The organism is Luteibacter aegosomaticola (genome assembly GCF_023078475.1).
In the GTDB taxonomy this organism is placed as follows: Bacteria; Pseudomonadota; Gammaproteobacteria; order Xanthomonadales; family Rhodanobacteraceae; genus Luteibacter; species Luteibacter aegosomaticola.
This window is the reverse complement of sequence record NZ_CP095741.1, coordinates 5,036,563-5,091,598: the sequence shown is the minus strand read 5'-3', so window position 1 is coordinate 5,091,598 and position 55,036 is coordinate 5,036,563. Positions and strand designations below refer to the sequence as shown.

The following is a 55,036-nucleotide window of genomic DNA, read 5'->3' as shown; positions in this document are numbered from 1 at the left end:
CGGGTATTCTTTGCCACAGCGTAGAGGGGCGCTTGCGCGCGGGGTGGACGATGAAGTCTACCAGCCTTCCGCCCCCACCCCGGCATCGGCCCTGGCCGCGGCCTGTTGTCATCCTTTGGCCAAGCGCTTGACATCCTTCGGGAATGTCCCGCATACTTTTGGGCCAATTTTAATCTTCATCCGGATGTAAGCGCCATGAAGCGTACTTTCCAGCCCAGCAAGCTCAAGCGCGCCCGTACGCACGGCTTCCGCGCCCGTATGGCCACGGCCGATGGCCGCAAGATCCTGAACGCCCGTCGCGCGAAGGGTCGCAAGCGCCTGATCCCGTAAGCGGTTCGCTGGTCGTGCGTGCCGCAGCCATGCCGCGCGATGCGCGGATACGCCGCGCCGCCGACTTCGCAGCCCTGCGAAATGTCAGCGGTCGCCTCGGCGGCCGCTGTTTTCTTTTGCGCTTCGGAAATAACACGGCAGATACCGCCCGGCTTGGCCTGGCGATCTCTAAGCGCTGCTCCAAGCGCGCCGTGGACCGCAACCGCATCAAGCGGCTCGCGCGCGAGGCGTTTCGCCGCGCCCGGCCCGACCTGCCGCCCGTTGATATCCTTGTGATGGCCCGCGATAGCGCCGTCCAGGTAACGGGTGCCGCCCTCCTCGCGGAGCTGGATACCCTCCTGCGCCGCATCCGGCCGTTGAAGCCCGAGGGTGCCGACGGCACAATCGCGCGTTGACCTCTTTCTTGCCCGCCTGCCCGTCCTCATATCGGCCGCGGTGCCCCACGGATCTGGCTTAAGCTAATGAATCAAACGCGTACGCTCCTCTTCTTCGCGCTCATGTTCGTGGCGTACATGCTGTTCACCCAGTGGGAGCAGGATTACGGCCCGAAGCCGCCTGCCCAGCCGGCCGCCGCGGCTCAGGTCGATGGCAAGCCGTCCGCTGATGGCAGCGTGCCCGGTGCCTCCGGCCCGGCCAATGTTCCGGCCGATACGTCGGCCACGCCGGCCGGCAAGGCCGAGCTCGTTACCCTGCAGAACGATGTGCTCCGCCTCACCATCGATACCCGTGGTGGCAGCATCGTCCGTTCGGAACTCCTGTACTACCCGAACGTGCCGGTCACCAAGAATGACCCGACCCCGCCGCCGGTTCGCCTGCTGGATGACGATGCGAAGACCTTCTTCGCCGCCCAGGATGGCCTGGTCAGCAGCTCGGGTGCCGCGCCGGACCACCGCGCCCTCTTCCACGCCGAGAAGACCGAGGCCAAGCTCGCCGATGGCGAGAAGTCGGTCAGCCTCGATCTGACCTGGTCGGATCCGTCGGGCGTGAAGGTGACCAAGCGCTACACGCTGAAGCGTATGGACTACGTGGTCGATCTCGACCAGCGCATCGACAACGGCTCGCAGGCCACCTGGACGGGTAACGCCTACCAGCAGCTGCAGCGCGCGCCGGCCGAGAAGGCCAGCTGGTTCAAGGCCTACACCGATCCGGCACAGCACAGCTTCTTCGGCGCTGGCTGGTACAGCCCGGAATCGAAGTTCGAATCGCTGAACTTCGCCGACTTCCAGAAGAACCCGCTGAACCGCCCGATCACCGGTGGCTGGATCAGCATGCTCCAGCATTACTTCCTGGTGGCCTGGATTCCGCCGGCGGACCAGAACGTTTCGTACAGCACCAATATCGTCGACCCGAACTCGGCCACGCCGCGTTACCTCGTCCGCGCCTTCGGCCCGGCGATCTCGGTCGCGCCTGGCCAGGCGTCGGACAGCATCGCTCGTCTCTACGTTGGTCCGCGTCTGCAGGGCACGCTCGATGCGATCGCCCCGGGTCTCGACCTGACGGCCAACTACGGTTGGCTGACCATCATCGCCACCCCGCTTCACTGGCTGCTCTCGCAGCTGCACGCCATCAGCGGTAACTGGGGCGTTGCGATCATCCTGCTCGTGCTGCTCATCAAGACGGCCCTGTACAAGCTCACCGATGCGCAGTTCCGTTCGGGCGCGCGCATGCGCAAGCTGCAGCCGCGGGTCCAGGCGCTCAAGGAGCGCTATGGCGATGACCGCATGAAGATGCAGCAGGCCATGATGGAGCTGTACAAGAAGGAGAAGGTGAACCCGATGGCGGGCTGCCTGCCCATCCTCATCACCTTCCCGATCTTCATCGGCCTGCTCCGCGTGCTGTCGGAATCCATTGAGCTGCGCCACGCGCCGTTCATCCTCTGGATCCACGACCTTTCCGCGCCGGATCCCTTCTATGTACTGCCGGTGATGTACTTCCTCGTGACGCTGCTCACCCAGCGCATGATGCCGACGGCCGGCATGGATCCGACCCAGGCCAAGATGATGAAGGTGATGCCGCTGATCTTCGGTGTCTTCTTCGCCTTCTTCCCGGCGGGCCTCGTGCTCTACTGGACCGTCAACGGTGCGACCAGCCTGCTCCAGCAGTGGTACATCAACCGCAGCGTTGATAAGGCCCACGAAAAGGCACGCACTGCGTAATACGCCATGAGCCACGGCACCGACACCATCGCAGCCATCGCCACCGGCGCCGGCGCGGCCGGTGTCGGTGCCGTTCGCGTATCTGGCCCCCTCGCTCCGTCGATCGCGTCGAGCCTGCTCGGCCGGGAACCGAAGCCGCGCTATGCGCACTTCACCGCGTTTCGCGATGCGGAAGGTGAGCTGATCGATCGCGGGATCCTGCTCTCGTTTCCGGGACCGGCGTCTTACACCGGCGAACATGTCCTGGAACTACAGGGCCATGGCAGCGCGGTGTTGCTCGACGCCCTGCTCCGCCGATGCATCTCGCTTGGTGCACGCCTGGCGCGGCCCGGCGAATTCACCGAGCGTGCGTTCCTCAACGGCAAGCTCGATCTCGCCCAGGCGGAAGCGGTGGCCGATGTCGTCGCCGCGACGTCGGAAGCGGGAGCGCGAGCGGCACTGCGTTCGATGGAAGGTGTGTTCTCCGCGCGCGTTGACGCGTTGCTCGCTGAGCTCATCGCGCTGCGTGTCCATATTGAAGCGGCGATTGATTTCCCTGAAGAAGAGATCGACTTCCTCGCCGATCCGGTGATTGGCGAACAGCTTGCTGCGCTTCGTTCCAGCCTCGATGCATTGCTGATCGAGACGCGTCGTGGCGTTCGTTTGAACGACGGCATTACCGTCGCGATCGTCGGTCGACCGAATGCAGGCAAATCCAGTTTGCTCAACGCACTCGCCGGCGCAGAGCGCGCGATCGTGACCGACATCGCTGGCACCACGCGCGATGTGTTGCGTGAGGCGATCACGATCGACGGTGTCACTCTCGAGCTAGCCGACACGGCCGGCCTTCGCGAGTCAGATGACGTGGTCGAGCGTGAGGGTATCCGTCGCGCGCTTGCGCAACTCGAGCGTTGCGATGTCGCGATCCTGGTCAGCGATGAACAGCACGCCGATAGCGATCTCGCGTTCTTCGAAGGCACGCCTGCGCACGCGACGCGCATTGTTGTCGTGAACAAGATCGATCTTGGCACCGAGCACGCGCATCAATCGCACGCTGCTGGCTATGAAAAACTGTGGCTATCCGCTCGAACCGGCGAAGGCCTCAATGCGCTCCGCGACATGCTCCGCACGCTCGCAACCGCTGGTGCGGGCGATGGCGCTTTCAGTGCACGCCGACGACACGTCGTTGCTCTCGAGCAGGTCGATGCTCATCTGCTTCGCACCGCTGACGCATTGCACGGATCGCATGCCGGCGAACTCGCTGCCGAGGAGCTTCGCCACGCGCAACAAGCGCTCGGCGAAGTGACAGGTGCGTATTCGTCGGACGACCTGCTCGGCGCGATCTTTAGTTCGTTCTGTATTGGAAAGTAGCGACTGACGTATCGATCAAACGATCATGCAAAGTGACCGTCACCGTCAGCGCGCGGCTCGAGATCCGCGCCGCCCAATACGTCCATCCTCCAGCGAAAATCCCGGATCAGCTCGTTCTTGTATCTCGGATGGAAGAAATTCCGAAGAATCTCAAGAACGAGCTCGTCGCGGTCCCGATCAGTCGCGGCGGCGAGCTTATCGAGGTCGGCAATTACCGTAGTGTCTGTGATCGTCATGCGTTCCATCGTGCCTCCTGCACAGCACGACGCATATTAGGCGAAGCCCACGTCGCCTCGTAGGCGTTCGCCGATGGATGCTGCCATCCTTTGACTACATCACTAGCAAGCCTGGGCAGCTTCCTGCGACTCGCTATTCCGCTCAACAGCCACGGAAACGCCCCAAAGCAGCAATCCACCCAGCGCCAGGCCACTTCCCACCCAACCCGGCGAAGTCCAGCCGTAGCCTTGCGAGATCGCGAGACCCCCCAGGAACGGCCCGAGCGCGTTCGCCGTGTTGAACGCCGAATGGTTCAGCGCAGCGGCCAATGCCTGCGCATCACCGGCGACGTCCATGAGACGTGTCTGAAGCACGGTGCCGAGGGCGCCGCTGATGCCGATGAAGAACACGCTGATACCCAGCGTCCACACATTACCGGCGGTGAACGGGAAGATCGCTAGAATGATCAGCGCCCACACCAGCAGCGCGCCCGCCGTGCGCATCAACGCACGATCGGCGAACACCGGCACGACCATGTTGCCGAGCGTCATGCCTACACCGAACACACCCATGATCCAGGGCACCGACGAGAGCGGCATGTGGGTCACGTTGAGAAGGATGTCGGCGAGGTAGGTGTACACCGCGAACATGCCGCCGAAACCGATCGCGCCAATACCGAGCGTGATCCACACCTGCGACCGCTTCAGTGCACTGAGTTCGCGTAGCGGACTCGCATTAGGATTGGCGGGCGTATTCGGTGCGAAGGCGAGCACGGCACTCATCGTGGCAACACCGAGCACAGCGACCAGCGCGAAACTCCAGCGCCACCCAACCAACTGGCCGAGCCAGCTCGCCAGCGGCACGCCGGCGATCGTCGCCACCGTAAGGCCGAGGAACATCTGGCCCACAGCGCGCGTGCGCCGGTTCGCGGGGACGAGCGAACTCGCCACAAGCGCAGCGACGCCGAAGTACGCGCCATGCGGCAGGCCCGCAAGGAAGCGGAACACCAGCATCCAGTGGTAATTCGGCGACAACCCCGTCAGGCCGTTGAACACGGTGAACATCGCCATGAGCAACAGCAGCAGGCGGCGGCGCGGCATGCGCGCGCCTAGCACCGTGATGATCGGCGCACCCACCACCACGCCCAGCGCGTAAGCGCTGATCGCGTGGCCAGCGGTCGGCGCATCGATGCCCAGACCCTGCGCGAACAGCGGCAGCATGCTCATCGAGGCAAATTCCGTCGTGCCGATGGCGAAGCCGCCGACAGCGAGGGCAAGAATCACGAGCCCGACGTGGGGCGCGCGGACGGGTGGGGTGCCCGGATCGAGTGCGGGAGCGGCGGAAGACATGGGGAGTGCGGCCTGGGACGTGGGCGAGCGCCGCCTTGTGCGGCGCAGCAATAGTGATAGTTTACGCCCGTAACGGCCGCCCCGCGCAAGCGCGCACACGCAACTGATGGAAAACCATCACTTTTCAGGTGTGCTGCTGCAGGTACTCGATGAACGCACGGAGGGCGCTGGTGACCCGGCGCTGGCGGGGGTAATAAAGCATGAAGCCGGGGTACGGCGGGCACCAGTCCTCCAGGACCCGGACCAGCTTGCCGGCCTGGACGTACTCATCCACCTGTTCGTCCAGCACCAGGGTGAGACCCACGCCGGCGAGCGCGGCATCCACCGAGACGCAGAGGTCGCCGAAGGTGCAGCGGCCGCGAACATCCAGTTCCAGCTTGGTCTCGCCCTGTTCGAACTCCCATTTATAGAGGCGCCCGCTAGGGAAGCGGAAACGGATGCAGTCGTGTTGCATCAGGTCGTACGGGTGCAGCGGCACGCCGCGACGGGCCAGGTATTCCGGGGCAGCGACGCAGGCGCCCTTCTGCATGCCGCCGAAGGGAATGGCGATCATGTCTTCGGGCACGGACTCGTGGAAACGGATGCCGGCGTCGTAGCCCGCAGCCACGATATCGATCATGCCGTCGTCATCCACCGCCTCGAAGTGGATATCCGGGTAGGTCGCCAGGAACCCCGGCAGGAGCGGTGGCAACAAGAGTTGGCCCGCGGTCCGTGGCATGTTCAGGCGGAGCGTCCCTGCCGGATGGGCCCGGAAGTCGTTCATCTCTTCCAGGGCGTCGCCGACATCACGCAGGGCAGGCTGCAGGCGCTCAAGCAGCCGCTGGCCGGCTTCGGTCAGCGAGACGCTTCGGGTCGTCCGGTGGAACAGGGTGACCCCGAGCCGCTCCTCCAGCCCACGGATCGCGTAGCTGATGGCTGACGTGGACAAGGTAAGCTCCGCCCCGGCCTTCCGGAAGCTGGCGTGGCGAGCGACGGCCGCGAAGGCGGCCAGGTGTGAAAGATTGTCAGGGCGCATGATTATCAAGAATACCTCAACGATACGTCCGAATAATCGCGTTGGCGCGTCGGATTGTTGAGGGTTATCGTTCCCCGCTTTCCCGATTCCCCCTGTAGAGGATGACACCCATGTTCGAAGTCCACGGTTTTGCCGCCAAAGACGCCACGTCGCCCCTCGTCCCGTTCACGTTCAACCGCCGCGATGTCGGCGCGCACGACGTGCATATCGAAGTGCTCTACAGCGGCGTATGCCACTCCGACCTGCACCAGGCCAAGGGCGATTGGGGTAACTCCACCTTCCCGATGGTCCCGGGTCACGAAATCGTCGGCCGCGTGAAGGCGGTGGGTTCGGCCGTGAAGAAGCTGAAGGTCGGCGACTACGCCGGCGTCGGCTGCATGGTCGATTCGTGCCGCACCTGTGAGTCCTGCAACAAGGATCTCGAGCAGTACTGCACGGTCCACACGAGCTTCACCTACAACGGCACCGAGCAGGATAAGAAGACCCCCACCTACGGCGGCTACTCGACCGACATGGTCGCGGAAGAGCGCTTCGTGGTGAAGATCTCCGACAAGCTCGACCTGAAGGCAGCCGCCCCGCTGCTCTGCGCCGGCATCACCACCTACTCGCCGCTGCGCCACTGGAACGTGGGCCCGGGCCAGAAGGTCGGCGTGATCGGCCTCGGCGGCCTCGGCCACATGGGCGTGAAGTTCGCCAAGGCCATGGGTGCGCATGTCGTCATGATCACCACCTCGGAAGCCAAGGGCGCGGACGCGAAGCGCCTCGGTGCCGATGAAGTGCTGGTGTCGAAGGATCCGAAGCAGATGGAAGCAGCCGCTTCTTCGTTCGATTTCCTGCTCAACACCGTGCCGGTCAGCCACGACATCCTGCCGTACCTCTCGCTGCTGAAGCTCGACGGCACGATGGTGCTCGTCGGCGCCCTCACCCCGCTTGATGCGTTCCCGGGTGGCGCGCTGATGCTGCCGCGTCGCACCGTTGCCGGTTCGGCGATCGGTGGCATGAAGGAAACCCAGGAGATGATGGACTTCTGCGCCGAGCACAACATCGTGTCCGATGTTGAGATGGTGAAGATGGCCGACATCAACGAAGTCTACGAGCGCCTGGTGAAGAACGACGTGCGCTACCGCTTCGTGATCGACATGGCGTCGATGCCGAAGAACTAAGTCGCAAAAGATGCGCGCCGCGATGTGACTCGCGGCGCCCTCTGTAGGAGCCCACCCTGTGGGCGACGCCGTTCGCGAAAGACCCACAGACCCTGTGGCGCCATCGCGAAAGATGTCGCCCACAGGGTGGGCTCCTACGGTTTGGGGCCTGGCCGTCGTATGCTCGGGTGATCCACATGGAGCTCATGGATTGAAACGGTTCTTCCGATACGCTGGCTACGTTGCCGCCCTCTTCCTCGTGTTCCTCGTTTTCGTCGCGATCTCCGCGTGGCCGAACATCGGCACCTTGCCGAAGGGTGAGTTCCTCGCTCGCAATGAGCAGTCGCCGGAGTGGCATGGCAGCCAGTTCCTGAATCCGCAGGCGATGTTTTCCAACCTGCACGGCGGCATCCTGCAGATCTTCGAATCGAAGCCAGGCGAGGAACCGGATCAGCCGATACCGACGGTCGATTCATCGGCTACCTACAAGACACCGCCTGCCAGTGGCCTGCGCGTCACCTGGTTCGGCCACTCGTCGATGCTGCTCGAGATCGACGGTACGAACATCGTGGTCGATCCGTTCTGGAGCGAGCGCACTTCTCCGTTCGGCTGGCTGGGGCCGAAACGCTGGTACCCGCCGCCGGTGCCGATCGACCATCTTCCGCGCGTCGATGTCGTGATCATCTCCCACGACCATTACGACCACCTCGACCGCGCCTCGGTGCAGGCGCTGTACGCACGCGGTGCACGCTTCATCGTTCCGCTAGGCATCGCCTCGCACCTCGTCGGCTGGGGCATCCCGAACGATCGCATCACCCAACTCGACTGGTGGCAGGAAGCGAAGGTCGGCACGGTCACCGTCGTCTCGACGCCATCGCGCCACGCGTCCGGCCGGCTCAACCCGCAAAGCGATCAGACGCTCTGGACCGGCTATGCCCTCCTCGGCCCGCGCCATCGCGTGTTCTATTCCGGCGACACCGGCATGAACGACAGCTTCTCCGAGGTTGGCGACAAGTATGGCCCGTTCGACCTCAGCCTGATCGAAGCAGGCCAATACGATGAGCAATGGCCCGATTGGCACCTTGGCCCCGAGCAGGCGGTACTCGTCGACCAGGAAGTGCGCGCCCGCACGATGATCCCGGTGCATTGGGGCCTGGTGAAGCTGGCCCATCACGCCTGGACCGAGCCGCCGGAACGTATCCTTGCGGCGGCGAAGTGCGTGGGTGCGAACGTACTTATCCCCAGGCCCGGCGAGGCCGTGGAACCCACGACGCATCCCGTGGTCCCACGCTGGTGGCCGGAGCAGACCTGGTCCACGGGGGCGCAGACACCGATCATCGCATCGAAGAGCGGCGACCCTGCCCACAAATACGCTTTGCCAGCCTGCCACTGACGGCGGCTTATCCCACCAGGAGCGCATCCCGATGCTTCATCTGTCCCTACGTCGCGCGAGCCTGATCGCCCTCTGTTTCGTTCTGCCGGGCGCCGCCTTCGCCGATGCGAAGGACGATGCCGCCGCGGCGAAGTGCCCCAACGTCGCCGCGTGGCAGACCAAGATGGCGCAAGCGCACCCCGCGCTGACCAGCGAAGGCATCGAACGCGACAACAAGGCAGCGGGATTCTCCGATACCGATCTACGCGATGAACTGAGTAAGCGGTTTGACCAGGACCAATCCGCACGCAGCGCGTGGATCGCCGCACCGCAGGACAAGGCGGCGTTCCAGGCGATGGATAAAGTGGACAAGGACAACCTGGCGTGGATGAAGGAAACCTTCGCCAAAAAGGGCTTCCCGCACGCGAACGCGGTAGGCCTTGCCGGCGTGAGCGCGGCCTTTACCCTGGTACAGCACGCGACTTCCGATATCCCCTTCATGCAGTCGATGCTGCCGCAAATCACCGCGCGCGCGGATGCCGGCGAGTTGGCCAAGGGTGACGTGGCGATGCTGACCGACCGGCTGCTCCGCCATGAAGGCAAGCCGCAACGTTATGGCACGCAGTACACCACCACTAACGGCAGGGACTTCGCCAGCATGAAGATGGACCCGGTGGAAGATCCCGCACATCTCGATCAACGCCGTGCGTCGATGGACCTGATGCCGAGCGCCGACTACCAGTGCATGCTCAGCGTCTACTACGCTCCCGCGCCGAAATAACCGCTACTACAGGGTTAGGGATTCCCAGTTGAGGTTGAAGCGGGCCAGATACTTGCGCAGGCGGTCGGCGTCGTTGGTGCTGGAGCGCTTTGCACGTGAGGCGGCGAATAGTTGCCGCCCCGCGTCGGAAATCGTGCGCGCGCGGCGGCATACCTTCACCACCTCAGCCAGCTGCACACGATCGAACAGGTCAACCTCATCCAGCGCATCACCCAACAATTCGCGTAGTCCATCGACCTCGCCGCCATCGTGGCGCCAAAGCCTGCGCAGGCGTGCAATTTCTTCATCGACGCTGGCTTCGTTGATGCGGCCGGAAGGCGCAAGCGTTGCCATGCGTGTCACCGACGCGCCCAGGTCCCGGAAGTTGCCCGACCACGGTGCGTCCCCCGACATAGCGAAACCGAGGTAGCGCGCCCGCGCCTCCTTGTTGAACGTGACGCGACGGTTCTCTTCGCGCGCATAGCGGTCCAGCTCGTAATCCAGGTTCGGCTCGATATCCTCCATGCGCTCCGCAAGTCCGGGGAGATGGAACGACCAGATATTCAGCCGCGCATACAGATCATCACGGAAGCGCCCTTCCGCAACGCGTTTGCCGAGATCACGATTGGTACCGGCGATCAGTTGAAAGTCGCTGGCCACTTCGCGATCGCCACCCACGGGCAGGAAACGCTTGTCTTCGAGCGCGCGTAGCAGCATCGCCTGCTCGTCCGCGCCGAGCTCGCCGATTTCATCAAGGAACAAGAGGCCCTTGTCCGCGCTGCGCAACAGGCCCGCGCGCTCGCCGGCCGCACCGGTGTAAGCGCCTTTGACATGGCCGAACAGCGCACTCATCGCACCATCGCCGCGGAGCGTCGCGCAGTTCACCTCGACAAAGCGTCCGCTCACCTCGCGCCGCGCCTGCTTCAACTCGAACAGACGTCGGGCGAGCTGGCTCTTGCCCGCACCCGTGGGGCCCATCAGGAGGATCGGCGCCGCGGATCGGCTGCCCACGGTCTCGATCTGATCGATCATGCGGTTGAACGCGGGATTGCGCGTAGCGATACCGCTCTTCAGGTGCGTGCGGTCTTCCTGTTGCTCGATCTGGAAGCGTTGTGTGAGGCGGTCATACCGGGAGAGATCGAGATCGATCACGCTCAACTCGCCGACGCTCGCCGTCACCCCCGCGTGGCGCGGTGGCGAAGCCTGCAGCAGGCGGCCCGGCAGGTGGCGGCTCTCGGTCAGCAGGAACAGGCAAATCTGTGCGACGTGCGTGCCGGTCGTGATGTGAAAGTAGTAATCCTCGTTCTCGAGGTCGAACGGATACGCGCGCGCAAAGGCGTACAGCGTTTCGTACACCGACTCGAAGTCCCAGGGATTCTCAATGTAGGTGTCGTGCACCTTCACCGCGGTCTCGGGCGACACCTGGGCCAGATCTTCAACGACGCGCTTCAGCGTCCGGGCCGCGCGGCGCTCGTCCGCGAGCAGCTCGATGCGGCCGATCAGGAAATCCTCGTGCATGCCCAGCGACACCGTGGGACGCCAGCGTTCCCAGCGCTCGGGCTTATCGCCCGCATCCAGCTGGGTGCCGAGAAAGCCGATGACCACCTTGGTCTTCATGGATCAATCCATCTAATAGACGATACGGCCATATCGTATTTCATCGCCACGGCTGTGGGTGAATTTAGTACCACGAACAATAAAAATGATCTTAGGCAGTGACTTACGAATTTGACCACGGCGTTGGCACGGCTCCTGCTCTATCCATCCCGTAACCGGCCTCCACTCGCAGCCGCTCTCAGCCAGTCAGCTCACGGACGAATCGGGCGACAGGGATGTCTCAGGCGTGGCGCGATGTTTTCTATCCCGGCGGGAATGGGCCCGCCGGGAGGGCAGGCCGGATCTTTTTATCTGTGTTATCAGGACGAACACCATGAGCACCAACGCATACGACGTCATCAACGAGCCGGGCGCCAAGCCGATCAAGGCCTGGACCCGTGGCGTGCCACTCGAGGACGAGGCACGTCAGCAGCTGATCAACATCGCCAAGCTGCCCTTCGTGCACGGCTGGCTGGCCGTGATGCCCGACGTCCACCTGGGCAAGGGCGCCACGGTGGGGTCCGTCGTGCCGACGATCGGCGCGATCATTCCCGCCGCGGTGGGTGTGGACATCGGCTGCGGCATGATCGCGACCCGTACGACCCTCATGGCTTCGGACCTGCCCGATGACCTGCGTGGCCTGCGCCATGCGATCGAAGCGGCCGTGCCGCACGGCCGTACGCTGGGCCGTCGCGACAAGGGTGCCTGGGAAACGCCGCCGGAAGCCACGGTGTCGGGTTGGAGCGAGCTGGTGACGGACTTCAAGCTCATCACCGACAAGTACCCGAAGCTGGCGCGCACCAACAACCTGCACCACCTCGGGACGCTCGGCACGGGTAACCACTTCGTCGAGGTGTGCCTCGACGAGGCCGACCGCGTCTGGTTCATGCTGCACTCGGGCTCGCGTGGCGTGGGTAACGCCATTGGTACGCACTTCATCGAGCGTGCCAAGGAAGACATGCGCCGCTGGATGATCAACCTGCCCGACCAGGACCTCGCGTACCTGCCGGAAGGCAGCGAGCACTTCGGCGACTACGTGTTTGCCGTGGATTGGGCGCAACGCTATGCCCGCACCAACCGCGCGATCATGATGCAACATGTGATCGATGCGGCCCGCAAGGTGATCAGCAAGCCATTCGAGGCCTGGGCCGAGGCGGTGAACTGCCACCACAACTATGTGAGCCGCGAGCACCACCTTGGCAAGGATGTGTTCGTCACCCGTAAGGGCGCGGTGAGCGCGAAGAAGGGCGAGTTGGGCATCATCCCGGGCAGCATGGGTACGCGCAGCTTCATCGTGCGTGGCCTTGGTAACGATGAAAGTTTCCACAGCTGCAGCCACGGTGCGGGTCGTGTCATGAGCCGTACGCAGGCGAAGAAGACGATCTCGCTCGAGGAGCACCGCAAAGCTACCGCCCACGTGGAGTGCCGCCGCGACGCGGATGTGATCGACGAAACGCCGGCCGCCTACAAGCCGATCGATGCGGTGATGAAGGCGCAGGAAGACCTTGTCGAAATCGTCCACACGCTGCGCCAGGTGGTCTGCGTGAAGGGTTAAGGAACGTAAGGAAGTAAGGACATGATCGAGATTGATGGACAGGCAGGCGGTGGCCAGCTACTGCGCACCGCGTTGGCCCTTAGCCTGTGCACGGGAGAGCCGTTTGCCATGGAAGGCATCCGTGGCAAGCGCTCGCGCCCCGGCTTGCTTCGCCAGCACCTCACCGCGGTGGAAGCCGCGCGGGATGTCGGCGCCGCGAGCGTGGAAGGGGCGGAGCCGGGCTCGCTGTCGCTCCGCTTCACGCCACGTGGCGTGAGCGGCGGTACGCGGCGCTGGACGATCGGCACGGCTGGCTCGACCACCCTGGTGCTGCAAACGGTGCTGCCCGCGCTGTGGATGCATGGCGTGGCCGCGTCGCTCACCATTGAAGGTGGCACGCATAACCCGGCAGCGCCCTCGGCGAACTTTATCGCCGAGGCGTTCCTGCCGGCCATGGCGAAGATGGGCCTCGACGCTTCGTTCGCGCTCGACAGCCACGGTTTCTACCCGGCGGGTGGCGGCTGCATCCGCTGCGACGTCCGCGAAAGCGGGCGTCCTGCGGCTGTGAGCCTGGCCCAGCGTGGCGAGATCGTGGAACGCCATGCCGAGGCGATCATCTCCGCTATTCCAGCGAAGATCGGCGAACGCGAGTTGAACGTCGCCCGCGCACGGCTTGATCTCGATGAGGGTGAAGCCTCACTGCACGACGTGCGCGGCGCCCATGGACCGGGCAATGCGCTGTCCATTCGCTACCGGTCGGACGATGGCATCGCGGCGGTATTCACGAGTTTCGGCGAGAAGCGCGTCACGGCAGAAGCCGTGGCAGAGCGCGCGTGCGCGGAAGCGCGGGCATGGCTGGCCGCGGGCGTGGCGGTGGATAGCCACCTGGCCGACCAGCTCCTGCTGCCGATGGCGCTCGCCGGCGGTGGCAGCTTCACCACGCTGGCCCCTTCCGACCATACCCGTAGCAATGCCGCGTTGATCGAGAAGTTCCTGCCCGTGGAGTTCAGCTTCCACGACGAGGGACGCGGCCGTTGGACCGTGGCCGTCTCCGACTAAGCCGGCATCTCCAGCCGCATGTTCGCCGCGCTCAGCGGCTCGCCGGTCACCCGATCGATCACGACAGGCTCGACCCGCGCACCCGTCTTCGGGTTCACCAGATGACTCAGCTTGCCGGCGCCGTTATGGCGCCGGCCCCATTCGCCCATGGCGGCGAGGATCGGCAAGAAGTCCACGCCGGCCGGGGTGAGGATGTATTCGTCGCGCGGCGGGCGCTCGCTATACCGCCGCTTCTCCAGCACGCCAGCCTCGGTCAGGGCCTTCAACCGCCGCGAGAGGATGTTCGGGGCGATGCCCAGGCTTGTCCGGAACTGATCGAACTGGGTCATGCCGCGGCTGGCATCGCGCAGGATCAGCGCGCTCCAGGTATCCCCCACGAACGCCAGGGCGCGTGAGATCGGGCAGGTGCCAACAGAGAGTTTTTCGATGTCCATTGCAAAATGATAGTAGCGTCACTATCGTATGGCAACCTAGTTACTATCACTATGCAATCTACCCATCCGGAGACACGTCATGAGCACTGAATCCAAAGGCACCGCCATCGTCACGGGCGCTTCGTCGGGCATCGGCGAGATCTACGCCGAGCGCCTGGCCGACCGCGGCTACGACCTCATCCTGGTCGCCCGCCGGCTTGACCGCCTGGAGGCCCTGGGCCGCAAGATCACCGAGCGCACCGGCCGCAAGGTCGAGGCCCTGCAGGCCGACCTGACCTCGCGCGCCGACCTCGCCAAGGTCGAAGCCCGCCTCGCCAGCGATGCGTCGATCACCCTGCTGGTCAACAACGCCGGCATCTCCCTCGATGGCAGCGTGCTGGAGAACAGCGCCGCAAACATCGAAAAGATCCTCGCCATCAACACCATCGCCCCGACCGTGCTGACGGCCGAGGCGGCCCAGCAGTTCGTGAAGCGCAACAAGGGCGGCATCATCAATATCGCCTCGGTGCTCGCCTTCGCGCCGGAGCTGTTCGACGGTATCTACAGCGGCACCAAGGCGCATCTCGTGAACCTGACCCTGGGTCTCGCATCGCGCCTGCAGGGCACGAACGTCCATGTCCAGGCCGTGCTGCCGGGTGCCACCAAGACCGAAATCTGGGAGAACTCGGGCAAGGATCCGGAAGCCCTGCTGCCGGGCATGGTCATGGAAACCGCCGACCTGGTGGATGCCGCGCTCGTCGGCTTCGATCGTGGCGAAGTCATCACCATCCCGCCGCTGCATGACGAAGGCCAGTACAAGGCCTACGAAGCAGCCCGCGTCGCGATGGGCCCGAACCTCTCCCGCAAGGAAGTGGCCCCGCGCTACCGCGCCTGACCATGGCCGTGAGGTAACCGCGACAGGGGCTTAGCCGACCTTTCACTCACGGAACGTACGAATGCACGCTAAACTGCGGCATTCGTTACGTTACTTGCGGTCAGGCATGCTCTCGTTCGTGTTCAGCGCCTTCGGGCTCTCCACTCTCTGGCTGCTTCCCCTGCTTTGGCGTGTCGTCGCTGCCCTCGTAAGGCGGCGGCGTCCGCCGACGGTTGGACCGGGCGCCATTCGTTTCTGGGCTGGGTTTGTCCTGGTGCTGCTCGCGAGCAGCATGCTGGAGGGCTTGGTCATTACCCACTTCACGGACGACGCGTCCGTGGGCGGTGCTGTGTGCCGCTGGCTGGGCGGCATCGCAGGTCCGGCCACGCCTGTGGCTGCGGCGATCTCGCTCGCGCTGATGATCGTCGCCCTGCCCTGGTACACCGGCGTGCCGTGGTCGCAGGCGATCGTTGGCCTCAACGGAATTCTCGAGCCGATGGGTGCACTGGCCATTGAAGGCACGCACCGCCTGTTCCAGCGAGGGGCCGCGCGCGCCACCGGGCGTAAGCCTTCGGCCGCCGTGCGCCGCGCCGATCGTGCACCGGCGCGGCGTCGTGCGGCAAAGCCGGTAGCCAAACCCACCCGGAAAACCACGGCAGCGCCGATCGCGAGCGCTTCGCCGCCGCGTCCTGCGCCAGTGCAGCCCGACCCGGTGCGCCCGTCGGTCACCACGCCGGTCATGCCGCGTCATCAGACCAAGCCGGACACGGTGATTCGTGAGCCGTGGCTGGCGCCGCGGGCGATGCAGGCGCAGGTCGAGGCAGAGCGCGAAGTGGCCGCCCCGGTGGAAGCGTCCGTAGCGGCGCGTGAGATCGCTGAGTCGCCCGTGATTCGATCGATTCCCACGGTGCCTGTGATGGAAGCTGCCGCGCCTTCGGTGGGTGAGGCTGATCGCGCGCAAACGCGCTCCTACAGTGGGTATCGCAGTGCGGGTGTGGAGGTTCGCCATCCGGATAGCGGGCATCGCACGGTTGAGACGCCGCCGCCTGATGTGGACGTAGAGCCGGTTTTGCCGGCAGCACCGCCCGCACCGATCAAGCCGGTGTCGCGGTTTGCGATCGCGGCCAACGATTCCTCGCCGACCGAGCAGGTACCGATCAGTCATATCCCAGCGCCGCGTCCGTTGCGTACGGTGAACCACGGTTCGATCAGCCTTCCGCCGCTGACGTTGCTTGCCGCGGCATCGCAGAACACGTTGGCCGTTAGCGAAGAGGAACTGGCTGAAACCGGTGAGCTGATCGAGCAGCGCCTGGCGGAATTCAAAGTGCCGGTGCAGGTTGTGGGCGCCTCCGCGGGCCCCGTGATCACGCGCTACGAAATCGAACCGGCGACGGGTGTGCGTGGCAACCAGATCGTCGCGCTGATGAAGGACCTTGCGCGCGGCCTTGGCCGCACGTCGATTCGCGTCGTCGAAACCATCCCCGGCAAGATGTGCATGGGCCTGGAGCTGCCGAACGAGCAGCGCCAGATGATTGCCCTTTCCGAGATCCTCGACTCACCCGAGTATCGCGAGAGCGATTCGCTGCTCACGCTGGCGATGGGTAAGGGCATCACCGGTGATTCGGTCGTCGCCGATCTGGCGAAAGCCCCGCACATGCTGGTGGCCGGTACGACCGGCTCGGGTAAGTCGGTGGCGGTGAACGCCATGATCCTGTCGATGCTGTACAAGGCCACGCCCGAAGATGTGCGCATGATCATGATCGACCCGAAGATGCTGGAGCTCTCGGTGTACGAAGGCATCCCGCATCTGCTGGCGCCCGTGGTTACCGACATGAAGCTCGCCGCGAACGCGCTGAACTGGTGCGTCGCGGAGATGGAAAACCGCTACAAGGTCATGTCCGATCTGCGTGTGCGCAACCTTGCTGGCTACAACCAGAAGGTTCGCGAAGCCCGCGCAGCGGGCAAGCCGCTGTTCAATCCGTTCCCTGCGCATCCCGAAGTGCCCGAGCACCTCGATACGATGCCGATGATCGTCGTGGTGATCGACGAGCTTGCCGACCTGATGATGGTCGCCGGCAAGAAGATCGAAGAGTTGATCGCACGCCTGGCACAGAAGGCGCGTGCGGCAGGTATCCATCTGATCCTCGCCACGCAGCGTCCGTCGGTCGACGTCATCACCGGCCTGATCAAGGCGAACATCCCAACGCGCGTCGCGTTCCAGGTGTCGTCGAAGATCGACTCGCGCACCATCCTCGACCAGATGGGCGCGGAAAGCCTGCTTGGCCAGGGCGATATGTTGTTCCTGCCGCCGGGTACGGGTTATCCACAGCGTATCCACGGCGCATTCGTCGCCGACGAAGAAGTGCACCGTATTGTTGGCTGGCTGAAGCAGTTCGGTGAACCCGATTACAAGGACGAGATCCTGCAGGGGCCGCCGAGCGAAGCCAGCGACGGCGAGCCGGGCGAGGATGGCGGCGATGCCGAGCTGGATCCGCTCTACGACGAAGCCGCAGCGTTCGTGCTGCGTACGCGGCGTGCGTCCATCTCGTTCGTGCAGCGGCAGTTCCGGATCGGCTACAACCGCGCGGCGCGTTTGGTGGAGGCGATGGAATCCGCCGGCATCGTTTCGCCGATGGGGATCAACGGGCAGCGCGACGTCATCGCGCCCGCACCGCAGGACTGAAGCGGTAGGAGCCCACCCTGTGGGCGACGCCGTTCGCGAAAGAGCCACAGGCCCTGTGGCGTCGTCGCGAAAGATGTCGCCCACAGGGTGGGCTCCTACAGACAAAAAAGCGGGCCTTTCGGCCCGTTTTTTTTATTCCTTGGTGAGAAGCTTAAGCGGCACGGCGATGGACTTATCCACAGTCTGCTTGTCGACCAACTTCTTCGCCGTCTCGACGCCGAGGCGGCCGATTTCTTCCGGCTGCTGCGCGACGGTGGCGGCCATCTGGCCATCCTGCACGGCCTTCTTGCCGTCCGGCGTGCCGTCGAAGCCGACGACCAGCACCTTCTTGTTCTTGCCAGCCAGGGCCTGCACCGCGCCGAGGGCCATTTCGTCGTTCTGCGCGAAGATGGCCTGGACGTCGCTGTTACCCTGCAGCAGGTTCTCGGACACCGAGAGGCCCTGCGCGCGGTCGAAGTTCGCCGGCTGCTGCGCGACGACCTTCATGCCGGTCGTGGCGATCTCATCGTCGAAGCCCTTGCCGCGCTCACGCGCTGCCGAGGTACCGGCCACACCCTGCAGTTCGATGATGTTGCCCTTGCCACCCAGCTGCTTGGCGAGGAAGTCCGCCGCCATCTTGCCGCCGGCGATGTTGTCCGACGCAATGTGCGAAGCGACTTCGGCGCCATCGACGCCGCGATCCAGCGTGATCACCGGGATGTTCGCGCGCTGGGCCGACTGCACCGCACCGGCGAGCGCCGACGAATCCGTCGGGTTCAGCAGGATCACGGAAACGCGCTTCTGGATGAGATCTTCGACGCTCGAAATCTGGCGGGCCGGATCATCCTGCGCATCGACCACGACCAGCTGCACGCCGGACGCATCCGCGGCCTTCTGCGCGCCATCCTTCAGCTCAACGAAGAACGGGTTGTTCTGGGTGGAGAGCGCCAGGCCGATGACCGGCTTGCCACCGGCGGCGCCACCGGCCGTGGACGCGGCGGCCGGTGCGGATTCGCCCGGGCCTTGCTGCGAGCACGCGGCAAGGAGAGTGGCCGCTGCCGCGGCGAGGAAAGTAAGTTTGCGCATGGTGTGTTCCCTCGTGGTGTTCACTGCCGCCTGTCGAGCAGGACGGCGATCAGGATAACGATGCCCTTAACCACCTGCTGATAGAAAGAGCTGACGCCCAGCAGGTTGAGGCCGTTGTTCAGGAAGCCAATAAGCAGCGCGCCGATCAGCGTGCCGAAGAGCCAGCCACGGCCACCGGCGAGGCTGGTACCGCCCAGCACCACCGCGGCGATCGCGTCCAGCTCGTAACCCTGGCCCGCCGTGGCCTGCGCCGAATACAGGCGCGAGGTAAGCACGATGCCCGCGAACGCGGAGAGAAGGCCAGAAAGACCGTAGATGGCGATCTTCATCGGGGCGATACGCACACCGGAGAGGCGTGCCGCCTCTTCGTTGCCGCCGATGGCCACGACGTGGCGGCCGAACACCGTGCCGCGCAGCAGGAACCCGCAGACGACAAACGCGATGAACATCCAGATCACCGGCAGCGGGATCAGGTTGGCAACGTAGCCACCGCCGACCAGGGCGAAGCTCTGGTTCGTCACCGGGATGGGGCTGCCCTGCGTGTACGAGAGCGTGAGACCGCGCAGCAAGGTGAGTGTGCCCAGCGTGGCGATGAAGGGCGCGACCTTGCCCCACGACACCAGCACGCCGTTGATCATGCCGAGGATCAGGCCAAGCCCAAGGCCCGCGCCGACACTGAGCACGATGCCGTGGCCGGACGCCATGAGCCCCGCGGTGATCGCACCCGTGAACGCGAGGATCGCGCCGACAGACAGATCGATACCACCCGCAAGAATCACGAAGGTCATGCCAAACGCGATCAACGCGTTGATCGAGACCTGGCGAAGCACCGTCAGCAGGTTGCCGGTGGTGAGGAAGTCAGGGCTCATCACCGAGAGCACGATGAAGAGCAGCACCAGGCCGATCACCGAGCCGAGGCGCTGGAGCAACGTGCTTGCCCGGCTCCAGTTCATTTGCAGCGTCATGTCACTTGCCTCCGGTCGCGGCGGTCATCACGGCTTCCTGGGTGGCGCCGTGGGCATCAAGCAGGGCCGTCGCATGGCCCTCGTGCATCACCAGGATGCGATCGCTCATGGCGAGCACCTCCGGCAATTCCGACGAGATCATGAGGATGGCCACGCCCTGCTCCGCGAGTTGATTGATGATGTGGTAGATCTCGGCCTTGCCACCCACGTCTACGCCGCGGGTCGGTTCGTCGAGGATGAGGACGCGCGGCTTCAGGGCCAGCCACTTGGCCAGTACGACCTTCTGCTGGTTGCCGCCGGATAGCGCGCGCACATCCAGTTCCATGTCGCGCGTACGGATCTTCAACGCGTCGATGAGGCCGGAGGTCTGCTTCTTCTCGGTGCCGCGATCGACGAGGCCGGCATGCGCGGGGACGCGCGGCAGGCTGACGTTTTCGCGCAGGCTCATGTCGAGCACGAGGCCTTGTGCCTTGCGATCTTCGGTGACGAAGCCGAAGCCCGCGTGGATCGCTTCGCTCGGGCTCTTCGGCGTGACGACCTTGCCGTCCAGCGTGACGCTGCCGCTCTCGAGCTTGTCGAGGCCGAACAACAGACGCGCCATTTCGGTACGGCCCGCGCCAAGCAACCCGGCCACACCGAGGACTTCGCCTGCATGCAGCGCGAAGCTGACATCCTGGACCATGCCGCCGGTGATGTGCTCCACGTTCAGCCGCACATCGCCGATCTTCGGCGTGCGCGTAGGGAAGCGCGCATCGAGCGTGCGGCCGACCATCATCTTCACGACTTCATCGAAGGCGAGGCCAGGCACATCGCGCGTGCCGACGAAGTGGCCGTCGCGCAGGATCGAGATGCGATCGCACAGCGCGAAGATCTCTTCCATGCGGTGCGAGACGTAGACGATGCCGGTGCCCTGCTCACGCAATTCACGGATGAGCTTGAACAGCGTGGTGGTTTCGCTTTCGGTGAGCGCGGCGGTCGGCTCATCCATGATCAGCACGCGGGCCTTCTGGCCGAGTGCGCGCGCGATCTCGACCATCTGTTGCTGGCCCACCGAGAGGCGCTCGATGCGCGTCGCCGGATCCAGCTTCGTCATGCCGACGCGATCGAGCCATTCCTTCGCGCGTGTATCCATGGCCTTGCGGTTGAGCAGGCCGAAGCGATGCACTTCGCGACCCAGGAACAGGTTATCCGCGATGCTAAGCGCCGGGATAAGGTTCAGTTCCTGGTGGATGATGGCGATGCCGTACTTTTCGGCATCTGCGGGCGAGGTGATCGAAACCTGCTGGCCATCTACCTCGATGGTCCCTGCGTCCGGCGCGTAAATGCCGGTGAGGATCTTCATCAAGGTGGATTTGCCGGCGCCGTTCTCGCCCATCAGGGCGTGCACTTCACCGGGGAGCAACTCGAAGTCCACGCCTTCAAGCACCTTCACCGGACCGAAGGCCTTGTGGATGTTGCGCATCCTCACGAGCGGCGTGGCCATCAGAAGGTCACACCGGCATGCAGGATGATGTTCGCGTAAGGCGAGGTCTCGCCGGTGCGCACCACGGCAACGGCGCGTCGCGTCGCGGCTTTGAAATCTTCATGGAAGAGTTCATCGACGGGTACGCCGCCTGCTTCGAGGCGGCCCTTGAGCGCGACCATGGCGGGGTTGTGCGCATGGATCTCGCTGGCAACGGTGGCGCGTTCCACCGCGAGTTCGCCGAACACGGCATCAAACACGGCGGCGAACGCCGGCGTACCCGGTACGACGGCCAGGTCGATGCACGGCACGCCGTGCGGTACAGGCAGGCCGACGTCGCCAATCACCAGCGTATCGGTGTGGCCCATCGCGGCGACAATGCGATTCAGTTCGGCGTGAAGCAGGCCGTGTCGTTTCACGGGTGGCTCTCCAGGAAAGCCGCGACCTCGTCGGCGCGCGGCATGCCGCCCTGCGCACCCAGGCGGGAGACGGCGATCGCAGCGGTGGCGCAGGCTTTGCGCACGGCGATGTCGAGCCCTTCGGCGAGGTACACCGCAAGGGCGGCATTGAAGGTATCTCCGGCGCCGGTGCTATCCACCGCGTCGACCTTGAAACCGGCCTGGTGGCGCGGCTCGTCGTCCTTGTCCTTGAACCACGCGCCATCCTCGCCCCGGGTCAGTACGACCGGGCAAGGGGCCTGACGCATGAGTTCACGGAAATCGGTATCGGGCGAGGCGCCGAGCACCATCGCCAGCTCATGCTGGTTCGGCGTGATAAAGCGCACGCGGCCAAGCCATTCGAGCGGAAGTTTCTGCGCCGGCGCCGGGTTCAGGATGGCGGGCACGCCCTCCTCCTGCGCGATGCGCAACGTGGCGTCGACGGCATCGAGCGGGATCTCGAGCTGGACCAGCACGGCATCGGCGCCGCGGATGACATCGCGCGCGGCCTCCACCTGGGCCGGCGTGACGCGGCCGTTCGCCGCGGGGATCACCACGATGGCGTTCTCGCCACCCGCTACGGTGATGCTGGCGGTACCGCTGCCGATGCCTTCAACGCGGGTGACATGGCTGACATCGATGCCTTCGGCCTTCAGGCCGTCGTACAGCGACTGGCCGAATGCGTCGTCACCGATGTTGCCGACCATGGCGACCTGTGCGCCGAGGCGTGCCGCGGCTACGGCCTGGTTCGCGCCCTTGCCGCCGGGGATGGTGAGGAAACGATCACCAGTGATGGTCTCGCCCGGGCCGGCGAAGCGCGGGGCCAGGGTAACGAGATCCATATTGATGCTGCCGACGACAACGATACGCGTCATGCCACGGGGCTCCGTTGGGGGGACGGGAATGGGGATGGCGCGCAAATATACGCCGTGGATGCGCACGATGCTTTCATGCGCATGCTTTCATCAGCGGGAAAGGCCCTTGGCCTCGAGTTCGGCGAGATAGGCAGGCCAGGCGCTCTCGTAGGCCTGGCCGAGGTCGTACAGGATGTTCCAGCCGAAGATGCCGCTGGCATGGCCATCGTCGAAGCGGATGAGGATGCCGTAGTGGCCGGTAGGCTCGATAGCCTCGATGCCCACGTTGCGCTTGCCCGCGACCAGCACCTTTTGACCCTTGCCGTGGCCTTGCACCTCGGCGCTGGGTGAATTCACCCGCAGGTATTCGTAGGGCAGGCGGAACTGCTCACCGTTGTCGAAACTCACCTCGAGAACGCGCGAGGCCTGGTGCAAGGTGATATCGAGGGGGCGCGGGCGGTTCATTGGAGCCTTTGAGCATTCGTAGGAGCCCACAGGGTGGGCGACATCTTTCGCGATGATCCATCAGGCCCTGTGGCGATGCCGCGAACGGCGTCGCTCACAGGGTGAGCTCCTACGACGAGGTGGTTCTCTCAGGGGGCGTGGCCGAAGCCGCCGCCGGTGCCCTGCTCGAGCGGCGGCGGATCGCCCGCCACGGCCAGGAGCGAGGTGGCGTAAGCGTCTTCCATGCTTACCGTGGAGACCTCATCCCAGCTAAAGAACGACGGCTCGCGCAGCCATTCCGCATCGGGGGTGATCTCCTGCATGTTGAAGCCTTCTTCTTCGACGCTGACGAGGCGGCCGATGTAGCAGACCTCGGCTTCGTCTTCGCTATCGACGTGCACCCCGATGACCGGCGCATGCGCCGCGGCAGCCTTCACCACCTGGGTGATGTCATCGAGCGGGAAGTCGGCGGGCGGCGTCGGGGCAATGCCCTTCAGCGCGAGCGCCTTCTCGAGGAAGCCGGCGTGCTTGTCGGGTGCCTCGAATTCGGAGATGTCGCGGTGCCGCATGATGTACATGCCGTCGTAGCTGACACCGTCGCCGATGACCCACAAAAGGAAGTACTCGCGGCCGACCCCGCCCACGTAGCCGCAGAAGCTGCCGTGTTCGAGTTCGCCGCGCCAGATGCGAACGAGCTGGCCGTTGTCCTGTGCTTCGCGCAGGGACGCCCGCTGGCCGTTCGTTTTGAGTTGGATAACCTTGCCCATAGTGGTCAATAGTTTACCGGAGGGAGGCCCCTCCGGTGTTTAGAGGATGTAAGTTCAGAGGATGTAGCGGCTCAGGTCCTCGTCCTTGACGAGCGAAGACAAGTTTTTATCGACATAATCGGCGTCGATCACGTACTTTTCGCCGGACTTGTCAGCCGCTTCGAACGAGATCCGCTCCAGCAGGCGCTCCATGACCGTGTGCAGGCGGCGGGCACCGATGTTCTCGGTGCGCTCGTTGACCTGGAAGGCCACGTCGGCCAGGCGGTCGATACCCGTCTCCGTAAAGTCGAGGGTGACGCCCTCGGTATGGAGCAACGCAACATATTGCTTGGTCAGGGCGTTGTTCGGCTCGCGCAGGATCCGCTTGAAGTCGTCCACCGACAGCGCATTCAGCTCCACACGGATGGGGAGGCGGCCCTGCAGTTCGGGGATGAGATCCGACGGCTTGGCCAGCGAGAACGCACCCGAGGCGATGAACAGCACGTGGTCGGTCTTGATCGGGCCGTACTTGGTCGAGACGGTGGAACCCTCGACGAGCGGCAGCAGGTCGCGCTGCACACCTTCGCGGCTGACGCCGGCACCGCCCCATTCGGAGCGCTGGGCAACCTTGTCGATCTCGTCGATGAAGACGATGCCGTTCTGCTCGGCGCTATCGACCGCGCGGGCCCGCAACTCGTCATCGTTCATGAGCTTGCCGGCCTCTTCCTCGACCAGCAGGGGGCGCGCCTGGCGGATGGTCATCTTCCGCTTCTGCGACTTCTGGCCGCCGAGGTTCTGGAACATCTTGCCCAGCTGCTGGCTCATTTCTTCCATGCCAGGCGGGGTCATGATCTCCACGCCCACGTTCATGGCGAAATCCAGTTCGATCTCGCGGTCGTCCAGGGCGCCTTCGCGCAGCTGCTTGCGCATCTTCTGGCGGGTATCGCTATCGATGGCGGGGGCGCTGGCGCCGGTATCGTCCCAGCCCGACGGCTGGCGGCGCGGCAGCAGGGCGTCGAGGAGGCGATCTTCCGCGGCATCCTCGGCCTGGCTCTTCACGCGTGACTTGGCCTGCTCGCGGACGAGCTTGTAGGAGACATCGGCCAGATCGCGGACGATCGACTCCACATCCTTACCCACATAGCCCACTTCGGTGAACTTGGTGGCTTCGACCTTTACGAACGGGGCGTTGGCGAGCGTCGCCAGGCGGCGCGCGATCTCGGTTTTGCCCACGCCGGTGGGGCCGATCATGAGGATGTTCTTGGGGGTCACTTCATCGCGCATGCCCGGTTCGAGCTGCATGCGGCGCCACCGGTTGCGCAGGGCGATGGCCACGGCGCGCTTGGCGTCCTGCTGGCCGACGATGAACCGGTCGAGTTCGTTGACGATTTCGCGGGGGGTCAGTTCGGACATCGGGCTCAGAGCTCTTCGATCGAAACGTTGTGGTTGGTGTAGATGCAGATATCACCGGCGATCTTGAGCGCTTTTTCAGCGATCGTGCGGGCATCCATCTCCGTGTTTTCCAGCAGGGCCAGCGCGGCGGATTGTGCGTAGGGGCCGCCAGAGCCGATGGCGATAAGCCCGTGCTCGGGCTCGAGCACGTCGCCGTTGCCGGAGATGATCAGCGAGGCATCCTTGTCCGCCACGGCAAGCATGGCTTCGAGGCGGCCGAGGCGGCGATCGGTGCGCCATTCCTTGGCCATTTCCACCGCGGCACGGGTGAGGTTGTAGCCGTGCTTCACCAGCTTCTCCTCGAAAAGCTCGAAGAGGGTGAAGGCATCGGCGGTGGCACCGGCGAACCCGGCCAGCACATCACCGCGGCCCAGCCGGCGCACCTTGCGGGCGTTGGCCTTCATCACCGTGTTGCCGAGGGTCACCTGGCCGTCGCTGCCGATGACGACCTTGTCGCCGCGGCGGACGCAGACGATGGTCGTTGCGTGCATCGATTCCATGGGGGATTCCTTGTGGGAGACCGCAGAAATGGGGCCGGCCCAGCCACGTGGCAACCCCGGCGAATGCCTCAGGGCTTTGTAGGCTTTCGCCTCGCCCGTGGGTGGGCGGCGTCGTACACCTTGGCCAGATGCTGGAAATCCAGGTGGGTGTAGATCTGGGTGGTGGCGATATCCGCATGGCCCAGCAGCTCCTGTACCGAGCGAAGATCGCCCGAGGATTCCAGCATGTGGCTCGCGAAGGTGTGACGAAGCATGTGCGGGTGCACCCGCTTGGCGTGGCCGCTGGAGAGCTTGGCCATCCGGGCCTGGACGGTGCGCGGGCTGATCGGGCCGCCATCGCGCCCCTTGAAGACCGCCTGTTCCGGAGCCGCACCGCCCAGGGCAGCCAGGGCACGGAGCGCCTGGACGGCAAACCGACCCACCGGGAGCACGCGTGTCTTGTTGCCCTTGCCGAGCACGCGAACCATGCCTTCATCGAGCTGGAGATCACCCCAGTGCAGCCCGCAGAGCTCCGAAAGGCGCAGGCCGCTTGAGTAGAACAGCTCCATCATCGCGCTATCGCGAGGTGCGAGCGTGCCGCCCAGGTTTGTCTCGACGAGCTCCTTGGCTTCATCGGCGTCGAGCACCACGGGCAGTTTCCGGCGCACCTTGGGACCCCGCACGGCAGCAGCCGGGTCGTGGGCCAGCTGGCCTTCCCGGGTCAGGTAGCGGAACAGGGTGCGGCAGGCGGAGAGCAGCCGCTGCAGGCTCGCAGGCTGCAGCCCATCGTCCTTGCCCTTGCCGCTGCCACGGTGGGCCCGAGCGATCATGGTGCGCATGCGATCGGGGCTGAGCTCGTCGAACGAGCCCATGCCTTCGGCTTCCATGAACACCAGCAGCTTTTCGAGATCCCGGCGGTAGGCGGCCAGCGTGTGCGCCGAGGGCGCCCGTTCGGCTGAGAAATGCCGCAGGAAGGCCTCAACGGCCTCGCGCGGGCTCACGCGGCCTTCCGGGCCCGTTCGATCGCCGAGCCGACGGTGGTGGAAATCATGTCGAGGAACAGCGTGCCCATGCCGGGATGGAACCGGTCGGCATCAGCGCTGCCGATGGCCAGCAGGGCATCCGGGCCGATCCGCATCAGGGCCGCGGAGCGCACGTCGGGCGCGGCATCGCCAAACAGGCGGTGCAGCTTGTCCGGGGCGAGCCGCCCGGCTACGGGGTCGGCGTGTTCAAGGAACGAAGCGAACTCCGGCAGGCCGGCCAATCCGCGCGGTTCGCGCAGCAGCCACGGCTCGTCGGGCAGGCCGGCCAGATCGCCGAAGAACACCAGGCGCACCCGTTCGGACTGGAAATCGTCGGTCAGCCGGCGCACCACGCTGCGTACGGTCTCTTCAATGCCGCCGGCACTAAGCAGGGCGAGCATCAAGCCGTGGACGCGGCGCATCAGGCTCTCGTTGTCACCGGCAATGCTGGCGAGGTCGCGCAGCCTGGTTTCGAGCTCGGCGTTTTTCTCGCGCAACGTGCGTAGCTGGTGCACGGCCAGCGACGCGGCGGGGCCGTTGGCGCTGGGAAGCGTGAGCTCGTTGGCCAGCTCGGGATAATCGGTGAGGAAGGTGGGATGCCGCCGCAGGTACGACGCCACGGTGGCTGGCTTGATATCGCCGTCGATCGCGGTGTCGGTCATGGTGCTGCTTTCCTTCGTCATGCTCTGGCGTCGAGTGTGCCGTGTTCGCGCGCTCGCGTCACACTTCGCCTTCGAACACGAACGCGGCCGGGCCGGTCATCCACAGGGTGTGGCCGGGGCCGTGCCATTCGATATCGAGCGTGCCGCCCGGCAGCTCGACCGCCACCTTGGGGGCGGCCAGGCCCAGCGCCTGCGAGACCGCGGCGGCAGCGCAGGCACCCGTACCGCAGGCCTGGGTCCAGCCGGCGCCGCGCTCGTGCACGCGCAGCTTCAGCCGATCGGCGGCGACCCGCTGGACGAAGCCGATGTTGGCGTCCTGCGGGAAGATGGGGTGCGTGGTAAGAAGGGGACCAAGGCGATCGACGCGCGGATCGGCGAGGTCGTCGACGAACACCACGCCGTGCGGGTTGCCCATCGAAACCGCGCCAAAGCTCACCTCTTCGCCCGCGACCTGCAGCGTGTACGTCGCATGCGGTGCATGGTCGAGGGGGATGTGGGCCGGATCGAAATCGGGTTCGCCCATGTCGACCGTGACGGTCGACTCGTTCAGCACCCTGACCACGACCGGGCCCGACGGGCTTTCGAGGCGGACGGGAACGTCGCGCTCGATCACGCCGTCGCGGTAGAGCCAGGCCGCAACACAACGCACGCCATTGCCGCATTGGCCCGCGGGCGAGCCGTCGGCATTCCACAGGCCGTAATAGAACGCCGCCGAGGGGTCACGCGCGGGTTCAATGCTGATCAGCTGGTCGAAACCGATGCCCGTGTGGCGATCGGCCAGGGCCTTGATGCGGGCGGCGTTGGGCACGCGCCCGGCGTCCTCGCGCCAATCCACGATCACGAAGTCGTTGCCGATCCCGTGCATCTTGGTAAAGCGTGACGGCATGGCGGCGTTACTGGTGGATGATGGGGTTGTACGGGGTCATCGACGTGCTTGCCGGGGTCGGCAAGTCCACCGTTGAAGCGCGCGCGGGTTCCACCTTCGGGCTGGTGGCCGATTCCAGCGACTGGCCCTGGTGGCCCTGCGGCGGTGCCGTGGCCGGCTTTGCCGTCGTACCTGGTGCGGGCGGTGGGGGCATGAACAGGTTGCCCTTCTGGCCACAGCCTTCGAGGCTGGCTGCGGCGGCGCAGGCGAGGACGAGCGGCAGGATCAGTCGGCGCATGGGCGTCTTCCCGGAAACGGCGGCCAGTATAGCCCCCGGTGGCCTCAAAGCGCCTTCTCGAGGCGCAGCGCGTCGGCGCCATCGCCGTAGTACTTCGCGTACTCGCCGATGTGCCGGTAGCCCATGCGTTCGTACAGGCGGATGGCAACGCCATTGTCCTTGCGGACCTCCAGGCGCAGCGCGCGACAGCCGCGGAGGCGGGCGGCCTCTTCAGCCGCTTCGATCAACGCGGAGCCAACGCCCTTGCCACGCGCCTGCGGCTTGGTCGCGATCGAGTACAGGCGCGCTACCGTGGTGCCCTTGCGGTAGAACACGACCGCCGTACCGAGGAAGCGGCGGTGGTTCGCACTGGCGACGAGCACCTGTGCGGTTTCGCTATCGAGGTGCTTGCGGTACTGGGCGCGGCTGAGGCGGTCGGTGTCGAAGGTCGCCTCTTCGAGGGCGACCAGATCGTCGAGATCACTGACCTCGGCGCGACGGACGCGTACCGCGGCGGTTACCGGGGGTGGACGCATGCGCTTGGAGACTCCGGCGCGAAGGGTGGGGGGCGGGGCAAGCGCGGCACTGTAGACCCGTGCGCGCGACGGATCAATGACTTTTTCCTTAATCCGCCCCTGAACCGACCGCGTGCCGCCTTGTGCGGCGGCACCGCGCGGAACACACTGCGCCACCGGCGAACATTCGGCCCCGGGCGGGGTCGATCCAGGTATCCGCCGTGGAATCGAGGTCACATGAGCCGGCTCGTCATCGTCGTGGAAAAAGCCTCGGACTGGGGCTCGTATTACCCGTCCGCCGATGTCGTGAGCGCTATGGATTACCTCCGCGAGCCCATCGGCGGTGACGACGAGCGTACCCACGTCATCAACCTGTGCCGCAGCTACAAATACCTGGGCACGGGCTACTACGTTTCGTTGCTGGCCGAGGCCCGCGGGCACAAGGTCATCCCGTCCGTGCGCACGGTGAACGACCTGCGCCGCCGCTCGCTGTATGGCCTGCAGATCGAGGATCTCAACGAGAAGCTCGAGAATTTCCTGCCCGCCCGCGGCCGCGATACGACGGACTTCGGCGTGCTCATGTACTTCGGCGAAACCGCCTACCCTGACCTGCAGGATCTTGCGAGGCAGATCTTCGACCTGTTCCCGTGCCCGCTCATGCGGATCGAATTCGAGCGCGAGCGCATCTGGCAGATCTCCGCGGTGAAGCCCGTGGGCCTGCACACGCTTGATGATGCCCAGGAAGACGCGTTCGCCGCCGCGCTGGAGAAGTTCTCGCGGAAGATCTGGCGCCGCCCTCGCGCGCGCAAGCAGTACCGCTATGACATCGCGATGCTCGTGGATCCGAACGAGGCCATGCCGCCTTCGAACAAGAAGGCGTTGAAGCACTTTATCGAAGCGGGCAAGCACCTCGGTATCGAGGTCGACCCGATCAGCAAGAACGATTACCAGCGCCTCGCCGAGTACGATGGCCTGTTTATTCGTGAAACGACGGCGAGCGATAACCACACCTACCGTTTCGCCCACCGCGCGGAACGCGAAGGCATGGTGGTGATGGACGACCCCACCTCGATCCTGCGCTGCACGAACAAGATCTTTCTGAACGATCTGATGGTCGCGCGCAAACTCGCGACACCGAAGACCGAAATCCTCTACCGCGACGACACTCGCCGCCTGCGCGACCTGCCCGAGCGGCTTGGCTTGCCCATCGTGCTCAAGATTCCTGATGGTTCGTTTTCGCGTGGCGTGGTGAAAGTGGAATCACCCGAGGCGTTGGAAAAGGCCGCAGCGGAACTATTCGCGCATAGCGCGCTGCTCATCGCGCAGGAATACCTGTACACGGAATTCGACTGGCGTATCGGTGTGTTGAATCACGAGCCCTTGTACGCGTGCCAGTACTTCATGTCGCGCGGCCACTGGCAGATCTACAACCACGGTGCGAAGGGCACGGCGAAATCCGGTGGCTTCCGCACCGTGCCCGTGCGCGAGGCACCTTCCGATGTGGTGAAGCTGGCGCTGAAGGCGACGCAGACCATCGGTGATGGGCTCTACGGCGTGGATCTGAAGCAGGTCGGCGACCGGCCGGTGGTGATCGAGGTCAACGACAATCCGTCGATCGATGCGGGTGTCGAAGACGCGTATCTCGGCGAAGACCTGTACCTGCGCATCATGCAGGAGTTTCTCCGCCGGCTTGAGATGAAGCGCTTGGGAATCCAGCCCTAACGGCCGCCTTGCGGCAACTCAGCGGCGTATCAGGCTCGCGAGCAAATCCAGCGGAAGCCGCGGCTTAAGCGTCACGAGCACGCTCATCGGTGCCAGGAGCAACCAGAACACCGGCGTCCAGCCCAACGCATCGCTGCGCCCGGAAAGCGGGGTCAGCAGCAGCAACAGCATCCCGCCGGCCAGCCAGGCCAGGGCGATCAGGGCAACGGTACGGCGCGGGGTCAGCATGTCGTGCATGGAGGGCTCCTTGGAGGATGGCATGGCTGGATCCTGACGCTCCCCCGTCTCACGGACCGCGACCGTTGACCGCGTCTTGACCTTCGTCGTCGCAGCCTGCCCTCATGAAACGCTTCGCTGCCGCAGTGCTTCTCATGGTCGGTGTCGCCGCCGCGGGGTGTGCCGTGGATGCACCGCTCAAAACGGTGGAGCACGTCGACCTTCCCCGCTACATGGGCACCTGGTACGTCATCGGCACCCTGCCCAACATGTTCGAACGCGGCAAGGTGGCCACCGCCGACGAATACCGCCTGCGCCCGGATGGCAGCATCGACAACTGGTACCACTACCGGAAAGGCTTCGATCAGCCAGCCAAACGCTGGCACGGCAAGGCCTGGTTGCCGGACCCGAAGGACCCGAGCCGCTGGAAGGTCCAGCTTCTGTGGCCGTTCCGCTCCGATTACTCGATCCTCGCCCTTTCCGACGATTACCGGGTCAGCCTGGTGGGGCTGCCCTCGCGGAAGCTGCTTTGGGTGCTGGCGAAGGACCCGGTGATCGACGACGCCGTGTACAGGCGCTTGCTGGACGTGGCCCGGGCTCAGGGCTTCCCGGTGGAAAAGATGCGCAAGGTACCTCAGCGGCCGGATGACGTCGGCAAGCCGGATTACCTCTAGGCCTTGGTAGAATCGCCTCGTCGGGCATGCGGTCCGGCGCCTAGCCAGGAGCATCCATGAGCGCTGAAGCGCAACGTTTCGCCGTATTTGGCCACCCGATCGCGCATTCGCTTTCGCCCGAGATCCATGCGGCGTTCGCGAGGCAGTTGGGCATCCGCCTTGAATACACGACGATCGATGCCGCGCCGGCCGAGTTTGAGGCCGCCGTTCGCCGCTTCTTCGCCGAAGGTGGCGTGGGTGCCAACGTCACCTTGCCGCACAAGCACGCCGCGTTTGCCCTGGCGGATGAGCGCAGCGAAGCCGCCATGCGCACGGGCGTGGCCAATACGCTCACCCGCCTGCCCGATGGCCGAATCGCCGCCCACAACACCGACGGTGGCGGCTTCGTCCGCGATATCACCGAACGCCATGGTTTCGACCTGCGTGGCCACGATGCCCTGCTCCTCGGTGCCGGCGGCGCGGCCAAGGCCGTGGCCTGGGCGCTGATGGATGCCGGTGTGCAGACCCTGACCATCGCTAACCGCACGCCCGAGCGGGCCGACGAGATCGCCGACGCCATTGGCGAACCGGCGCGTTGCCACACCCGTTATTGGGATGGCCTGGAAGGCGAGTGCTTCGACCTCGTGGTCAACGCCACGTCCATCGGCGTCACCGGCGGTGATTTCGACCTGCCGATGTCCATCGTGCAGGACCACTCGACCGCTTACGATCTTTGCTACGGCGCGGCTGCGGCCGGCTTCAAGGGCTGGGCCGTGGCTGCAGGTGTGCGTCCCGACTGGTTCCGCGATGGCCTGGGCATGCTGGTGGAACAGGCCGCCGACGCCTTCGAACGCTGGCACGGCCAGCGCCCGGACACCGACCCGGTGTACCGGGAGCTTCGCCAGCGCTACTGATGGCCCTCGCCTGCCGCCCCGGCTGTGGCGCCTGCTGCATCGCTCCGTCGATCAGCTCGCCCATCCCGGGCATGCCCCACGGCAAGCCGGCAGGCGTCCGCTGTATCCAGCTAAGCGATGACAACCGCTGCAAGATCTTCGGCCACCCTGAGCGGCCGAAGGTTTGCGGTGGGCTTCAGCCGGAAGCCGCCATGTGCGGCCCGGATAGGGAGCATGCCGTGGCCTGGCTATCGGCGCTGGAGCGCGCGACCGCCGCCTGACCTCACCGGGGCATGGCCACGGCGCCCTGCGTCGAAGGGCAGAAATACGTGGCGCGGTATTGGTAGCTCGCCTTGTCGGCGTCCTGCTTCGCGAGCACCAGATGGATCGTATCCACGGCCGGGCGCGGGCAATCGCGACGGGCAGCCGCCAGGCACGGCGTATCGCTGATCGCGTCTTCGACGCAGGAGACCGCGATCGGTCCGGCCGGCGGAAGGGTGGCGACTTCAGGGGCGGGCGTAGCGGCGCAGCCGGCAAGCGCAGCCAGCGCGAGTGTGGAACTAAGGACGCGGAGCGGGAAACGCATCGGGCACCTCCATGAGCCGGAGGCTAGGCTCGCACAATGACGCGTTCGTTTCAGCGAACCAGTTGGCGAACCCCAAGCGCCAGAATCACCGAGCCGCAGACGCGGTCGATGCCTTTCTTCCAGTGGCGATACCGCGATGCCACCCGCGGCGTGGCAAACAACACCGCCACCATGGCGTACCAGGTGGACGCGACGACGGCCACGGTGGCGAGCATGCCGAAGAAGGTGGGGGCATTCACGTGGGCCGGCGCGGCGGCGGCAAACACGGCAGCGAAAAACGCCATGGATTTGGGATTGGCGATATTGGTCGCGATGCCGGCACGGAACGATTGCCAGACGGTGGGGCCGCCTTCGTTCACCCGAGCGGTGCTGGCGCTCCCTGCCTTCACGATCAGCCGGCCACCGAACCAGATGAGGTAGGCGGCGCCCGCGATCTTCACCGCTAGCGCGATCCAGGGGAACGTGGCGAACACGATACCCACGCCGAGGATCGAGCAGGTGGCCCAAAACAGGTTCACCACCACGATACCGGCCACCATCGCCAGCGCATCGGCGGTATTCGTCGAAGCCGCCTTGTGCGCCACCGCCACGAAGTTGGGCCCGGGAATGACGACGCCCACGATATAGACGGAGAACACGACAGCGATGGCGTGGATATCGAGCATGCGCCCGATGGTACGGCAAGTCCGGGCCGCCCGATCCGGCTGTCGCCTAGTTGCAACAAAGGCCGGGGAAGATGGCGAGCCCGCAGGGGCCGTCCGACAGGGGGCCGGCCTGGTTGCGGGCTGCGTTACGGAATTCCCCCATGATCTCCGCCTCCCGGTTCGCCGCGGTACCCCGCCGCGCGATCATCGTCGTTGCTGTCACAGCCGTGTTGCTCGTGGCAGCCGTTGTGCTGACCATTCGCCAGCAACATCAGCTTGCCGAAGCTGAAGCCCCGACCCAGCTTCCTGAGCCCCCCGCGGCGACGAGCTCCTCGCCCGAAATCACCATCCTTCTCGGACTGGCTCGCGACGCCACGAAGGAAGGCCGGCTGGTGGCGCCGCAGGGTAACAACGCTTATGAGTACTACCTCAGTATTCTTCAGCTCGATGCGAACAACGCGACAGCCAGCGACGCGCTGCGCGAAACGCTTCCCTTCGCTTCAAACACGATTGAGCGCCAGATCAACCGCCGTGAGCTCGAAGAGGCGCGCCGCGAGATCGCCCTGATCCGCGACTTCGACCCGACCAACTACACGCTGATCATCCTCGGCGCCAAACTCGACGCCCAGCAGCAGGTCGTGACGGCGGAAGACGAGGCAAAGGCTGACGCGATCCGTAGGAAAAACGGAAGCTGATATTCAGGAACGAGTCGGCCAAGGTCGTACATGCTGTTCGGGCGTCCAGTGAAGGGCGCCCATGACATCAAGGCAAGGAGCCTACCCATGAAGTGTCACGCGATCGGCCTGCTGGCCATCATCGCCCTTTGCGCCCCGGTCATCACCGCTGCCAAGCCAGCGACCTATGGCTGCGACCGCGCGAAGCCCGAGGCCATGCTGAACTGGCTTCAGAAGATCCGGCCGACACTCGACCACGCACGTGTCTGGCTTTCCTCCTGTACGCATGTCGTCGGCCCGGACGAAGTCACCACGCGTGAACTGCGTACGGACAATAGCCGTCTGTTCCCGTACTACGACGAAACCCGTCTGCGCATCATTGGTGGCGAGTTCCGCTAACGCGCCACCATCCCCCGGGCGCCCCACGACGGGGCGTCCATCTCAAGGCAAGGAGCCTACCCATGAAGCGTCACGTTCTCGGCCTGTTGGCCATCATCACCTGTTCCACCCCGTTCGCCGCTTCGGCGATGTCCACTCCGGTGGCCTGCGACCGTAACCACCCGGAAGCGATGCTTAGCTATCTGCACAAGACCAAGCCGACCCTCGAGCAGGCGCGCGCAGCCCTGCCGTGCATCTTCATCGTAGGCCCGCGTGACGCCACGACGATGGAGATCCGTCGGGACAACAGCCGCCTGTACCCGACCTACGACGAGACCCGCCAGCACATCGTGGGCGGTTCCTTCCACTAAAGGCCCAGGCGAAGCCCGTGCCCGGTGGGTTTTGCCTGCCGGGCACTGGTTCATGGTTCGTCGCTGGACGGTGTCCTATGATGCGGGCTCCCCCAAGGCAAGGAGCCTGCCCCATGTACCGCATCGGAACCCTTTTTTTCATGGCTATCCTTGGCGGCGCTGCCCTCAGCGCATGCCAGACCGCCCCGGCCACCACACCGTCGGCGCCCGCGCCGGTCAAAGGCTTCGTCACCGATGAAAAGGCGTTCGATGCCTTCATCGCCACCAAGCCCACGGCCGAGCAATTCAAGGCCGCCTACCCCGACGTCCTGCTGGTGATGCCGAATACGCCCACCACCATGGAAATCCGCATGAACAACAGCCGCTACTTCCCCCAATGGGACGAAGCCGGCCACATCACCGGCGGAAAGTTCCAGTAGGAGCGCACCCTGTGCGCGACGCCGTTCGCGGTACCGCCACAGGGCCCCTTCCCAAGGGCTAAAATCGCGGCATGCCTACTAACATCCGCCCCTTCAAGGGCATGCTCCCCCGCCTTGGCGCCCGCGTCTACGTGGATCCTGCCGCCACCCTCATCGGCGATGTCGAACTGGCCGATGATGTGTCGATCTGGCCAGGTGCGGTGGCCCGCGGCGATGTGCACCACATCCGGATCGGTGCGCGCAGCAATCTCCAGGATGGCGCCATCATCCACGTGACCCACGATGGTCCTTATAGCCCTGGCGGGTTTCCCACGATCATTGGCGACGACGTCACCATCGGCCACGGCGCGGTCATCCACGCCTGCACCATCGAGGATGGGTGCCTTATCGGCATGCATGCCACGGTGCTGGACGGGGCCGTCGTAAAGAAGAACGCCTTTGTCGCGGCGGGCGCGCTCGTGCCGCCGGGTAAGGTCGTCGGCGAGCGCGAATTGTGGGTGGGCAACCCGGCGAAGATGGTCCGGGTGCTTAGCGATAAGCAGGTGGAGCAGCTGTATTACTCCGCCGCTAACTATGTGAAGTTGAAGGATTCGTACCTGTCGGAAGGGTAATGTGGGCGCCAGGGGTAAGCGAAACAGGGGCTTAGCGGCCCTTTAACTTACTGCTTGATTTGGGCTCGTGGGGGCACCACGCTGGGTGTCGAACGAGGAGACACCCATGGACAGCACCACCAATCCCCTTCTTGACCCCAGTGGCGAACTGCCGGCGTTTTCCGCCATCCGGCCCGAGCATGTCGAGCCTGCCATCGACCGGCTCATCGCGAACCAGCGTGCCGGCATCGAACAGATCACCGCCGCAGGCGCCGCCCGCGATTTTGACCACGTGATCCTGGCCCAGGAACGCCTGGACCAGGCGCTGTCCCGCGGCTGGTCGCCGGTAAGCCACCTGCACTCCGTTGCCGATAGCGACGCCTTGCGCAAGGCGCACGGCGCGGCTGAGGAGAAGCTCACCGATCATGGCATCGAAGTGGGCCAGAATCGCGAGCTCTACGCCGCGACCCAGGCAGTTGCTGATCGCGGCGATTTCAACGACTTGCCGGCGGCTGCCCGCGCCGCGGTCGAGCACGCGCTGCGCGATTTCCGCCTCTCAGGCGTTGCCCTCGAGGAACCGGCGCGCACGCGTTTCCGTGAGATCGGCGTGGAGCTCTCCAAGCTCACCACGGAATTCTCGAACGCGGTGCTCGACGCCACCGAGGCCTGGCACAAGCACATCACCGACGAGCGCGACCTTGCCGGCATCCCGGCATCCGGCCGTGCCGTGCTGCGCGAGTACGCGCGCGAGCAGAACCTCGAGGGGTATCTGGTCACGCTGAAGCAACCCAGTGTGCAAGCCGTGCTCACCTACGCCGAGAACCGCGACCTGCGTTTCGACGTGTATTACGCGTACCAGACGCGCGCATCGGACCAGGGCCCGAACAAGGGCAAGTTCGATAACTCCGAGCGCATCGAGAAAATCATCGCGCTGCGCCACGAAGCGGCGCAGCTGCTTGGTTTCGCGAACGCGGCTGAAGAATCGCTTGCCACCAAGATGGCGACGTCGCCGCAGGTAGTGCTCGATTTCCTGCGCGACCTTGCGGCGAAAGCACGCCCGCGCGCCCGCGAAGAGCTCGCGGAACTGCGCCGGTTCGCTACAGATACGCTCAAGATCGACAACCTCGAGCCCTGGGACGTCGGCTTCGCCGCCGAGCGCCTGCGCCAGGAGCGTTACGCGCTGGACGAAGAACAGCTGAAGCCGTACTTCCCCGCACTCCAGGTGGTGCAGGGCCTGTTTGACGTGGTCGAGCGCTTGTACGGCGTCACGTTCTCGAAGCGAGACGACGTCGACACCTGGAACAAGGACGTCGCCTACTACGACCTCCGTAACGCGGACGGCACCGTCTTCGCTGGCGCGTACGTGGACCTCTATGCGCGTTCGGGCAAGCGCGGTGGCGCATGGATGGACGTGTGCGAAGCGCGCTTCCGCGATGGTGAACATCTGCAGCTGCCGATCGCTTTCCTTACCTGCAACTTCCCGCCGCCGACCGATGGCGCCCCGGCGTTGCTCACCCACGACGACGTGCTGACCCTGTTCCACGAATTTGGCCACGGCCTGCACCACATGCTCACCGAGGTGGACGTGCCCTCGGTCGGCGGCATCGATGGCGTGGAATGGGATGCCGTGGAACTGCCGAGCCAGTTCATGGAGAACTTCGCCTGGGATCGCGAGGCGCTGCGCCTGTTCGCGAAGCACTACCAGACCGGCGAGGAACTTCCCGACGAGCTTTATGAGCGCATGCTCAAGGCGCGTCACTTCCACACGGGCATGTTCCTCGTCCGCCAGCTGGAGTTCGGCCTCTTCGATTTCCGCCTGCACCTGGAATACGACCCGGTCCGCGGCGCCCGTCCGATGGAAGTGTTGGAAGAGGTCCGCAAGGAGGTCTCCGTCCTGCATCCGCCCGTCTGGCAGCGCTTCCCGCATGCGTTCACCCACATCTTTGCGGGTGGGTATTCGGCGGGTTACTACAGCTACCTGTGGGCCGAGGTCCTGTCGGCGGATGCGTTCGAGCCGTTCGAAGCCGCAGGCGTGCTGGATCGCGCCACCGGTGAGCGTTTCCGGAAGGAAATCCTGTCCGTGGGCGCCACCCGCCCGGCTCTGGCGTCGTTCACGGCCTTCCGGGGCCGCGAACCCCAGCCCGAAGCCCTGCTGAAGAGCTACGGTCTGGCCTGACCGCCCCTGGAAACCCGCCTGACGCCGGGCCGTCACGCGGGTTTCCTTTACAATGGGGCGATGAAGATCGCTTCCTGGAACGTCAACTCCCTCAAGGTCCGCCTGCCCCACCTCCAGCAATGGCTGGGTGAGGCCGCGCCGGACATCATCGCGTTGCAGGAAACCAAGCTCACCGACGACAAGTTCCCCGTCGATGAGATCGCCGCGATGGGCTACCACTCCGTGTTCTCGGGGCAGAAGACCTACAACGGCGTGGCCATTCTTGCGAAAGAGGCGCTCACCGATGTCGTCACCGATATCGAAGGCCTTGATGATCCGCAGCGGCGGATCCTGGCGGCGACCGTCGGTGATGTCCGCGTCATCAATCTTTACGTGGTGAACGGCAAGGCGCTCGGCGACGAGAAGTACACCTATAAGCTGCACTGGCTGGCGAAGGTGCGCGATTTCGTAGAGAAAGAGCTCGCAGCGCACCCGAAACTCGTGGTGCTTGGCGACTTCAACATCTGCCGCGACGACCGTGATGTGTACGATGCTGCGTCCTGGGGCGAGGATATTTTCTGCTCGCCACCGGAGCGCGCCGCGCTGCAGGCCATCTTTGATACCGGTCTCCACGACAGCTTCCGCCTCTTCAGTGAAGAAAGCGGTCTCTTCAGCTGGTGGGACTACCGTCAAGCCGCGTTCCGGCGCAACATGGGGCTGCGGATCGACCTCATCCTGATCAGCGATGCGCTCAAGGCCGTGGCTACCTCGTCCATCATCGACAAGGTGCCCCGGAAGTGGGAGCAACCGTCCGACCACGCGCCTGTCGCGCTGGAGTTAACGCTTTGAACGTACCTAAATCCGAATGGCCCAGCTCCCTGGATGACAAGGAACTGGAAGAACTCGATACGTACCTGCGCACGCACGGTAACGAAGGCGATCTCATGCTCGATGGCGTGCATGGGCTGCTTTCGGCCGTCGCGGTGGGCCCGCTCGAGGTAAAGCCCGAGGAATGGCTGCACGAGGTACTCCACGACGCGTTCGAGGATGAGGACCAGGGCAACCGCGTGCTGGCGCTGCTGGCCAAGCTCAACGATTCGGTCACGGCCGAGCTCGACGTGGATGCCTACGAGCCGATCCTGGGCGAGGTCGATACCGAGGAAGGCCCGATGCTCTCGGCCGCTGGCTGGTGCGAAGGTTTCAGCCGTGGCATCGATATGCGTGCGTCGCTGTGGGAAGCCCGCCTGGCCGAAGATCCGGAACTGATGCAATTGCTTGGGCCGATCATGGCGCTGGCCGTCGATGAAGGCGTGCTCCAGGCGGATGCCGAATTCGAACGGCTTACCGACGAGGAATACGATGAGTGCCTGGGGCAGCTGCCCGCGGTGCTCCGTGCCGTTGGGGATTACTGGCAGGAAAACGCACCGACGGAAGCGGAGCTGGCCGCGATGGCCCAGCCGCGCCGTGAAGGCGAGGAACACCCGCCGCGTCAGCGCGCCGGACATTGGGTGCACTGAGGTAACCGGGATCGCGCTTCCGCGCGATCGGCCTGCCCCGAACGCATCGTTCACCGCGCAGGCCTACCGGGGCGCCCGCGAACGCGCCATCTTGTGCGCATTCCACGACCACCCCGGAGCCCACCATGACTACCCGCAGCATCGTCCGCCGCGTCCGCGGCATGGATACCGCCGACGGCGCCGGCGTGAAACTCAAGCGCGTGATCGGCCAGCCAGCCCTCGACATGCTCGATCCGTTCCTGATGCTGGACGAATTCCGTTCGGACCAGGCCGGCGACTACATCGAAGGCTTCCCTGACCACCCGCACCGCGGCTTCGAAACGGTGACCTACATGCTCGCCGGGCGCATGCGCCACGGCGATAACAAGGGCAACACCGGCGATCTCGGCCCGGGTAGCGTCCAGTGGATGACCGCGGGCAGCGGCCTCATCCATTCGGAAATGCCGCAGCAGGAAGAAGGCCTGATGTGGGGCTTCCAGCTGTGGGTCAATCTGCCTGCCGCCGACAAGATGACCGCGCCCCGCTACCAAGACATCCCGCCGTCGGACATCCCGGTGGTGCAACCCGCGGCCGGTGTCACCGTGAAGGTGGTCGCAGGCGAACTGGCTGGCGCGAAGGGTCCGGTCTCTGGCATCGCGACCGATCCGGTGTATCTGGATATCGCGCTTGAGGCTGGCGCGGCGTTCGAGCTGGCGCTGCCCGAGGGTCATAGCGCCTTCGCCTATGTGTTCGATGGCCAGGCGGCGAACGTGGCCGGGCAGTCAGTGACACGTGGCGAGCTGGCAGTCTTGTCGAAGGGTGAGACGGTGGCCTTTGCCGCGACAGAGCCTGCCCGCGTCCTGCTGGTCGCCGGCCGGCCGCTGGCCGAACCGGTGGCCCGCTACGGCCCGTTCGTGATGAACAGCCCCGACCAGATCCACCAGGCCATCGCCGACTTCCGCGCTGGCAAGTTCTGACCCCGGCTCTTGTAGGAGCGCGCTTGCGCACGATTGCGCGCAAGCGCGCTCCTACAAGCGAGCCTGAACAAGCTCGAGAAGTTCCCCCGCCCGTTTAAGTCTCGGACTGGAATGGGTTTGTAGGCTTGAGGCCATTCGCATTCGCGAGGCCTTCATTGCCCATGCGCTTTCTCCTCACCGTGGTTCCCCTGACAGCTGCCCTGATCATCGCGGCGTGCTCCCCGGCCGCACCGCCGGCGCCGCAATCGACGGCGGCGCCCTCCTCAGCGCCCGCGGGTTCCGCGGAGGCAGCAGCGACGTCCGCCGAACCGGGCAAGACCTCGCCCGCAACCGCGGCGCTCGGCACGGCCGACTGGTTCGCGTGGGTCGACAAGACCCTCAATGTGAGCGACGACGGCCATGGCCCCCAGCCGAATACCCCAGCATGGGAAGCGGCCGTGAACGCCAAGCTAGGCCAGGAAGCGCCGCAGGCTTCGCCGGGCTCGACGGAATGGCAGCAGGCCGTGGATGCGCTGTTGCGCACTCGGGTGGTGACGCACTGACGTAAGTGCGCCCTCGTGCATGTATCGCCAGATCCGATCGCGCGCAAGCGCGCTCCTACAGGGGCGTTGTTAGTTTGGTTTTGCCCTTTGGGATCTTGATGTCGCCAGAGGGGAGTGAGAGGACGAGGCCGCCGGGTGGATCGATGGGCTGGGTGAGCGTCAGCGTTACCTGGCCGTTCGTGACCTTCAGCGTGTAGCCCAGCTTGCCGTACGGCGTGCGCAAGTCGTGCACCGCGATGCCTTCGCCTTCGAGCCAGGCAGGCTGCACGCCAGCCGCCAGAACGACGGCCTGGTCGGCGTCGCGATCGTAGGCAAACAGATCGAGCGCCGAGCGGACGTAATCCGAGGCGATCCACGCGTGGGGCATGTCGCCGACGAAGCGTGGCTTGCGCGGATCGCGGCCGACCACCTCCGCCCACTGGTTCCAGGCCGCCGGACGGCGGTCCGCGAAGAAGAAGGTGAGCAGGTCATTCACCCGCGACCGCCAGCCGAGGCGGACGAACGTGGCAATCGTGCGGACTTCGTACGGCGTGTAGTCCTCCCACGCCAGCGTGCCATCGCGGCGCGCAACGAAGGCCTCCCAGTACTTCTCGAACGTCCGCTCGACCAACGGCTTCGGCAGGCGCGCACCTTCGCCACCCGGCGACAGCGCGATGGTGGTCGAGGTCGCATCAAAATCGCCGAGCTCGGCGGCACCCGGGATGAAGTCGATCCCGCGGGCCTTCACCGCCGCTTCGATCGAGGCGTGCAAGTCGTCGCGGAACTGATCGCGCGATGCCCCAAAGCGTGCGGCATCCTCGCCCTGGCCTAGCGCCGTTGCGAGTTCCGCTGCATCGTCATAGCCCTTCAGTGCCCAGAAGTCGTCCCAGTACGAGTGCATCGGCTTCGCCGAATAACCCTCGTGGCTGATGGATGCCGGCATCAATCCGTAGAGCGCACGATCGGGGCCGTCCAGGCGTGACGGCGTGCGCTCGCTGTCGCGCAGCGCGTCCATGTAGGTAACGGCGCGGCGGACATGCGGATACAACGCCTCGACCGCGGCGCGATCGTGCGTGTACCGCCACAGCTCCGCGACGCTGAAAATCAGTTCGCCATGGCTATCGTTCTCAGGTACGGGATCGGAGCCGCGTGCGTCGACGCAGCAAGGCACCTTGCCGTTCGAGAACTGATGCGGCGCGTACCAGTTGATGAACTCGCGGGCGACATCCTCGTGCCCGGTGCGGAGCAACCCCTCCAGCATCATCGCGCCATCGCGCACCCACGTCCGGGAATACGAGCGCGTGCCGGGCTGCAGGGCGGGTCCGTCACGCGAGATCAGGATCTGCGCCACGCCACTCTTCATCGTGTCGACGATCGCCTGCGCCACCGCTGGCACCCGCACATCCACGCGATCCAGTTTCTCGCGCCAGGCGGCCGCCACGGCGTCAGCATGCGTCGACAGCCACGCGGAAGCATCGGCCGGCATCGCCACGACATCATCCTGGCGTACCGGTACCACGAGACCCAGGTCGACGTGCCCATGCGCAGGCACGTGCACGGGATAAACGAACGCCCCCTGCGCAAACCCCGAGTCATCATGCAGCGCCACGTCACCCGAGGCTTGCGACATCCCCGTAGGAGCGCGCTTGCGCGCGACAGCCCCCAACGAAAGACTCCCAAGCGGCGCCCCACCCTCCACCCGCTCCATCAACATCGCCGGCAGATTCGCCGAACCAATGACATCCGCAGGCTTCTGCAACGGGATGACCTTACGCGCACCATTGACGGTCAACGCGGCCCCGTCCCAACGAAGGTCACGAATCGTCGCGATGCCCCCGGGCGCATTGAGGAACTGCGTCGGCGGATTCACCTGGAACGGTCGCGCGGCGAGCAGCAAGGTGACGTCGCGCGCCGCATCGCTGTCATTGCCTACCCGATAGGAAAGCACCAACTCCGAGGCACCCGGCTTACCCTGGGCGAATGCGGTCGTGACCAGCGTGAGTCCGTCCTTGCGCCACGCCACCGAAGGCATTGGCAGGTAGCGATCGCGCAGCGACTGGGTTGCGGTGACATCGGCCCAGGTCACCAGCTTGCCGCGGTCGAGCAGGAACGGCTCGATGGAAAATCTGCCGCGAGTGATTTCGACCGCGCCATCCTCGGACATCAGCGCCGAATCGCGACTCCCGCCATCCACGCCCACGATCGTCCAGTACGACTGCTCGCCGGAAAAGCCGCGTGGATAAAGGCCACGTCGCACGGCCTTTGCACGCTGTTCAAAGACAGCATTCGGCGTGGGCGGTGGCACCAGAACCGCCTCGGGCTGGCGCGGCACCAGGGTAAGGTTGTCGAAACACACCTCGCCCTTGTCCGGACCCATGCCCGGCTGGGCTTCCTTGTAGACAACGAACTCCACCTCGCGCGTGTGCCGCAAGGTGCGATCCTTCACGGGCCCCCAGGCGAATTCCACCTGGCGGCTGCTCGCTTCCACCGTCTGCCATTGACTCGGCGGCACGAAGCCCGCCTTCTGGAACCACCAGACGTTATCGCCGGTGTCGTCGATCAGCTTCAGCTGCAAGGTATTCGCCGGCATGTCGCCGCGCACGTCAAAGCTCAGCGCGAAACCCGCGGGAAAATCCACGGGCAGCGTCTTACGGATCGACGCCGCGCCGGAGACCCCGTTGAAATCGAACGCAAGACACATAGCCTTCCCGGTCTTGCCGGGAACCGCACGCAAGGTGGCCGACACATCATCGGTATGCGTCGCCCGCCAACCGCTCACGCTATCGAACGCATCCAGCGTCGTCGCCCCCGCGCTCGACGCGACAAAAAGCAAGACCAGCCCTTGTAGGAGCGTGCTTGCACGCGATCCCCTCATGGTAGGAGCCCACCCTGTGGGCGACGCCCTTCGCCGAAGAGCCACAGGGCCTGTCGCGTTGGGGCGAAAGATGCCGCGCGCAAGCGCGCTCCTACAGGGGGCTGCCATAGACTTAACCTTTGACGCTGCCGAGCAACAAGCCTTCGAGGTAATAGCGCTGCAAAGCGAGGAACAGAACAAGCACCGGAAGGATCGTAACCACCGAGCCCGCCATCATCAGCTCACTATCCTGCACGTGCTCACGCGACAGCGAGGCCAGTGCGATGGGCAGCGTGTAGTGCTCCTGCCCGGTAAGCGCGATCAGCGGCCACATGAAATCGTTCCACGCGGCGAGGAAGGTGAAGATCGCCAGCGTCACCATGATCGGCTTGAGCAACGGCATGATGATGGTCGCAAAGATGCGGAACTCGCCGGCGCCATCGATGCGCGCCGCTTCCATGAGGTCATCGGGGATACCGCTCGCGTACTGGCGCACGAGGAACACGCCAAAGATCGTCGCCAGCGCCGGCACGATGATCGCGCCGTAGGTGTTCACCAGGCCCATGTACTTCAGCAGCAGGAACAACGGCAGCATCGCCACCTGCGCGGGAATCACAAGCGCACCAAGCAGCAGCTGGAACAGTCGCGCGCGACCCTTGAACTCCAGCTTGGCAAATGCGTACCCAGCCATCAGGTTGAACGCGAGCGAGATCACGGTGATCGATGTAGAGATTAGCAGGCTGTTGAACAGGTAACGGCCCATGCCCGCGTTGAGGAACAGCTGCCGGTAATTGGCCAGCGTGGCATGCGTCGGCAACACGGGCGGCGGGAGCGAGCTGGCCTCACCCTGTGTCATGAACGACACGGAGACCATGTACAACAGCGGCGCAATCGCTATGGCGGCGGCCGCGAACAGCAAGCCGTTGATGATGGCCTTGGCGATACGCGGGCTCATGCCGGCTCTCCCCGCTTCGACAGGCGAAGCATTGCGGCGGTGACCGCGAACATGATCACGAACAGGATGAAGGCCACGGCGGATGCCGAGCCCAGGTTCCACCACTTGAAGCCTTCTTCGTACATCAGGTACAGCACCGAGGTCGTGCTCTGCAGTGGGCCGCCTTCGGTCATCACATACGGCTCGGCGAACAGCTGGAAGTAACCGGACACGGTGAGGATGCTCACCATGAGCATGGTCGGCTTCAGCATGGGCAGCGTGATATGGCGGAACTGCGCCCACGCCGACGCGCCATCGATGCGCGCCGCTTCGTAGAGATCCGCCGGAATGGCCTGCAGGCCGGCCATGAAGATAATCATGTTGTAGCCGAAGTTCTTCCACACGGCGAACAGGATGATCGTCGGCATCGCCCAGTGCGGATCGCCCAGCCAGTCCACCGTCGGCATGCCGATCGAATCCAGCGCGTAGTTGATCAGGCCGTACTTGGTGTTGAACAGGTAACGCCAGATCACCGCCACGGCCACCACGGTCGTCACGACGGGCGCAAACAGCGCGGTGCGGAAGAAGGGCTTGAACCGGGCCAACGGTGAATTAAGCAGCATGGCCGCGCCAAGGGACGCGCCCAGCGAGAGCGGCACGCCGACCACTACGAAGTACACCGTGTGACCCAGCGCCGACCAGAACAACGGGCGCTGCAGCAGCAGCCAGTAATTCTCGAGCGCCACGAAACGCAGGTTGCGGATATCAGCCAGCGCGTAGAGATCGAAATCGGTGACCGACAGCACAAGTGCCGCGACCACCGGCAACAGGAAGAACAGGCCGAGGATGATCAGCGCGGGGGTGATGAAGAGCCAGGCGGCGCGGGTCGTGTTCATGGGCTTGCCTTGTGGCCGTGGTCGAGCATCCAGCGGCGTTTCTCCAGCAGGCGATCGGCACGGCGGTCGATTTCAGCAGCGGCCTGATCGATGGTGAGATCGCCATGCGCGGCCTGCGCAGCCACCAGCTGCATCTCCGTTACGATGCGTTCCCACTCGGCGACAGGCGGCGTGGCCTTTACGCGTTCGAGCTGGTGGCGGAACGCCGTGGCCTTGTCGTCATCGCGCAGCGCGGGGGATTCCCACGACGAGCGGCGCGGCGGCATGTCGCCGAGGATCTGGTAGAAGCGCTCCTGGATCTGCGGGCGCGAGAGGAACTCGATGAGCGCCCACGCATCGTCCTTGTGCTTCGACTTGCGATAGATCACGAGGCTGGAGCCGCCGGCGTTCGAGGCGCCAGGACCATCGGGCCCCGGCAGAGGCGTCGTGGCCCAGTCGCCCTGCTGCTCCGGCGGCAGCCGCTTGCGGAACTCGGCGATATTCCACGGGCCCGAGAGGTAGAACGCGTAGAAGCCCTGGCCAAATGCGGCCCACGGATTGCCGATGCCGACATTGGTCATCATCGGCGCCTGCTGTTCCTTGAACAGCGACACGTAGAACGCGAGGGCCTTCTTGAAGCTGGCACTGCGGAAGTTGCCGTAACGGCCACCGTCGCGCAGCAGCGGCTCGGGTTGCTGCAACGCGAACGCAAGCAGCTGCTCGAACTCATTGGTCGGCAGCAGCACGCCGTACGTCTTGCCCTTCGGCTGCGCGATCTTCGCCATCATGGCCTGCCACTCGGCCCAGTCACGCGGCGGGTGGTCGTAACCGACCTTTGCCAGCATGTCCTTGCGGTAGAACAGCAGACGTGTGTCCACATACCAGGGCACGCCGTACAGCGCGCCGTCGATGACATTGGTGGACCAGATGGCCGGGAAGTAATCGTTCTTGTCGACCACCTTCGACGCATTCACTCGAGTGTCGAGCGGCTCCAGCGCATTGAGCGCCACCATCTCGGGCACCCAGGTATTACCCAGCTGGGTGATGTCCGGGGTGGAGTCGCCCGCATAGGCGGTGAGCAGCTTCTGGTGCGCGGCGGTCAGTGGCAGCTGCTGCACGGAAACGTGCAGGCCCGGGTGTTCGCGTTCGAACTCGGGCAGCAGCTTCTGGACCGCCTCGCCCTCGCGTCCGATCGTCCAGAACTCAAGCGTGCGCGTGCCCGCAGGCTCCTTCGCGCACGAGGACAACGCCGCGCCGGCAAACACCAGCGCGGCGGTAAGACCTACCCGGGCAACGCGCATCACCACAGGCTGGTAGCCGTCTCGGCATCCAGCCAGCCACCGGTGAAGCCGGCGCGCTGCAGGCCCTTGCGGATATACGGGTTCTTCTTCATCACGTTCCAGACGAACTCGCTGCGGTAGTTCTCGATCATGAGCACGATCGGGCCCTGGTCGATGCCCAGGTGCACGGTATCGGCCCAGCCGAAGCCCGGCACGATCTGGCCGGTGCGCAGGTCGGTGCGCGTGTCGAAGCTGAGGTTGAAGGCATCGACAAAGCCGTACTTCGTGTAGATGTACTGGCCGTACTTCTTCTTCATCTCTTCCAGCGCGGGAATCACGATCTCCGGCGCGAAGGCGATCGAGCCACCCGCGGCCGTCGGCACGATGGTGCCGTCATCGGAGATGTAGTCCAGGCCGGCGCCACGCGCGGTATAGCCCTGGAAGGTACGCTCCTTGTCACCCTGCTTGATGATCAGGCCGCCAGGGCCGTTCGAGGCGGTGAGGCCCCAGATGTTCTTGCCGTAACCGGTCCAGCCGCCCGGGTTGGCGACGGCGTAGGCCTGCTGCGAATACGTGGCGCGGCGGCTGTTCTCGAAATAATCCAGGCCCTTCTCGCGGTTCCACGCATCGTTGATGCCGCGGAAATCGATCCACGTGTGGCTGTACTGGTGGCCGAACATCGGCGCGAAGTTCAGGAAGGTTTGGCCGTGGAACGCGCCCCAGGTCTTGTCATAGGTCTTCGTCCAGGCGGCCCAGGCATCCTCGCCCACCGGATGGGTCGGTGAGCCGAGCGCCATGATGTAGACCATCATGCCTTCGTTGTAGCCTTCCCAGTCGTGCGGGATGGTCTTGCCGCCCGGGGTCCAGCCCATGCTGATCAGCGGCGCGTTGTGCTGCAGCCAGGTCCAGTCCACGCGGCGGTAGATCTGGTCGGCGAGGTCGCGGATTTCCTTTTCCTTCGGCGTGTCGTGGTCGAAGTAGCTCTGCGAGAACAGCACGCCACCCAGCAACAGGGTGGTATCCACCGAACTCACTTCCACCCAGCGCGCGAAGCGCTTGCCGGTCTGCATGTCGAGGAAGTGATAGTAGAAGCCGTGGAAGCCGGTGGCATCGTCTTCCGAATCGTTCTGCGCGGACTCGTTGAAGAATTTCAGCGTGGCCAGCGTGCGGTCGATCGCCTGGTCGCGCGTGATGTAGCCACGCTCCACGCCGACGCCATACGCAGTGAGGCCGAAGCCCACCGAGGCGATCGAGGCGAAGGAGTTGGTCGGGTAATGGTCGGGGATGAGGCCGTTCTCGGGGTTGCCGCTATCCCAGAACCACTGGAAGGTGCGCTTCTCCAGGTCGGCGATCATCGGCGGAACGGGATGGAGGTCCTTGTCCAGCCGCTGGGCCGTGGCCGTGGGTTTGGCTTTGCCTGGGTGTTTCGCGCTCTCCTTCGCCATGGCAAGGGGGGCGGCACAGGCCAGCAGGGCGCCGAGGGCGAGGGAAAGACGCTTGAGAGTGGTCGGCTTCATCGCGGGGAGGGTCCTTGGGTGTCATCGAGGCTAGCGCGAACCGAATGGGGACGGCTCGCGGGTGCCGGTGGCCCGCCTAGCGTAAACGTTTACGGCGCTGGACCAAATAAAAGTCCCCGAAGGGACTTCCATCGAAACAAAAGAGGCGTCCACGGGGAGACTCGTGGACGCCAAGGGTGGCCCGGGCGGAAAGGGGAGCCTCCCGCCCGGGCCGGGTTGCAGCGTTAGAACTTCAGGCCAACCGTGAAACGCGCCGTGCGCGGCAGGTACACGATGTTGCCCTTCTTGTTGTAGGTGACGGGGTCGCTGTTCAGCACACCACCGCTACCCCAGTTGACGTTGTAGTCGGCGTAGTTATGCCAGTTGAACAGGTTCAGGATGTCGAAGCGGGCGTAGATCTTGGTGTCGCCGCTGATGATGAAGTCCTTGGTGAACTGCATATCGATATCGCGGTAACCCCAGATATCGCCGCCCACCAGGAACTTCGAGCCACTCGGCGTCGCCGCCATCGGCACGCAGCCGGAGCCATTGGCTTCGAGCTGGCCGTAGCAGGCACCGTCGTTCTTCGGCAGCGGCGTGGCCAGGGTCAGCTTGATCGACGCGTTGATGCCCCACGGCAGGTCGAGCGCACCGGTGGCAACGAGGCGATGCTTTGCGACCGCGTTCGAGGTGATGTACGGGTAGTCACCGATCGTCGCTTCGTCGAACGAGTAGTGCTCGTTGATGTCGCGGTTCTGTTTGGCGTGCGAGAACGTGTACGCGAAGCTGGTGCTCCAGCCCGATTCCTTCGTGTACGGCTTCTGCGCCGACAGCAGCACCTGGGTGGTGCGGGTCGAGATGCCGTTATCACCCAGGATCAGACCGCCCACGTTCGGGATCGGGTAATCCCACGGCTGGCTCTTGTTCTTCCAGAACGAGCCATCCGGGTAGCGGTTGCCGAGGGTGAAGGCGAAGCCGTCACGGCTGAGCACGCGGGTCACCGTGGCATCGGTCTGCCAGTCGCCAATCGTGTTCGACATACCCAGGCTGAACTGGTCGCTGTACGGCGCCTTCAGCTTGTTGTTGAGCAGATCCACTTCCTGACCGGAGTTGCCGCCGACCAGGTAGTTTTGCAGCACGTTCTGGCCGTTAAGGAACTCGGGGTTCCAGGGCACGCAGGTCGACGAGGTGGTGTCGCACGGATGGCTCGGGATGTTGAAGCGCAGGGTGGTCTGCGGCAGCGACTGCTTGGTGACTTCCGTCTGCAGGTAGTCGAACAGGTTGCGGTCGTAGGCGCGACCGGCACCGCCGTGGATCACGTGCTCTTCGTCAGCGAACAGGTCGTAGGAGAAGCCGAGACGCGGCTGCCATTCGCCCTTGAAGTTCTTACGGTTGTGGCCGTTGCTGACGTAATCGTTGAGGTTCACGCCGCCAGCCGCCAGCGAATCGGCGTAGGTCTGGCCCGGCAAGGCGCCGGCGTACGGGTTCTGCGAGTTCAGCGCATCGAGCACGCGCTGCGAGGTCACGAAGTTGGTGTACGACGGGTTCGCTTCGTAATCCCAGCGGACGCCGAGGTTCAGGGTCAGGTGATCGTTCACCGACCAGTCGTCCTGGGCGAACACGCCGTACTGGCGAGCGTGGGTCTTGGCCACGCCGTCCTGGCCCGGGAGATTCGAGGCGTAGAAGACCTGCCACGGCTCGGCTGTCGTGCCGGTCGGGTTCACGTCGTAGTAGAACTGCGGGCTCTGCGCCGCTGCGTCGGAAGCCTTCAGCTCAACGGCCTTGAACTTGTAGCCGAACTTGACGACATGGTCGCCCTGCCACTCGAGGTCGTTGAAGGTGAAGGTATCCGACACGCTCGGACCTTCCTGGCTCTTGTTCTGCGTGGAGCGCGGGTCAGCCGAACCGGTAGCGATGATGGCCGGGTTGTTGGGATCCGGCTGCCAGGTGTACTGGTAACCGTTGCCCGCGAATGCCGGGTTGGCAGCGATGTACGCGTTCTCGTACGAGAAGATCAGCTCGTTGTACCAGCTGTCGGCACTGTGCGCCCACTTGAAGTTCGCGCGAGTGTCGTGGTTCTCGTTGTTCACGGAGGCCGACGCCGTGGTGCCGGTACCGGTGCCCGAGATCTGCGTTTCACGACGGACCTGGGTGCTGATTTCGATGCGGTCGCGATCGGTCAGTTCCCAGTCGATCTTGCCGAAGTACAGCTTCTCGTCGAAGTTGAGGTTCGAGGAGCCCAGCTCCGACTGCACGCTTGCCGGCAGCAGCGGGGTCACATCGCCAGCGTAGTTCACGCTGTTCGGGACCACGGAGATCGGCGTATCAAACTTCTTCTGCTCGAAGGTCAGGAAGAAGTGCATCTTGTCCTTGATGATCGGGCCGCCGATGGCGAAGCCGTATTCCTTCGATTCCGAGTCCGTCTTACCCGAGGTCTTCTCGATCGGGGTGCGGTTACGGAAGGCATCGTTGGTGTACGTGCCGAACACTTCACCGTGGAACTCGTTCGTGCCCGACTTGGTCTCGGCAGTGATCGCAGCGGACGACACCTGGTCGTACTCTGCCTTGTAGTTGTTGGTGATGACCTTGTATTCACCAATGGCGAGCTGAGGGAACGGGTTGCCCTGGCTGTTGTTCTGGCCGGAGACGCCGCCTTCCTTTACGTAGCTCTTCTGGCTCACGCCGTCGATGTAGACGTTCGCGGAGCTGGTGTTCATGGCGCCGCCGCGCAGCGAGGTGTTGCCCTTCGCATCGACGTTGAAAACCATGCCCGGCACGGTGTCGGCGAACTCGAGGAAGTTGCGCGATGCCTGCGGGATCGTGGCAATCTCGTGCAGCGAAATGGTGTTACCCACTTCCGGCGTACGCACTTCCTTCAGGGTGGTCGCAGCCACGCTCACGCCTTCGAGCGACGTCGCGTTGGCGCTGGTCGCAGCCGGTGCGGCGGTCGAGGCAGCGAGGTTGAGCTGGGCGGTAGAAGCGACCGTCAGCGTGACGTTCTGCTGCGTACCCGGGCCAGCGTCGACCTGGTAGGTCGCCGGCGGCAGGCCGTTGAGCGTGTAGCTGCCATCGGCACCCGCGGTGGTCTTGCGGGTAAGACCCGTCTGCGGGTTGAACGCCGTGACCTGTGCGCCCGGCGTGGCCTTGCCGCGCAGGGTGGCATTGGCGGACTGCGCCATCGTGGTGGTCGGTGCAACGACCGCGACGATGGTGGCGGCGATGATGCCGCACAGCAGCTTCTTCTTCATCTGCTTCGGAGCTTTCATGGTACCCCTCTCTCCCAATCCTGATTCTCTGTGTGTGTGTCCCCGGTCCGGCTGGGCATGGGTACGACGGTCGACCTTTCGGTCGCGTCGCAGTGGTCGTTGCCACCTGTTCAAAGGCGATCTACCCCGTACCCCCGCCCGTTCCGCGTTCGGACCGAATGGTTCTCGCTGTCCATCAATGACGCCGTCCTGGATTCCAGCCACGGCCCGGCAAGCCGCGTAATGCATTCGACGGATCAGTTCGTCCGTCGACGTCCCTTGTCGCTGGCGCCGCAAGAGGCGCGTACGACGAGTTCGGTGCCAATGACGCGCGGCTCAGGTGCGGCGTCATCGGGCGATTCGATCATCAGGGCCAGGCGCTCAAGCGCCGATTCGCCAAGCTCCGCGATGCGCACGCGCACCGTGGTGAGCGGCGGCGAGACATAACGCGCCATCGGGATATCGTCGAAGCCGGTGACGGCGATTTCGTCAGGCGCATGCACGCCTGCCTCGGCCAGCGCGGAGAGCGCGCCAATGGCCATCATGTCGTTCGCGGCGAAAATGGCATCGGGACGCGGCGACATCGCCAGCACTTCCTGCGCCATGCGGTAACCGGATTCTTCGCTGAAATCGCCTTGCAGCACGGTGGCGGTATCGCCGAGGCCTGCGGCAGCGAGCCCTTCGCGATAGCCACGGGCACGCTCCTGCACGTCGTGGTTCACTTCCGGGCCGGCAATGAACGCAATGCGCTTGCGGCCGCTGGCGAGCAGGTGTTCCACCATCGCCTTCGCACCACCGAAGTCATCGACATCGAGGGCGGCGTGGCGCTCGGAGCGCACGTGGCTGTTGATCAGCACCGTGGGCAGCACGATCGGGAGATTCTCGTCGAGGAACGCGGCGTCGGCATGCGGCGACATCACCAGCAAGCCGTCGACGCGGCCCTGCATGGCGCGCAGCGCGATAGCCGCCTCGGTGGCATCGCCGTGCGAGCTCGACACCAGCAGGTACAGGCCGCGCGCACGCGCCGCCAGGTCGATACCGCGGATGAGTTCGGAGAAGAACGCGCCGTGCAGATCGGGCAACAAGGCGCCGATCGTCTGGGTGCGGCGGGTGATCAGGCTGCGTGCCGCGCTATGCGGGACGTAGCGCAGGCGTGCCGCTACCTCGCGGATGCGCTTCTGCGTTTCGGCGGTCACACCGCCATGGCCATTCAGTGCGCGGGAAACAGAGGCCACGGATACGTTGGCCATCCTCGCGACGTCTTTGATCGTCACACTCACGTAGTCATCGCCCTGCTCCCCGGCCCCACCGGGGTTCGACGGCGCGGAACGTAAACGTTTTCACCAGCCGTGTAAAGCCTGTTAAATCAAGGGGTTGTTGCACTGCACGAGTAAACGTTATTACGTGCAATACCACTTGAGGTGGCTTAGTAAAAACTTATTTAAAAACGGCGTGTTGGGTGGTCTACACTGAACTTTTGCGGTGCAGCACGAATCTTTGCGAAACGTTCACCTTTTTGAATGGCTGCCTACGCAGCTAAACGCCGAAGCGAGGCTCTCCGGAGTGAGTTCTTGCGGGGGTGAATGGGAGATCGGGACGTCGCCGCTGGATCAGCCAGCGCGACTTACCTGCTCGTCCAACCAATGTGAAACGTCGGCCGCCGAAGGCGCATCGGCCGCGAAAAGCAGCCGGTACATCATCGGCGCGACGATGCCGTCGATGATGGCTTGAGTGGCCAGCGGGGTGTCCCCGCGAGCCAGCGCCCTTTCGCGGAGCAGGTCCAGCTGGGTGGTGCAGTAAAGCAGGCATCGCCCGCTGTTTTCCCCATTCGTGGCGCTCAGCACGTCGCGCAGCATCGTTCGGCCCGGGCCCGACGACATCTCGTCCCGGTATTGCTCGAGCCACGTGGCCAGGTCGCTGCGGTAGCTGCCGGTATCGGCTGGCTCGCCCTCGGGGTGGAGCTGCTCCACCGCCACATCGGCCAGCAGCCGGGAGAGATCGCCCCAACGGCGATAGATCGTGGAGGGCGTGACACTGGCGCGGGCGGCGATGGCCGGCACGGTCACTGCCTCGCGCGGACCCTCTGCCAGCAGATCACGTACCGCCTGGTGGATGGCGGCCTGGACGCGAGCGCTACGACCGCCCGGACGGGGGCCGGCGGCGCGGCTGGGTGAGGGTGCAATGTCGTTCATGGCTGCCTATCATACTCCTAAAGGCTAAATAGTTGCTTTAGCGCGCGTGCGGCGTAGACTAACGCTCATTCTTTGCTTTTAGGCAAACCCATGAACGCCCTCGCCGTTCGCCGGCCCATGGCCGTGCATACCTTTACCCTCATGGCATTCATCGGCGCCTCCACCGCGCCGACGCCGCTCTATCGCCTGTACCAGGCGCAGTGGCATTTCACGCCCACCCTGCTCACGGTGATTTTCGCGGTGTATGCGTTCGCCCTGTTGGCGGCGCTGCTGTTCGCCGGGCGTCTTTCCGATCACCTGGGGCGTAAACCGGTGATCACGGGCGCCATCGTGCTCGATGTCGTCGCGATGCTCGTCTTCCTGTCGGCGGCCGGCCCTGCCTGGTTGCTGGCGGCGCGCGTGGTGCAAGGCGTCGCCACGGGTGTGGCCATGTCGGCCCTTCCTTCCGCGATCCTCGATATCGACCGGCAGCGCGGCGCCACCGTGAACAGCATGGCGCCGCTGATCGGCATGGGTGCTGGTGCGTTGGGCAGCACGGCGCTGGCCGTGCTCGCGCCCGCGCCGCTGCAGGGCGTGTACCTCGTCGTCATCGGCGTGTTGGTGCTTGCGCTGGTCCTGACGCGTGGCACGCCTGAGACCGCCACGCCGAAGCCCGGCGCCGTTGCCAGCCTGCTTCCGCACGTTGCCGTACCCGAACGTGCCCGGCCCGCGTTGCGCGCGGTGACACCGCTTAATGTCGCCCTGTGGATGCTGGGCGGGTTCTATCTGTCC

General features: G+C 64.8%; 56 protein-coding genes (1 of these 56 cut by a window edge). 26 read left to right on the top strand and 30 right to left on the bottom strand.

Going from position 1 to position 55,036, the window contains the following annotated elements:
- The first annotated feature begins 195 nt into the window (after positions 1–195).
- The 4 genes from rpmH to mnmE all read left to right on the top strand — a co-directional run bounded on the left by rpmH (position 196) and on the right by mnmE (position 3,836).
- Positions 196–330: a 50S ribosomal protein L34 gene (gene rpmH / locus L2Y96_RS22870; protein ID WP_008211413.1), complete on the top strand. Its 135-nt coding sequence runs from the start codon at positions 196–198 to the stop codon at positions 328–330.
- Positions 331–344: 14 nt separating this feature from the next.
- The gene (gene rnpA / locus L2Y96_RS22865; protein WP_247330852.1) at positions 345–725 is read left to right on the top strand and encodes a ribonuclease P protein component; all 381 of its coding nucleotides are present in this window, start codon (positions 345–347) and stop codon (positions 723–725) included.
- A 66-nt stretch (positions 726–791) separates the two neighbouring features.
- Positions 792–2,486, top strand: coding sequence for a membrane protein insertase YidC (gene yidC, locus L2Y96_RS22860; protein WP_247330850.1), 1,695 nt, complete (start codon positions 792–794; stop codon positions 2,484–2,486).
- Positions 2,487–2,492: 6 nt separating this feature from the next.
- Positions 2,493–3,836, top strand: coding sequence for a tRNA uridine-5-carboxymethylaminomethyl(34) synthesis GTPase MnmE (gene mnmE, locus L2Y96_RS22855; RefSeq protein WP_247330848.1), 1,344 nt, complete (start codon positions 2,493–2,495; stop codon positions 3,834–3,836).
- A gap of 23 nt (positions 3,837–3,859) precedes the next feature.
- On the opposite strand, the gene L2Y96_RS22850 is transcribed toward mnmE, so the two are convergent.
- From L2Y96_RS22850 to L2Y96_RS22840, 3 genes are all read right to left on the bottom strand, one after another.
- A complete protein-coding gene (locus tag L2Y96_RS22850) occupies positions 3,860–4,081 on the bottom strand; it encodes a hypothetical protein (protein WP_247330846.1) in 222 nt (73 codons plus the stop codon).
- A gap of 93 nt (positions 4,082–4,174) precedes the next feature.
- Positions 4,175–5,401 carry an MFS transporter gene (locus L2Y96_RS22845; RefSeq protein WP_247330844.1) on the bottom strand — a complete coding sequence of 409 codons (1,227 nt, stop codon included), beginning with the start codon at positions 5,399–5,401 and terminating at the stop codon, positions 4,175–4,177.
- 124 nt (positions 5,402–5,525) lie between these two features.
- Positions 5,526–6,416, bottom strand: coding sequence for a LysR family transcriptional regulator (locus tag L2Y96_RS22840; RefSeq protein ID WP_247330842.1), 891 nt, complete (start codon positions 6,414–6,416; stop codon positions 5,526–5,528).
- A gap of 110 nt (positions 6,417–6,526) precedes the next feature.
- Between L2Y96_RS22840 and L2Y96_RS22835 the strand changes: the two genes are divergently transcribed.
- The 3 genes from L2Y96_RS22835 (at position 6,527) to L2Y96_RS22825 (ending at position 9,711) form a co-directional block, all read left to right on the top strand.
- Positions 6,527–7,579: an NAD(P)-dependent alcohol dehydrogenase gene (locus L2Y96_RS22835; RefSeq protein ID WP_247330840.1), complete on the top strand. Its 1,053-nt coding sequence runs from the start codon at positions 6,527–6,529 to the stop codon at positions 7,577–7,579.
- 190 nt (positions 7,580–7,769) lie between these two features.
- The gene (locus L2Y96_RS22830; protein WP_247330838.1) at positions 7,770–8,951 is read left to right on the top strand and encodes an MBL fold metallo-hydrolase; all 1,182 of its coding nucleotides are present in this window, start codon (positions 7,770–7,772) and stop codon (positions 8,949–8,951) included.
- 31 nt (positions 8,952–8,982) lie between these two features.
- A complete protein-coding gene (locus L2Y96_RS22825) occupies positions 8,983–9,711 on the top strand; it encodes a DUF6624 domain-containing protein (RefSeq protein ID WP_247330837.1) in 729 nt (242 codons plus the stop codon).
- Between the two features lie 6 nt (positions 9,712–9,717).
- Here L2Y96_RS22825 and rtcR read toward each other — a convergent pair whose 3' ends face one another.
- Positions 9,718–11,307, bottom strand: coding sequence for an RNA repair transcriptional activator RtcR (gene rtcR, locus L2Y96_RS22820; RefSeq protein ID WP_247330835.1), 1,590 nt, complete (start codon positions 11,305–11,307; stop codon positions 9,718–9,720).
- A 313-nt stretch (positions 11,308–11,620) separates the two neighbouring features.
- Between rtcR and L2Y96_RS22815 the strand changes: the two genes are divergently transcribed.
- Positions 11,621–12,841, top strand: coding sequence for an RtcB family protein (locus L2Y96_RS22815; protein WP_247330833.1), 1,221 nt, complete (start codon positions 11,621–11,623; stop codon positions 12,839–12,841).
- Positions 12,842–12,862: 21 nt separating this feature from the next.
- Complete coding sequence (gene rtcA, locus L2Y96_RS22810) at positions 12,863–13,879, top strand: RNA 3'-terminal phosphate cyclase (protein ID WP_247330831.1); 1,017 nt, start codon at positions 12,863–12,865, stop codon at positions 13,877–13,879.
- Here rtcA and L2Y96_RS22805 read toward each other — a convergent pair.
- On the bottom strand, positions 13,876–14,313 hold the full coding sequence (locus L2Y96_RS22805) for a winged helix-turn-helix transcriptional regulator (RefSeq protein WP_247330829.1): 438 nt from the start codon (positions 14,311–14,313) through the stop codon (positions 13,876–13,878). The two genes, rtcA and L2Y96_RS22805, sit on opposite strands and share 4 nt — an antisense overlap.
- 79 nt (positions 14,314–14,392) lie before the next feature.
- On the opposite strand from L2Y96_RS22805, the gene L2Y96_RS22800 reads away from it, so the two are divergent.
- Complete coding sequence (locus L2Y96_RS22800; protein WP_247330827.1) at positions 14,393–15,187, top strand: SDR family NAD(P)-dependent oxidoreductase; 795 nt, start codon at positions 14,393–14,395, stop codon at positions 15,185–15,187.
- A 61-nt stretch (positions 15,188–15,248) separates the two neighbouring features.
- A complete protein-coding gene (locus L2Y96_RS23115) occupies positions 15,249–17,849 on the top strand; it encodes an FtsK/SpoIIIE family DNA translocase (RefSeq protein ID WP_425492490.1) in 2,601 nt (866 codons plus the stop codon).
- Positions 17,850–17,981: 132 nt separating this feature from the next.
- On the opposite strand, the gene rbsB is transcribed toward L2Y96_RS23115, so the two are convergent.
- The 14 genes from rbsB to L2Y96_RS22720 form a co-directional block, all read right to left on the bottom strand.
- Positions 17,982–18,914, bottom strand: coding sequence for a ribose ABC transporter substrate-binding protein RbsB (gene rbsB / locus L2Y96_RS22785; RefSeq protein ID WP_247330825.1), 933 nt, complete (start codon positions 18,912–18,914; stop codon positions 17,982–17,984).
- 20 nt (positions 18,915–18,934) lie between these two features.
- Positions 18,935–19,879 (bottom strand): ABC transporter permease subunit, encoded by a 945-nt coding sequence (locus L2Y96_RS22780; RefSeq protein ID WP_247330823.1) that lies wholly within the window; start codon positions 19,877–19,879, stop codon positions 18,935–18,937.
- Between the two features lies 1 nt (position 19,880).
- Positions 19,881–21,362, bottom strand: coding sequence for a sugar ABC transporter ATP-binding protein (locus tag L2Y96_RS22775; RefSeq protein WP_247330821.1), 1,482 nt, complete (start codon positions 21,360–21,362; stop codon positions 19,881–19,883).
- Entirely contained in the window at positions 21,362–21,760 is a 399-nt protein-coding gene (gene rbsD / locus L2Y96_RS22770; RefSeq protein WP_247330819.1) for a D-ribose pyranase, read from the bottom strand. The genes L2Y96_RS22775 and rbsD overlap by 1 nt, the downstream gene beginning before the upstream one ends.
- Positions 21,757–22,653, bottom strand: a complete 897-nt coding sequence (gene rbsK / locus L2Y96_RS22765; protein WP_247330817.1) for a ribokinase — start codon at positions 22,651–22,653, stop codon at positions 21,757–21,759. Before rbsK ends, rbsD begins: the two co-directional genes overlap by 4 nt.
- 90 nt (positions 22,654–22,743) lie before the next feature.
- Positions 22,744–23,097: a gamma-butyrobetaine hydroxylase family protein gene (locus L2Y96_RS22760; protein ID WP_247330815.1), complete on the bottom strand. Its 354-nt coding sequence runs from the start codon at positions 23,095–23,097 to the stop codon at positions 22,744–22,746.
- Positions 23,098–23,225: 128 nt separating this feature from the next.
- Positions 23,226–23,843 (bottom strand): hypothetical protein, encoded by a 618-nt coding sequence (locus L2Y96_RS22755; RefSeq protein ID WP_247330813.1) that lies wholly within the window; start codon positions 23,841–23,843, stop codon positions 23,226–23,228.
- Between the two features lie 54 nt (positions 23,844–23,897).
- On the bottom strand, positions 23,898–25,235 hold the full coding sequence (gene hslU, locus L2Y96_RS22750; protein ID WP_247330811.1) for an ATP-dependent protease ATPase subunit HslU: 1,338 nt from the start codon (positions 25,233–25,235) through the stop codon (positions 23,898–23,900).
- A gap of 5 nt (positions 25,236–25,240) precedes the next feature.
- Positions 25,241–25,774, bottom strand: a complete 534-nt coding sequence (gene hslV / locus L2Y96_RS22745; protein ID WP_247330809.1) for an ATP-dependent protease subunit HslV — start codon at positions 25,772–25,774, stop codon at positions 25,241–25,243.
- Between the two features lie 68 nt (positions 25,775–25,842).
- Entirely contained in the window at positions 25,843–26,754 is a 912-nt protein-coding gene (locus L2Y96_RS22740; RefSeq protein WP_247330807.1) for a tyrosine recombinase XerC, read from the bottom strand.
- The gene (locus L2Y96_RS22735; protein WP_247330805.1) at positions 26,751–27,437 is read right to left on the bottom strand and encodes a DUF484 family protein; all 687 of its coding nucleotides are present in this window, start codon (positions 27,435–27,437) and stop codon (positions 26,751–26,753) included. Before L2Y96_RS22735 ends, L2Y96_RS22740 begins: the two co-directional genes overlap by 4 nt.
- A gap of 58 nt (positions 27,438–27,495) precedes the next feature.
- Positions 27,496–28,323, bottom strand: coding sequence for a diaminopimelate epimerase (gene dapF, locus L2Y96_RS22730; protein WP_247330803.1), 828 nt, complete (start codon positions 28,321–28,323; stop codon positions 27,496–27,498).
- 7 nt (positions 28,324–28,330) lie between these two features.
- Complete coding sequence (gene lptM, locus L2Y96_RS22725) at positions 28,331–28,600, bottom strand: LPS translocon maturation chaperone LptM (protein ID WP_247330802.1); 270 nt, start codon at positions 28,598–28,600, stop codon at positions 28,331–28,333.
- Between the two features lie 44 nt (positions 28,601–28,644).
- Positions 28,645–29,115: a GNAT family N-acetyltransferase gene (locus tag L2Y96_RS22720; protein WP_247330801.1), complete on the bottom strand. Its 471-nt coding sequence runs from the start codon at positions 29,113–29,115 to the stop codon at positions 28,645–28,647.
- Between the two features lie 216 nt (positions 29,116–29,331).
- Here L2Y96_RS22720 and L2Y96_RS22715 point away from each other — a divergent pair, with 216 nt between their 5' ends.
- Entirely contained in the window at positions 29,332–30,816 is a 1,485-nt protein-coding gene (locus L2Y96_RS22715; protein ID WP_247330799.1) for a RimK family protein, read from the top strand.
- Positions 30,817–30,834: 18 nt separating this feature from the next.
- Here L2Y96_RS22715 and L2Y96_RS22710 read toward each other — a convergent pair whose 3' ends face one another.
- Positions 30,835–31,077: a hypothetical protein gene (locus tag L2Y96_RS22710; protein ID WP_247330797.1), complete on the bottom strand. Its 243-nt coding sequence runs from the start codon at positions 31,075–31,077 to the stop codon at positions 30,835–30,837.
- Positions 31,078–31,157: 80 nt separating this feature from the next.
- Between L2Y96_RS22710 and L2Y96_RS22705 the strand changes: the two genes are divergently transcribed.
- The 3 genes from L2Y96_RS22705 to L2Y96_RS22695 are packed head-to-tail and all read left to right on the top strand — an operon-like array spanning position 31,158 to position 32,859.
- Entirely contained in the window at positions 31,158–31,706 is a 549-nt protein-coding gene (locus tag L2Y96_RS22705) for a lipocalin family protein (protein ID WP_247330795.1), read from the top strand.
- A gap of 56 nt (positions 31,707–31,762) precedes the next feature.
- On the top strand, positions 31,763–32,599 hold the full coding sequence (gene aroE, locus L2Y96_RS22700) for a shikimate dehydrogenase (RefSeq protein WP_247330793.1): 837 nt from the start codon (positions 31,763–31,765) through the stop codon (positions 32,597–32,599).
- Positions 32,599–32,859 carry a YkgJ family cysteine cluster protein gene (locus tag L2Y96_RS22695; protein ID WP_247330791.1) on the top strand — a complete coding sequence of 87 codons (261 nt, stop codon included), beginning with the start codon at positions 32,599–32,601 and terminating at the stop codon, positions 32,857–32,859. The genes aroE and L2Y96_RS22695 overlap by 1 nt, the downstream gene beginning before the upstream one ends.
- A 2-nt stretch (positions 32,860–32,861) precedes the next feature.
- Here the strand turns inward: L2Y96_RS22695 and L2Y96_RS22690 are convergent, their stop codons facing one another.
- Positions 32,862–33,164 carry a hypothetical protein gene (locus L2Y96_RS22690; protein WP_247330789.1) on the bottom strand — a complete coding sequence of 101 codons (303 nt, stop codon included), beginning with the start codon at positions 33,162–33,164 and terminating at the stop codon, positions 32,862–32,864.
- 50 nt (positions 33,165–33,214) lie between these two features.
- Positions 33,215–33,829 carry a LysE family translocator gene (locus tag L2Y96_RS22685; RefSeq protein ID WP_247330788.1) on the bottom strand — a complete coding sequence of 205 codons (615 nt, stop codon included), beginning with the start codon at positions 33,827–33,829 and terminating at the stop codon, positions 33,215–33,217.
- Between the two features lie 140 nt (positions 33,830–33,969).
- On the opposite strand from L2Y96_RS22685, the gene L2Y96_RS22680 reads away from it, so the two are divergent.
- The 10 genes from L2Y96_RS22680 to L2Y96_RS22635 all read left to right on the top strand — a co-directional run bounded on the left by L2Y96_RS22680 (position 33,970) and on the right by L2Y96_RS22635 (position 41,410).
- On the top strand, positions 33,970–34,503 hold the full coding sequence (locus L2Y96_RS22680; protein ID WP_247330786.1) for an energy transducer TonB: 534 nt from the start codon (positions 33,970–33,972) through the stop codon (positions 34,501–34,503).
- Between the two features lie 87 nt (positions 34,504–34,590).
- Positions 34,591–34,881 carry a hypothetical protein gene (locus L2Y96_RS22675; protein ID WP_247330784.1) on the top strand — a complete coding sequence of 97 codons (291 nt, stop codon included), beginning with the start codon at positions 34,591–34,593 and terminating at the stop codon, positions 34,879–34,881.
- 62 nt (positions 34,882–34,943) lie between these two features.
- Positions 34,944–35,231 (top strand): hypothetical protein, encoded by a 288-nt coding sequence (locus L2Y96_RS22670; RefSeq protein ID WP_247330782.1) that lies wholly within the window; start codon positions 34,944–34,946, stop codon positions 35,229–35,231.
- 113 nt (positions 35,232–35,344) lie between these two features.
- Positions 35,345–35,650: a hypothetical protein gene (locus L2Y96_RS22665; protein ID WP_247330780.1), complete on the top strand. Its 306-nt coding sequence runs from the start codon at positions 35,345–35,347 to the stop codon at positions 35,648–35,650.
- 71 nt (positions 35,651–35,721) lie between these two features.
- Positions 35,722–36,261 (top strand): gamma carbonic anhydrase family protein, encoded by a 540-nt coding sequence (locus L2Y96_RS22660; protein ID WP_247330778.1) that lies wholly within the window; start codon positions 35,722–35,724, stop codon positions 36,259–36,261.
- A gap of 106 nt (positions 36,262–36,367) precedes the next feature.
- Complete coding sequence (locus L2Y96_RS22655) at positions 36,368–38,416, top strand: M3 family metallopeptidase (RefSeq protein ID WP_247330776.1); 2,049 nt, start codon at positions 36,368–36,370, stop codon at positions 38,414–38,416.
- Between the two features lie 60 nt (positions 38,417–38,476).
- On the top strand, positions 38,477–39,244 hold the full coding sequence (xth, locus tag L2Y96_RS22650) for an exodeoxyribonuclease III (protein WP_247330774.1): 768 nt from the start codon (positions 38,477–38,479) through the stop codon (positions 39,242–39,244).
- Positions 39,241–39,912 carry a YecA/YgfB family protein gene (locus L2Y96_RS22645; RefSeq protein WP_247330773.1) on the top strand — a complete coding sequence of 224 codons (672 nt, stop codon included), beginning with the start codon at positions 39,241–39,243 and terminating at the stop codon, positions 39,910–39,912. The genes xth and L2Y96_RS22645 overlap by 4 nt, the downstream gene beginning before the upstream one ends.
- A gap of 125 nt (positions 39,913–40,037) precedes the next feature.
- Entirely contained in the window at positions 40,038–40,868 is an 831-nt protein-coding gene (locus L2Y96_RS22640) for a pirin family protein (protein ID WP_247330771.1), read from the top strand.
- Positions 40,869–41,029: 161 nt separating this feature from the next.
- Positions 41,030–41,410, top strand: coding sequence for a hypothetical protein (locus L2Y96_RS22635; RefSeq protein WP_247330769.1), 381 nt, complete (start codon positions 41,030–41,032; stop codon positions 41,408–41,410).
- Between the two features lie 55 nt (positions 41,411–41,465).
- On the opposite strand, the gene L2Y96_RS22630 is transcribed toward L2Y96_RS22635, so the two are convergent.
- The 8 genes from L2Y96_RS22630 to L2Y96_RS22595 form a co-directional block, all read right to left on the bottom strand.
- Complete coding sequence (locus L2Y96_RS22630) at positions 41,466–44,264, bottom strand: discoidin domain-containing protein (RefSeq protein ID WP_425492486.1); 2,799 nt, start codon at positions 44,262–44,264, stop codon at positions 41,466–41,468.
- 112 nt (positions 44,265–44,376) lie between these two features.
- Positions 44,377–45,198 (bottom strand): carbohydrate ABC transporter permease, encoded by an 822-nt coding sequence (locus L2Y96_RS22625; RefSeq protein ID WP_247330766.1) that lies wholly within the window; start codon positions 45,196–45,198, stop codon positions 44,377–44,379.
- A complete protein-coding gene (locus L2Y96_RS22620; protein WP_247330764.1) occupies positions 45,195–46,073 on the bottom strand; it encodes a carbohydrate ABC transporter permease in 879 nt (292 codons plus the stop codon). The genes L2Y96_RS22625 and L2Y96_RS22620 overlap by 4 nt, the downstream gene beginning before the upstream one ends.
- Positions 46,070–47,353, bottom strand: a complete 1,284-nt coding sequence (locus tag L2Y96_RS22615; protein WP_247330761.1) for a sugar ABC transporter substrate-binding protein — start codon at positions 47,351–47,353, stop codon at positions 46,070–46,072. Before L2Y96_RS22615 ends, L2Y96_RS22620 begins: the two co-directional genes overlap by 4 nt.
- Positions 47,353–48,849: a glucoamylase family protein gene (locus L2Y96_RS22610; RefSeq protein WP_247330760.1), complete on the bottom strand. Its 1,497-nt coding sequence runs from the start codon at positions 48,847–48,849 to the stop codon at positions 47,353–47,355. The genes L2Y96_RS22615 and L2Y96_RS22610 overlap by 1 nt, the downstream gene beginning before the upstream one ends.
- A gap of 224 nt (positions 48,850–49,073) precedes the next feature.
- The gene (locus L2Y96_RS22605; RefSeq protein ID WP_247330758.1) at positions 49,074–52,094 is read right to left on the bottom strand and encodes a TonB-dependent receptor; all 3,021 of its coding nucleotides are present in this window, start codon (positions 52,092–52,094) and stop codon (positions 49,074–49,076) included.
- Positions 52,095–52,330: 236 nt separating this feature from the next.
- Entirely contained in the window at positions 52,331–53,323 is a 993-nt protein-coding gene (locus L2Y96_RS22600; protein WP_247330756.1) for a LacI family DNA-binding transcriptional regulator, read from the bottom strand.
- A 360-nt stretch (positions 53,324–53,683) separates the two neighbouring features.
- Complete coding sequence (locus L2Y96_RS22595) at positions 53,684–54,265, bottom strand: TetR/AcrR family transcriptional regulator (protein WP_247330754.1); 582 nt, start codon at positions 54,263–54,265, stop codon at positions 53,684–53,686.
- A gap of 90 nt (positions 54,266–54,355) precedes the next feature.
- Between L2Y96_RS22595 and L2Y96_RS22590 the strand changes: the two genes are divergently transcribed.
- Positions 54,356–55,036 carry the 5' portion of an MFS transporter gene (locus L2Y96_RS22590; RefSeq protein WP_247330752.1) on the top strand. It continues 507 nt past the right edge of the window, so only the first 681 of its 1,188 coding nucleotides appear in the window; its start codon is at positions 54,356–54,358; the stop codon falls past the right edge of the window.

Bases quoted from the DNA above. Each gene is read 5' to 3' on its own strand.
- L2Y96_RS22760 (WP_247330815.1), bottom strand. From the start codon at position 23,097: ATGAACCGCCCGCGCCCCCTCGATATCACCTTGCACCAGGCCTCGCGC.
- L2Y96_RS22850 (WP_247330846.1), bottom strand. From the start codon at position 4,081: ATGGAACGCATGACGATCACAGACACTACGGTAATTGCCGACCTCGAT.
- dapF (WP_247330803.1), bottom strand. From the start codon at position 28,323: ATGCCGTCACGCTTTACCAAGATGCACGGGATCGGCAACGACTTCGTG.
- rpmH (WP_008211413.1), top strand. From the start codon at position 196: ATGAAGCGTACTTTCCAGCCCAGCAAGCTCAAGCGCGCCCGTACGCAC.
- L2Y96_RS22675 (WP_247330784.1), top strand. From the start codon at position 34,591: ATGAAGTGTCACGCGATCGGCCTGCTGGCCATCATCGCCCTTTGCGCC.
- L2Y96_RS22780 (WP_247330823.1), bottom strand. From the start codon at position 19,879: ATGACGCTGCAAATGAACTGGAGCCGGGCAAGCACGTTGCTCCAGCGC.
- L2Y96_RS22595 (WP_247330754.1), bottom strand. From the start codon at position 54,265: ATGAACGACATTGCACCCTCACCCAGCCGCGCCGCCGGCCCCCGTCCG.
- rbsK (WP_247330817.1), bottom strand. From the start codon at position 22,653: ATGACGCGTATCGTTGTCGTCGGCAGCATCAATATGGATCTCGTTACC.
- L2Y96_RS22690 (WP_247330789.1), bottom strand. From the start codon at position 33,164: ATGCGTTTCCCGCTCCGCGTCCTTAGTTCCACACTCGCGCTGGCTGCG.
- L2Y96_RS22685 (WP_247330788.1), bottom strand. From the start codon at position 33,829: ATGCTCGATATCCACGCCATCGCTGTCGTGTTCTCCGTCTATATCGTG.
- rtcA (WP_247330831.1), top strand. From the start codon at position 12,863: ATGATCGAGATTGATGGACAGGCAGGCGGTGGCCAGCTACTGCGCACC.
- L2Y96_RS22640 (WP_247330771.1), top strand. From the start codon at position 40,038: ATGACTACCCGCAGCATCGTCCGCCGCGTCCGCGGCATGGATACCGCC.
- rtcR (WP_247330835.1), bottom strand. From the start codon at position 11,307: ATGAAGACCAAGGTGGTCATCGGCTTTCTCGGCACCCAGCTGGATGCG.
- L2Y96_RS22800 (WP_247330827.1), top strand. From the start codon at position 14,393: ATGAGCACTGAATCCAAAGGCACCGCCATCGTCACGGGCGCTTCGTCG.
- L2Y96_RS23115 (WP_425492490.1), top strand. From the start codon at position 15,249: ATGCACGCTAAACTGCGGCATTCGTTACGTTACTTGCGGTCAGGCATG.
- L2Y96_RS22775 (WP_247330821.1), bottom strand. From the start codon at position 21,362: ATGGCCACGCCGCTCGTGAGGATGCGCAACATCCACAAGGCCTTCGGT.
- L2Y96_RS22835 (WP_247330840.1), top strand. From the start codon at position 6,527: ATGTTCGAAGTCCACGGTTTTGCCGCCAAAGACGCCACGTCGCCCCTC.
- L2Y96_RS22710 (WP_247330797.1), bottom strand. From the start codon at position 31,077: ATGCCATCCTCCAAGGAGCCCTCCATGCACGACATGCTGACCCCGCGC.
- L2Y96_RS22715 (WP_247330799.1), top strand. From the start codon at position 29,332: ATGAGCCGGCTCGTCATCGTCGTGGAAAAAGCCTCGGACTGGGGCTCG.
- L2Y96_RS22840 (WP_247330842.1), bottom strand. From the start codon at position 6,416: ATGCGCCCTGACAATCTTTCACACCTGGCCGCCTTCGCGGCCGTCGCT.
- L2Y96_RS22735 (WP_247330805.1), bottom strand. From the start codon at position 27,437: ATGACCGACACCGCGATCGACGGCGATATCAAGCCAGCCACCGTGGCG.
- L2Y96_RS22845 (WP_247330844.1), bottom strand. From the start codon at position 5,401: ATGTCTTCCGCCGCTCCCGCACTCGATCCGGGCACCCCACCCGTCCGC.
- L2Y96_RS22805 (WP_247330829.1), bottom strand. From the start codon at position 14,313: ATGGACATCGAAAAACTCTCTGTTGGCACCTGCCCGATCTCACGCGCC.
- mnmE (WP_247330848.1), top strand. From the start codon at position 2,493: ATGAGCCACGGCACCGACACCATCGCAGCCATCGCCACCGGCGCCGGC.
- lptM (WP_247330802.1), bottom strand. From the start codon at position 28,600: ATGCGCCGACTGATCCTGCCGCTCGTCCTCGCCTGCGCCGCCGCAGCC.
- L2Y96_RS22670 (WP_247330782.1), top strand. From the start codon at position 34,944: ATGAAGCGTCACGTTCTCGGCCTGTTGGCCATCATCACCTGTTCCACC.
- hslV (WP_247330809.1), bottom strand. From the start codon at position 25,774: ATGGAATCGATGCACGCAACGACCATCGTCTGCGTCCGCCGCGGCGAC.
- L2Y96_RS22605 (WP_247330758.1), bottom strand. From the start codon at position 52,094: ATGAAAGCTCCGAAGCAGATGAAGAAGAAGCTGCTGTGCGGCATCATC.
- L2Y96_RS22610 (WP_247330760.1), bottom strand. From the start codon at position 48,849: ATGAAGCCGACCACTCTCAAGCGTCTTTCCCTCGCCCTCGGCGCCCTG.
- L2Y96_RS22630 (WP_425492486.1), bottom strand. From the start codon at position 44,264: ATGAGGGGATCGCGTGCAAGCACGCTCCTACAAGGGCTGGTCTTGCTT.
- L2Y96_RS22815 (WP_247330833.1), top strand. From the start codon at position 11,621: ATGAGCACCAACGCATACGACGTCATCAACGAGCCGGGCGCCAAGCCG.
- L2Y96_RS22600 (WP_247330756.1), bottom strand. From the start codon at position 53,323: ATGGCCAACGTATCCGTGGCCTCTGTTTCCCGCGCACTGAATGGCCAT.
- L2Y96_RS22635 (WP_247330769.1), top strand. From the start codon at position 41,030: ATGCGCTTTCTCCTCACCGTGGTTCCCCTGACAGCTGCCCTGATCATC.
- L2Y96_RS22755 (WP_247330813.1), bottom strand. From the start codon at position 23,843: ATGGGCAAGGTTATCCAACTCAAAACGAACGGCCAGCGGGCGTCCCTG.
- L2Y96_RS22705 (WP_247330795.1), top strand. From the start codon at position 31,158: ATGAAACGCTTCGCTGCCGCAGTGCTTCTCATGGTCGGTGTCGCCGCC.
- yidC (WP_247330850.1), top strand. From the start codon at position 792: ATGAATCAAACGCGTACGCTCCTCTTCTTCGCGCTCATGTTCGTGGCG.
- L2Y96_RS22825 (WP_247330837.1), top strand. From the start codon at position 8,983: ATGCTTCATCTGTCCCTACGTCGCGCGAGCCTGATCGCCCTCTGTTTC.
- L2Y96_RS22695 (WP_247330791.1), top strand. From the start codon at position 32,599: ATGGCCCTCGCCTGCCGCCCCGGCTGTGGCGCCTGCTGCATCGCTCCG.
- xth (WP_247330774.1), top strand. From the start codon at position 38,477: ATGAAGATCGCTTCCTGGAACGTCAACTCCCTCAAGGTCCGCCTGCCC.
- L2Y96_RS22665 (WP_247330780.1), top strand. From the start codon at position 35,345: ATGTACCGCATCGGAACCCTTTTTTTCATGGCTATCCTTGGCGGCGCT.
- L2Y96_RS22680 (WP_247330786.1), top strand. From the start codon at position 33,970: ATGATCTCCGCCTCCCGGTTCGCCGCGGTACCCCGCCGCGCGATCATC.
- hslU (WP_247330811.1), bottom strand. From the start codon at position 25,235: ATGTCCGAACTGACCCCCCGCGAAATCGTCAACGAACTCGACCGGTTC.
- L2Y96_RS22660 (WP_247330778.1), top strand. From the start codon at position 35,722: ATGCCTACTAACATCCGCCCCTTCAAGGGCATGCTCCCCCGCCTTGGC.
- L2Y96_RS22720 (WP_247330801.1), bottom strand. From the start codon at position 29,115: ATGCGTCCACCCCCGGTAACCGCCGCGGTACGCGTCCGTCGCGCCGAG.
- rbsB (WP_247330825.1), bottom strand. From the start codon at position 18,914: ATGCGCAAACTTACTTTCCTCGCCGCGGCAGCGGCCACTCTCCTTGCC.
- aroE (WP_247330793.1), top strand. From the start codon at position 31,763: ATGAGCGCTGAAGCGCAACGTTTCGCCGTATTTGGCCACCCGATCGCG.
- L2Y96_RS22625 (WP_247330766.1), bottom strand. From the start codon at position 45,198: ATGAGCCCGCGTATCGCCAAGGCCATCATCAACGGCTTGCTGTTCGCG.
- L2Y96_RS22615 (WP_247330761.1), bottom strand. From the start codon at position 47,353: ATGCGCGTTGCCCGGGTAGGTCTTACCGCCGCGCTGGTGTTTGCCGGC.
- L2Y96_RS22655 (WP_247330776.1), top strand. From the start codon at position 36,368: ATGGACAGCACCACCAATCCCCTTCTTGACCCCAGTGGCGAACTGCCG.
- L2Y96_RS22620 (WP_247330764.1), bottom strand. From the start codon at position 46,073: ATGAACACGACCCGCGCCGCCTGGCTCTTCATCACCCCCGCGCTGATC.